Source organism: Ensifer sp. LC163 (assembly GCF_001695855.1).
GTDB lineage: Bacteria > Pseudomonadota > Alphaproteobacteria > Rhizobiales > Rhizobiaceae > Ensifer.
Genome location: NZ_MBSS01000022.1, coordinates 1 through 54,345, shown reverse-complemented (window position 1 = coordinate 54,345; position 54,345 = coordinate 1). Strand labels below are relative to the sequence as shown.

The following is a 54,345-nucleotide window of genomic DNA, read 5'->3' as shown; positions in this document are numbered from 1 at the left end:
TGAGCAGGCCGTTTGCTGTTGCTGCTTCGTCGATCAGCATGGTCTTGGTCGTGTCGACGTCGAGCGTCGTCAGGCTGACATTGCTGTTGGAGTCACGGTTGAACGAACCGACGATCGACTTCGTGCCCGGTGCAGTCGCGCCGGAAGCGGTGTAGAGCCAGTTTTCGCCGGAGAAGCCAGCGGACTTGACGACGCTCTTCAGCTGTTCCTGAAGCTGCGTGATTTCCTTCTGGACCTTGGACTTGTCAACGCCCGGCTCGCTGGCAGCAACCAGCTTTGCCTTGATTTCGTCAACGACCGAGATCGCGGCTTTCATGCCGGTGTAAGCAACGTCGGTCTTGGCAGCGCCGAGGCCGAGTGCGTCCTGAACCGTGCCGAGGGCCTTGTTGTCCGAGCGCATGGTCGTTGCGATCGACCAGTAAGCAGCGTTGTCGGAAGCGTTGCCAACGCGGTAGCCGGACGAAATACGGTCCTGCGTCGTTTCCATCGAGGAATTGATCGAACGCAGCGTGGAGAGTGCGGCCATTGCCGAGTTGTTGGTCATAATAGAAGTCATGAGACTGTCCCTCAAATTTACAAGGTTACACGGTTGGGGACATACCGGACTGAAAACGCCTACCGGTAATGACGGACCGGCTTCATGCCACTCGGCTCCGCTCACGCAAGTGAAGGAAACCAAACCCGTCATGTGACGGTGAATATCGCCTCCAATGCTTGCGATTTCATTAAGGCAGCAAGATATTTTGAAGCAAAATCCTATGGTTAACAGCACGTTACTTTCACCTCAGCTCGCTTCGCGCGGATGACTTCAGCGAGACTGAATTTATTGGGAAACAATACGCAAATCGCTCAACAATCCCGCCTGGGGCAAGGTTTCTGCTTCAAAACGGTATCTTGGTACATTGACGTTGCACAGGCTTGCGCGGTGACAACGGTTGCGCTTTTTCCATGGAGCTTCCCTTGAACGCCCACACCATCTTTTCTTCCGCTTCGCGGCAGTATCAAAAAGGCCAGTACACCGAGGCACTCGATTCCCTTAATCAGCTGCTGGATCTTACCCGCGATGCCAAGACATATGCGCTTTTGGCAAAGGTACTGCTGAAGCTAGGCTTCCGCAGCGACGCCGCGCAAGCCTATCAGTTGGCCGGCGAAGAAGGCGGATTGCGTTCCGAGCATTTCCTGGCGGAGGCCATGAAGCTGCATTTCGCCTGCGGCAACGATGATCAGGCCTTGAGCCTCGGCCGCCCCTTGCTCGAGCAGGCAAAGACCGATCCCGAACTTGCCTACATCATCGTGACCTTGTTCCTGAAGCGCGACCAGGCCGATATTCTCGGCCCTTTCAAATCGACACTCTCGGCGAGCGCCCGGCAGGAACACCAGGTGCTTGCGGCAAAGCTGCTGACGTCTGATGTCGGAAACAACGATGATCGCGAGATCGTCACCAATCTGTTCCGGCGGACGCCATCGAACCCGGTCCTGCTGTCGGCTTATCTCGTTTTCATGCAGGAAGTGAACAACTTCAACGAAATCGAAAACTATGCGCAAGCGCTGGAGCGTGCGGTCCAAGCGACCAACCGCAAATTCCTGCGCGCAGAAACGCCTTTCTACAATGTGCACTGGTGCCGCGATGAAAGACTGAACCGCTTGGCCGCTGCGCTTGATCAGCCGTTCCCGCCAACATTGCCCGAGGAACGCCGCAAGATGCAGCACGTGTGGGGCAAGAAGATACGGCTGGGCTACCTTTCGAACGACTTCTGGGGACCGCACGCGACCATGAAGCTTCTGCAAGCCGTGCTGACCTCGCATGATCGCGAAAAATTCGACGTGACGCTCTTCTGCTACACGCCGGAGAAACACCTCGCCGTTGCTGGCGAAGGGCGTCAGACTTGGGGCAAAATCGTCCGCGTCGAAAGCCTTTCCGACGAGCAGGCCGCCCAGACGATCCGCGACGAGCAGATCGATATCCTCGTCGATCTCAAGGGCCATACGATGAACAGTCGTGTTACCATCCTCAACCACCAGACCGCACCTGTGCATGCCACATGGCTCGGTTTCCCCGGCACCACCGTCAACGTCGACCTCGACTACATCATCGGCGACCGCCATGTCCTTCCCGATGGCAGCGAGGACCACTACTACGAGCGGTTCTGCCGGTTGCCCGAGACCTACCAGCCGAACGACCCGGCCGGCCGGCCACGGCCGGCAGCGATGACACGTACGCAAGCGGGCCTACCGGAAGACGCTTTCGTCTACGCATCGTTCAACGCCAACCGCAAGATCACCGTCGAAACCATGAAGGCATGGGCCGAGATCCTGCGCAGGACGCCCGACAGCGTTCTCTGGCTGATGTGCCCCAAGCCGGAAGCCCAGGCTCATATTCTTCGGCGTTTCCAGAGCTACGGTATCATCACAAAACGCATCATCTTCTGCACGAAGGTCGAGTACGAACAACACCTGGCGCGTATTCTAGCCGCCGACGTCGGCCTCGACACCTTCCCCTGCAATGGTCACACGACCACGTCAGAGCAGCTGTGGATGGGGCTGCCGGTGCTGACGCCGAAGGGCACGCACTTCGCCTCGCGCGTCAGCGAAAGCCTGTTGCGCGCGATCGGACTGCCGGAACTCGTTACCGCCGATGTCGGCGACTATATCGAGCAGGCGGTCGCTCTCTACGCAAACCGCGACAAGGTCGCCGAATACAAGCGGAGGCTCGACGACAACCGGCTGCAGATGCCGCTCTTCGACGCAGAGCGCTTCTGCCGCCACCTCGAGCAGGCTTATGAGATGATGGCCGAGCGCGCCAAGAACGGACTGGAGCCCGCGCTCATCGACGTTCCGGCCCTGCCGGCACGCACGACGCCCTTTGCACAATAAACGCAGGCGGAATCAACCGTCGGCACCCAGGCTTCGCCTGAAACCCCGCCAACCCGGCGGGGTTTTTTCGTTCGTCATCACGGCGCGGTTGGCGCCCCCAACGTGCCACATAATTCCTTGAAGTGAGGTCGACTTGGGGACGTCTGCGCTGGCGGCAACCCCACGCAGACGTCGGCGCGGGGCAGCAAACCAATGAGTAACAACGAAGAGAAGCGGCGAGGTGGCGGATCAGCTAAAAGAGCGCACCAGGCTGCCGACGAGCAGGTTCCAGCCGTCGATCAGCACGAAGAAGAGGATCTTGAAGGGCAGAGAGATTGCCGTTGGCGGCAGCATCATCATGCCCATCGCCATGGTGATGGTGGCGACGATCAGGTCGATCACCAGGAACGGCAGCATGATGAGGAAGCCGATCTCGAAGCCGCGGCGGATTTCGGAGATCATGAAGGCGGGAACGACGGCGCGCAGATCGACCTTGTCGTCGACGACAACGGTCTGCCCCTTTTCCTTGGCGATGTCGATGAAGAGCTGCAGGTCCTTGTCGCGCGTATTGGCAAGCATGAATTCACGGAACGGCTCGGCGATACGCGGCAGCGCTTCCGTTTCCGTAATCTGGTTCTTCATCAGCGGATCGATGCCATCGCGCCAGGCGCGATCAAAAGTCGGCGCCATGACGTAGAAGGTCATGAACAGCGCCAGCGAAACCATGATCATGTTCGACGGTGTCGTTGCCAGGCCCATGCCGGTGCGCAGGATGGCAAAGGCGATCACGAAGCGCGGAAAGCTGGTGACCATGATGAGGATGCCGGGCGCGACCGAAAGAACGGTCAAAAGGCCGAACGTGCGGATGATCCAGGACGCGGCCGAGCCGTCGATGGGCGTGTTCAAGATGTCAGAGGGAAAACTCTGGGCGCCGGCGATTCCGGACATCGCCATCATGGCGACTATGAAGGCGATGAGCCGGATCATTTAGCGAATCATTGAATGACGAAGGTTCTGAACATGACATTGGTTACGCGCCCATCTGAGCGCAGGTCAACCCGTTCCTGGATGTCATCCCGGAGATATTGGAAGCCGCGCGGGCCCTGAATCTGCTGCAGCGACACGGTTTTCAGATAGGCGGCGATATCCTGGTGGATCTGCTCGGCCATGGCCGGGTCGGGAACGCCGTCGAACTGCAAGGCCACCTCGATCCGGATCCAGTTTTCCGAGGGATAGGCAAGGTTCGTGGTGATCGGCTCGAGCTGGACGACGCCGTTGGCCTCGGTGGCGATCTTCGGCACGCCCTCCTCGCCTGTCGCGTTCGGAGCGATGTCCTTGGTCGCTTCCACCTGTTCCTTGGGCGGCGGTGGCGCCAGCGCACCGCCGACGAGCCAGCCGCCGCCGCCGGCGACGAGCGTCAGGACGGCGACGATGGCGATCGTCATCACCTTCGACGGTGATTTCGCGGGCGCGGCGGTTTCGAGTTCTTCCATCTTGCCATTCCCTGCCGATCAGATCGGCGAAATCAGGTCCATGATCTGCTGGCCGTAAGGCGGCTGCTGCACTTCGGTCAGGCGGCCACGGCCACCATAGGAAATGCGCGCCTCGGCAATGCGGTCGTAGGAGATCACGTTGTTGGCATCGACGTCCTGCGTGCGCACGATACCGGCGACATTGAGGATGCGAAGCTCGTGGTTGACGCGCACTTCCTGCGAACCGCTGATCAGGAGGTTGCCGTTTTCGAGCACGCCGGTGACGACTGCCGCCACAAGCAGCTGCAGCTTTTCAGACCGCTCGGTCGAGCCGTCGCCCTCGGTCTTGGTGTTCGAGCCGTATTCCAGGTCACCCGACCAACCGAAGTCGCTGGCTTCCGACTGGCCGCTTGCGCCGATATTGAAACCGCTGGTGTTCTTGCGGCTGCGGTCGGTCTTGTTGTCGAACGACGCCTTGTCGTTGATGGCGATCTCGACGGTCAGAATGTCGCCGACATTGAGCGCGCGGGCATCCTTGAACAGCGCCGACTGTTGATCGTTCCAGAGCGAGAAGCCGTTGGCAACGTGGCGCGGCTCCTTCGGATACATCGCAAGCTGTGGCGTCTGGGTATATTGCAGACCGCTGCCGATCGGGCTCATGGCCGGCGCGCGGCCGATCTCGTTGAAGGCCTGGTTCTGACATCCCGCGAGGAGGCCTGCGGCCAATACGGCCGTTAGACGCATTTTCATGATGGTTCCTTCGAGGTGTTCGGATCGATGGCACTCGAGATGATGTTGGTGAGGATGGCCGCCTTTTCGTCGCTCATTTCGCTGAGGATCAACGACGACTGGCGCGGCGGCAGGCGCATGACGATCGCGGCCGCAATCTCCGGATTGACCATTTCAAGCTTGCCCGCGGCAGCATCCGGCTTCATCGTCTTGTAGATCCCAACAAGGCCGATCTCGGCCTGCTTGAGGAACTCGTTGCGGCGCTTCAGCCAGTCTTCGTATTCCTCGCGCCGCTTTTCGAGCGTCGCGATCCGGTCGTCGACATTCGCCTGAAGCGCTTCCAGTTCCTTGCGCTGCAGAACGTAGCGCTGGTCGCGGGCGGCATCGGCGATATTGGTGCAGAACTGCTGGATTTCGTTGACGGTGGCGTTGCTGGCAGGCGGCGCGGTGACGTCCTGGGCAAACGCGCCGGGCATTGCTAGCATCGAAGCGACGGCAGCCAAGGCGAGCAGGACATTGCTGGATCTTCCGAGAAGACGATCGATGTTCATCATTGCAGGACAAGCTCCGCCTGAAGGGCCCCAGCCGTTTTGATGCTTTGCAGGATGGCGATGATGCCGTCGGGCTTGACGCCGATATTGTTGAGACCGGCGACCAGGGATCGGAGGCTCGAGCCGTTGAGAATGGCGACCGTGCCACCATCGGACTGTGCCTGGATGGTGGTGTTCGGCTCCAGCGCCGTCTGGCCACGCGAGAACGGCAGCGGCTGAACGACGGTCGGCGTTTCACTAACCTCCACGGTCAAGGTGCCGTAGCTGACGGCCACCTCGTTGACGCGCACGTCCTGACCGATGACGATCGTGCCGGTTCGCTCGTTGATGACGACCCTTGCCGGGACGTCGGTTTCGATGACGATGTTTTCGATGTCCGCCATCAGCCGCGCGAGGTCCGCCATCTTCGGCTTTTCGACGAGAACGGCCTGCGAGTCCCGAGCTTCGGCGATGCGGCCGCCATATTGACCGGCGGCATATTTGTTGATCGCCGCCGCCATGCCGACCGCGGTGGAGAAGTCGGGGTTACGCAGCTGCAGCACAAGATTGAAGCCGTCCTTGAACCTCGACGGCAGTTCACGCTCGATGATGGCGCCGTTCGGCACGCGACCGGAAGTCGTGACGCCCTGATTGAGTGTTGCCGCGTCCCCTTGCGCATTGAAGCCGGTGACGACGACCGAGCCCTGGGCGACGGCATAAATCTGGCCGTCCGCGCCCGAGAGCGAGGTCATCACCAGGGTGCCGCCGCGCAGCGACGTGGAATCGCCAAGCGACCCGACCGTCACGTCGACGCGGCTGCCGGGACTGGCGAAGGGCGGCAGGTTTGCCGTGACGAGAACGGCCGCGACGTTGCGCGTGCGCGATTCACCGCCCTGGGTCGAAATGCCGAGGTTTTGCAGCATGGCGCGCATCGATTGATCGGTAAACGGCGACGAGCGCAGGCTGTCGCCCGTTCCCTGAAGACCGACAACGAGGCCGTAGCCGATGAGCTGGTTGTCACGGCCGGCCTGCAGCGAGGCGACGTCCTTGATTCGTGACGCGCCGAAGGCGGGCGTCATCGCTGTGGACAGCGCGACGGCCAGCGCCAGGAACCATTTGCAGGCAAGCATTTTCATTTCGCCACCACATGTATCGTGCCGTCGGCCATCACCGTTCCGGAAACGATAACGCCAGTATCAATGTTGCGGGCCCGGATCAGATCGCCGATCGCGGCGTCCTGAAGGGGCGAACCGGCAGCGCTGATGGTGAGGCCACCATTGCTGAAGACCAGACGGACCGTGGAGCCGCGCTCGACCGCGTATTGCTCGCGCAGCGCGGAGGCCAGGATGACGCGGCCGGGAAGCAGCGTGCGCTTGCTGACCTTGCCGTCGATCTCGCTCAACGTCCTGACGTAGCCGTCCGTCAGATCGGGGTTGGTCACGTCGACGACCTCGAGCCTGCTCGCGTCGATCGCTTCGCCGGGGTAGATCGTCTGCTTGGGGATGACCGCCGTCAGCCGTTCCGCAAGGCCTGCCGAAGGCGACAGGAAAGCGGCGGCCAACAAAATGCCCGCCACCACGTGCCGCGCCCTTGGCGCGGAACCGTCCTTCTGAGCTGTCATTTCAGCGGCCCGGCGAAACGTCATGTTTGCCCCCTCTTCCGTTACCTGAGGTTCTTGCTCACCGTAGCCGCCATTTCGTCTGCGGCCTGGATGATCTTGGAGTTCATCTCATAGGCGCGCTGGGCCGAGATCAGGTCGGTGATTTCCTTGACCGGATCGACATTCGACGCTTCGAGATACTTCTGCTTGATCAGAGCAAAGCCCGGGTCTGCCGGCGTGCCAACGATCGGCTCGCCGGAGGCCGGCGTCTGCTTGAAGAGGTTTTCGCCCTGCGGCTCGAGGCCCGCTTCGTTGATGAAGTTGGCGATCGTCAGCTGGCCGATCTCCTGCATCGCCGGATCGTTGCCGATGCGCACCATGACCTGGCCGGAGCTGGTGAAGGCGATTTCGGTGGCGTCCTGCGGAACGGTAATGCCCGGCACGACGGTGTAGCCGTCGATGGTGACCAGCTGGCCCTGGGCATTCTTGTTGAAGGCGCCCGCACGGGTATAGACCGTCTCTCCATCCGGCGTTTCGACCTGGAACCAGCCGCGACCGACCAGTGCGAGGTCATAGTCGTTGCCGGTGCTGACGAGGCTGCCCTGGATATGCAGGTTGCGCACGGCGGCCGTCTGGACGCCGAGACCGATGATCGCGCCTTCCGGAACGATCGCCTGGTTGGAACGGTTCGGCACGCCCTGGGCGCGCTCGGTTTGATAGAGCAGGTCGGAAAACTCTGCGCGGGCACGCTTGTAGCCGGTCGTGTTGATGTTCGCGATGTTGTTCGCGATCACTTCAAGGTTCAGCTGCTGGGCGTTCATGCCGGTTGCGGCAATGGAAAGGGCCTTCATGTCTCGTTCCTTCAGATCTGCATGCGCGCGATTTCGAGGTAGGCGGTCACCACCTTGTCGCGGATCGCGATTGCGGTCTGGAGCGACTGCTCGGCATTCATCACCGCATCGACGACTTCGCGGGTGTTCGCCTGGCCGCGGATGCCGTCAAGCGAGGCACCTTCGGCCTTCTTCATGGCGCCGATGGCGTCGGTCGCCATGTCGCCGAGAACCGAGGCAAAGCTCTGGGATTGCGGAGCCGCCGGGGTAGTGGCAGCCGCACCGAAAATCGACGACGAAGAGGACGTAAGGCGAGTACCTTCGGCCTCTTTCATGACCGAAAATGCGCCGACAGAATTAATTGCGTCGATCATTATTGTGATGCTCTCAACAGGTCGATTGTTTGGGAAACCAGGTCGCGCGACTGCTTGATCGTCTGCAGGTTGGCTTCATAGGCGCGGTTGGCTTCGCGCATATCGGCCATTTCAACCAGGATGTTGACGTTCGGCATCTTGACCATGCCCTTCTCGTCGGCGGCCGGGTTGCCCGGGTCGAACTCGATGGTGAAGTTCGAATCATCCGTGCCGAGCCGCTCGATCTCGACAAGCGACGCGCCGCTGGCCCTGTCGACCTCGGCTGCAAAACTGATGGTCTTGCGCCGGTACGGATCGGCGCCGGGTACGTCGCCGGAGGAGCGGGCATTGGCAATGTTTTCGGAAACGATGCGCAGGCGGGTCGATTCCGCCTGCAGACCGGAGGCCGAGACCTTCATGGCCGAAGTCAAAGGATCCATGGTTGTTACTTCCGTACCGTCATGAGCATCATTCGGTGAAACGCTTTGACGAGCCCGGCACTGAGCTCGTAGTCGCGCTTGATCTCACCGGTCTTCATCATTTCCTGCTCGATCGCGACGCTGTTGCCGGATTGCTGGATCTGAACACCGTCGAGCATGCCGACCTCGGCCACCTGCGAGGCTTCGAGGCTTTCGGTGAAGTGCGCCTTGTGGGTCGCGGCCATCTGGATGCCGGTGTTTTCCAACACGCTTTCGAACGGCTTGACGTCCTTGGCCTTGTAGTGCGGCGTATTCGCATTGGCGATGTTGCCGGCCACCACGTTCTGGCGGACGGTCAGCCACTGGGCCTGCCGGGACGCGAGTTCGAAAAGCTGAATCGGTTGCATCAAAAGCTCCATGCTTGGTGATGCGAACCTAGGTCGGTAATCTTGCGTGGGACTTGTCGTTGGAAACAAGCTTGGCGCTGGTGCCCGAACACGTCCGGATGCGCGCGACATCATCCGCTGCGGGTTGCGATGGACCCGCAGCGGAGAAAGACTTTCAGGACATGCGGGTGGCGGGTCAGTCGGCGCGATAGACGTCGCCGCTCGACGTGATCATCACCCAGCGCCCATCGCGCTCTTCAAGCGTCGCCAGTCGGCTGTTGTCCGGCAGGATCGAGCCGATGCGCACGATGTACATGCCGGTCGTGTCCTCGATCAGAGCGCGGCCGTTGGCGACATGCATCAGCTTGAAGCCGGACTTGCCCGGGAACGGCTGCTCAAGGTCTTCCTTCGGTGCCGCACCATCGGCGGCCGGACCGCCTCCAAGGCTTGGAATGGTCGCCGTCGTCAGCTGGTCGATCGCCGCGACGGTCTCGCCATCCATGTCGGACATTGCCAACGGCGAGACGGACAGGACGCTGCGCGCCGGCTTTTCCGGCAGGTCGCGTGTCGAGCCCTGCCAGAGCGGCGGCATCGTGAACTTGTCCTGGTTGAAGAAGGCATACCAGGGGAAAAAGGTCGCGAGAGCCGCCAGCATGATGCCGGTCGCGGCCAGCGCCTTGTCGATCATCGGCATGCGGGAATCACGCTTGCGCTGGCGGATCGTTTCGTCCGCGTCGTAGTCGGTCACACCCATCACCTCGGCCTCATCCCTGCAGCACCCGGCTGATTGCCCATAGCCGCGGCTTTCAGCGCGCCGGCAAGATCGGAAAATGCATCCTGTGTGGGCGGCTCGCTCGCCGTCTGCGTCAGGACGTCGTAGATCACCGGCACCTGCTTGATCGCCATGTCGAGATCGGGGTCACCGCCCGGACGGTAGCCGCCGATCAGGCGCAGGTCGCGCGTTTCCTCGAAGCGATGGATCAGCGCCTTCAGCCGCGACACCAGCTTTTCCTGGTCCGGCGTCCAGGCCTTGCGCGCCAGACGGGAGATTGACGCCAGCGGATTGATCGGCGGATAGCGCCCCTCTTCCGCCAGGCTGCGTTCGAGCACGATGTGTCCATCGAGAATGCCGCGCGTCGAGTCGGCGATGGGATCGTTGTGGTTGTCGCCGTCCACGAGGATCGAGATGATCGCGGTAATGGTGCCGGCCCCCTCGGCGCCCGGACCAGCACGCTCGAGCAGGCGCGGCAGTTCGGTGAAGACCGAAGCCGGGTAGCCACGGGCGATCGGCGGTTCGCCGGACGCGGTCGCCACTTCGCGGATAGCATGGGCAAAACGGGTAACGCTGTCGACGATCAACAGCACGTTGTCGCCGTTGTCGCGATAGTGCTCAGCGATGGTGACGGCGGTCAGCGGCGCCATCTTGCGCAGCATCGGACTTTCGTCGCTGGTCGCGACAACGGCCACCGATTTGGAAAGATTGTCGCCGAGTGTGTCCTCGATGAATTCGCGCACTTCGCGGCCGCGTTCGCCGACCAGCGCGATGACGACCTTGTCGAAGGCATCGGCGCGCGCAAGCATCGACAGCAGCGTCGATTTACCGACGCCGGAACCGGCAAAAATGCCGAGGCGCTGCCCGAGGCAGAGCGGCGAAAAGATGTCGATCGCCCGCACACCGGTGCGGAATCCCTGTTCCACGCGCTTGCGGGTCATCGACGGCGGCGCCGTATTGGAGATCGAGCGGCGGACATCGCCCTGCAGCAGCGGGCCGAGGCCGTCGATCGGTTCGGCAAGCGCGTTGATGGCCCGGCCGCACCATTGGTCGGTCGGCGCAATGCGGAAGGCGCCCTTGCGGATGACAGTGTCGTGGATGCCGATGGGGTCGCCCGGCTCGATCGGGCAGACGACGACACGCTCGGGCTCGACCCGGACCACTTCGCCGAGATGCGTTCCAGTCGAACTCTTGTGTGCGACGAAATCGCCAAGCCGAACATGTCGCGACAGGCCGGTCACGGTATAGTGGCCAGGAGAAATTGTCTGGACGTGGCCGCCCGGCGCAATCGAGTGTTCAGGTTTGGCGTAGCGTTCGACCAGGCCGGCAAGGGCAGCCAGCGATGTCGATGCGGCGCTCGTCTTCAGGCCTTCGCGTTCCATTCCGTTTCCCGTCACGCCTTAGCGGCTGCCACCGAGTGTCTTGATCGCTTCGTCAAGCGACCCTTCGCTGTCACGCATCAGCGCGGTGATGTTGTCGAAGGCGCGGGTGACCATGATCAGCTGCGACATTTCCGCGATGGCGTTGACGTTGGATTCCTCGAGGAACCCCTGCATGACGCCGACGTCGAAGCGATCGACGACCGGTTCCGGCTGTACCGCCGGGAGTACGGCGCTGTTGTCGAGGCGCATGAAGCCCTTGCTGAAGTCCGCCTGGTAGAGGCCGAGCGAGGCGACGGCGACACCGTTCTGGTGCAGAGCACCGTCAGCGCCGACGGTCACGTCGCCGGCCGAGCCATTGAGCTGGATCGGCGCGCCGCCGGTGTCGAGAACCGGATAGCCGCGAATGGTGACCAGGTCGCCGGTTTCGGTCAGGGTGAAGCGACCGTCACGCGTCAGGGCCGGGCCCGAGGGCGTGTCGATCTGGAACCACGCGTCGCCCTTGACGGCGAAATCCAGCGCAGCCCCGGTGCGCGTCAGCGAACCGTTGCTGGTATTGAGGAACTCTTCGCCCTTGCTGACGTAGGAAACCTTGGTCGGCTTGGTATCGCCGAGCATCTGGTTGAACTTCACTTCCGTGCCGCGGAAACCGACGGTGCCCGAGTTTGCGATATTGTCGGCAAGTGTGTTGAGGCGCTTTTCAAGCGCCATCTGCGACGAAATCGCGACATAAAGACCGGTCTGCACGTTCAGCGTCCCCCGAGTTTCAGACTGTTGATGGACAGGAGCAGATCGGAAGAGATGCCGTAGCCGCTCGACGAGCCGAAAACCGCAAGCGGGTCATAACCGTCCGTTGAATTGTTGATTTCCCAGAGGGCAGTAAAGCGATCGAGAAAGTCCGTCAGCTTGGCCGGATCCTGGAAGTCCTTGAGATCGATTGCCGCCTCATAGGTGGCCGCCTGACGATCGACCTCGGTGCCGGCGAATTCGTCAGGCAGCTGCAGCGTGGTGCGCACCACCTGCGCCAGCGCCTCGTCGGCGATGATGGCGTAGCCGCTGGTGATCGACGGCGCCATGCGGGCGAAATAGAGCGCGAGCCGCACGCCGGCATTCTCCTCGCCGGCACTCTGCTCCAGCGTCTGGCGGGCGTATTTGTCGACAACGCCCTTCTGGGCGCGATCGAAGGAGGTGGCAGCCTCACCTTGGCGGGCGAAATTCAGCGATTCGGCCAGTTGCTTGTAGCGGCTGTCGGTCAGCTTATTGGCGAAGGCATCCTCGTTGTCGACGCCCTCGGTCAGCACCTTGCGCATGAAGGCCTTGGCGTAGCCCATGTCTTCAAGGCCGTGTGCCTTGATCGCGTAGTCGTAGAGGCGCGTGTCGGCGAAGAACTGGTCGATAGTTTTGATATCACCGATCTTCGAGAGGTAATATTCGGTCTCGCGGGCGACGTCCGGCTGTTTGGCGACGCGCTCCAGCGACTTGCTCAAGTCGGCTGTGATCAGCTTGTAGCTCGTATAGGTCGTGGTCACGATCGGTCGCCCTTAGCGGAGTGAGACGGGCGCGACTGGAGAGCCGGCCATACCAAATCCTGACCGGATTGGCTTGCGCGAACCTGTTCCACGCAATGATTTCCGCGGCCTCGACGGCCAGCCTCACGCAAGGAAGAAACCTTATCCCGTTAGACGAAAATGGGATCGTGACGGGTATCGAAAATGAACATCATCATCGGGCTTCTTGTGACTTTCGGCTGTATTCTCGGCGGCTACGTGGCCATGGGCGGCCACATGGAAGTCCTCAACCAGCCTTTCGAACTGCTGATTATCGGCGGCGCCGGTATCGGCGGCTTCATCATGGCCAACTCCATGAAGGTGGTGAAGGATACCGGCAAGGCCCTCGGCGAAGCCTTTCGCCATAAGGTTCCCAAGGAGCGGGAATATCTCGATACGCTCGGCGTTCTCTACTCGCTGATGCGGGATCTCAGGACGAAGTCGCGCAACGAGATCGAAAGCCACATCGACAACCCCGAGGAATCCTCGATCTTCCAGTCGGCGCCGACCGTTCTGAAGAACAAGGAACTGACGGCCTTCATCTGCGACTACGTCCGCCTGATCATCATCGGCAACGCCCGCTCGCACGAGATCGAGGCACTGATGGATGAGGAAATCCAGACCATCACCCACGACAAGATGAAGTCCTACCACGCCCTGACGATCATGGGCGACGCCTTCCCGGCGATCGGCATCGTCGCGGCGGTTCTCGGCGTCATCAAGGCGATGGGCGCGATCAGCGAAGCGCCGGAGGTTCTCGGTGCCAAGATCGCCGCCGCACTCGTCGGCACATTGCTCGGCGTGTTCCTTTCCTACTCGATCGTCGCTCCGCTGGTCGCCAACATCAAATCCGTCCGCGAGAAGCAGAACCGGCTCTACATCATCGTCAAGCAGACGCTGCTTGCCTACATGAACGGCTCGGTTCCGCAGGTTGCGCTCGAATACGGCCGCAAGACGATCTCGGCCTACGAGCGTCCCTCGATCGACGCCGTCGAGCAGGAAATGATGAACCCCGGCGGCGGCAGCGAAAGCAAGGCGGCTTGATCCGATGATGTCAGGAACAACAACAAACGTTCATCCCTTCGACAGGAAACTGCTGGCGCGCATGACCGGCGCGCTCGGCGACGACCGCGCGATCGGTCGAGTGGCACTCGATCTCGGCCAGGTGTTCGGCGAATTCCTCCCCGACATCTGCAAAGCGGAAACCGGCCTCGATATCGCCATCGGCTATGCTGGCTTCCGCACCGGACTTCGCAACAATCTGATCACCGAGCTCGGCCACGGCGTGCTGATCAGCGACGTCTCCTTGCGCAACTGGTCCCCGGACTTTCAGATCGGCTGCGACAGCCCGATCATCATCACCATGGTCGAGGCGCTGCTCGGCGCTGAGCCGACCGATATCGAAGAGCCGCAGCCGCGTGTGCTTTCCCCCATCGAAATCGATGTCGCCCAACCGATCTTCGAAAAGATTGCCGACGTGCTGCGCACGGCCGTCAATGCATCGGGCGGTTTTGAACCGATCGTTGCCCGCGCGCACAACAGTGCGGCCCGCGGCAAACCGGACCCGGCGGTCGAGGACGTTCATGCGGCAGCGATCGACATGACGATCGGCTTCGGCCCGGTGCTGTCGACCTTCTCGATCATCGTGCCGCAAAGCGTGCTCCTGAAGACGCAGATCGTCTTTCCAAAAGGCGCCGGACAGAACCGCAAGCAGAAGTCCGAATGGACCGAACAGATGGAGGAGCAGGTTCGCCGCTCCGCCGTCACCATCGAGGCGCGGATCCGGCTGGAAAGCCTGACGCTCGAGACGATCAGTCGCCTCCAGGCCGGCGACGTCATTCCCTTCCACGATGCCCAGGACGTTCGCGTCGACGTGAATGCCAACGGCCGCGATCTCTATGTCTGCGAGTTCGGTCGATCGGGTGCGAAATATACCGTGCGGGTCAAGGACACCCACGGTTCCGAACAGGACATCCTTCGCCACATCATGAGTTAATTCGGCTCGCCGTCGCCAGGCAGTAGGCCTGAGGCAAGCTTCAACTGGAATAGTTCGCACATGGCACCCAAGAAAGCACCAATCAACGAACAGGCCGCAGTCGCTGTCGGAGACATGGAACTCGACCAGGCGATCGACGATCTGCGCGGTGTTCTGAAGAAGGACACGGACGCGCCGGCTGGCTTCGGCGCTGAGTTCGGCAGCGAAGACACACTTGGCGGCACCGCCGAATTCGGCGACTTCGCCGCTCCTGCCGATGGCCTTGGCGCCTTTGGTGGCGACTTCGGTTCGGACAGCTTCGGCAGCGACCTGTCGGCCAGCCCGGCCGCTACGGATTTCGGTGCCGGCAGCTTCGGCGCAGGCGATTTCGGCGCATCCGCCTTCGATGCCGGTGAGCCCGCCATCGATACGCCGCCCGGCAGCGGCATGACCGCCAATCTCGACCTGATCATGGACATTCCGATCGATGTCCAGATCGTTCTCGGCACCAGCCGCATGCAGGTCTCGGGTCTCATGAACCTGACCGAAGGCGCCACGATTTCGCTGGACCGGCGGATCGGCGAACCGGTCGAAATCATGGTCAACGGCCGCATCATCGGCCGCGGCGAAATTACCGTTCTCGAAGGCGACGACACCCGGTTCGGCGTCAAGCTCATCGAGATCAAGGGCAGCAAGAAATCATAGAGCCCGATGATTGGGCGAGGGATGAATCCATGATGGATTTCGAGAGTTTTGAGGCGCAGGCACTTTCCAGGCCTCTCAACCAGACGGATAAGGCGGCGGCCGTTCTCCTGGCGATGGGCAAGTCCGTCGCCGGAAAGCTGCTGAAGTTCTTCACCCAGAGCGAATTGCAGGCGATCATCGCCTCCGCGCAGTCGCTACGGGCCATCCCTCCTCACGAACTGGAAGCGCTGGTCAACGAGTTCGAGGACCTCTTCACCGAGGGCGCCGGCCTCATGGACAATGCCAAGGCCATCGAGAGCATTCTGGAGGAAGGCCTGACCCCTGATGAAGTCGACGGCCTGCTCGGCCGCCGCGCCACCTTCCAGTCCTACGAAGCCAATATCTGGGACCGCCTGCAGGAATGCGACCCGGTTGCGGTCGCGCTGCAGCTGGCCAGGGAACATCCGCAGACCATTGCCTATGTCCTGTCGATGATGCCTTCGAGCTTCGGCGCGAAGGTGCTGCTGCAGCTCTCCGAAGCGCAGCGGCCGGATATCCTGAAGCGTGCGGTCAACATGAAGGACGTCAGCCCCAAGGCTGCGTCGATCATCGAGAACCGCGTCATGGAAATGATCGGCGAGATGGAAGCCGAGCGCAATTCCGCCGGCCCGACCAAGATCGCCGAGGTGATGAACGAGCTCGACAAGCCGCAGGTCGACACGCTGCTCGCTTCGCTCGAATCTCTCAGCACCGAGTCGGCCAAGAAGGTTCGCCCGAAGATCTTCCTCTTCGACGACGTTCTCTACATGCCGCAGCGCAGCCGCGTTCAGCTCTTCAACGATGTCTCGACCGACATCATCACCATGGCGCTGCGCGGTTCGACCTCGGACCTGCGCGAATCGGTGCTCGCCTCGATCGGCGCACGCCAGCGCCGCATGATCGAATCCGATCTTGCCATGGGCGATGCCGGCATTAACCCGCGCGATATCGCCATTGCCCGCCGCTCGATCACCCAGGAGGCGATCCGCCTTGCCGCAAGCGGCCAGCTGGAGCTGAAGGAGAAGGAAGCGCAGGCCGCCTGATCCCTCCCGGCCGCCGGGAGACCTCTTAAAGGCCGGCGCAAAGCCCAGTCGTAGAACCATAACGCGGGCCCAGAGCCCGCGTTTCTGCGTTGGCGGGATCAACAGCGCGCATTTCCTGTTGACCCCGCATGATTGCCCCGACGAGACCCTTGTCTGCCCTGGTTTCCGGGTTCACTACAGGCAGCGCAAGATCAGCGCTGGCTTGCGGAAACCGGTCGGGAGACTTCCTGTCGCATGTCGGACGATCAGGATAAGGACAGCAAAACAGAGTCCCCGTCGGAGAAAAAGATCTCCGACGCCGCCGACAAGGGCAACGTGCCCTTCTCTCGCGAGGCGACCACCTTTGCCTCGACGGTGGCGATCTACATCTTCTTCGTGTTCTTCCTAACCGACGGTGCCAGCACGGTCGCCGAGGCGCTCAAGGACATCTTCGAGCAGCCGGAAGCCTGGCGGCTGAACAACGCCACGGATGTCGTCGCATTGATGACGCACCTCGCCTGGAAGTCGACGGCGCTGCTCGTTCCCGTCTTCGTGCTGCTCATCGTCTTCGGTGTCGGCTCATCGATCTTTCAGAACCTGCCGCGCCCGGTGCTCGATCGCATCCAGCCGAAGATGAACCGGATTTCGCCGATGGCCGGCCTGAAGCGCATCTTCGGCGTCCAGGGCCTGGTGGAGTTCGGAAAGTCGCTGTTCAAGATCATCATCGTGTCGATCCTCGTGGTGCTCGTTCTCTGGAACGACTACTTCGCGACGCTCGACCTGATGTTCTCCGATCCGGTGACTATCTTCTCGGCGATGACGTCCGATCTCAATCAGGTGATGATCGTCATCATGCTGGCGACGGCCGTGCTGGCGATCGCCGATCTCTTCTGGTCGCGTCATCATTGGTACACCGAACTGATGATGACCAAGCAGGAAGTAAAAGAGGAGATGAAGCAGGCCCAGGGTGACCCGATCGTCAAGTCGCGCCTGCGTTCCATGCAGCGCGACCGGGCGCGCAAACGCATGATTTCATCCGTGCCACGGGCGACGCTGGTGATCGCCAACCCGACGCACTATGCCGTAGCGCTCCGTTACGTCCGTGAAGAAAGCGACGCGCCGGTGGTCGTTGCGCTCGGCCAGGACCTCGTCGCCCTGAAAATCCGCGAGATTGCAGAGAAAAACGGCATCCCCGTCTTCGAGGATCCGCCGCTTGCACGCTCCATGTTTGCACAAGTCTCGGTCGATAGTGTGATTCCACCCGTGTTTTACAAGGCAGTTGCCGAACTCATTCACAGGGTGCATGCGCAATCGCAACCAAAACGGATGACGTAACGCCGATGAAAAAGTGCGAATTCTCCGAGAGTCGGGAACAGATAGTAGCCGAAGCGATCCGCCCAGTGGCGACCGAGTTGCGTCTCATCGACGCTGCGGACTTCATCGCTCTCCTGCGGTTCGAATCCTACGCCAGCCTCGCTGACCTCGTTGAATCGGCCGCCGAGCTCTATTTCCTGCCCGGAACGGTCAATTTCGGTCTCGGCGGCAACTACAACCTGGATTGGGACAGCGAGCCGGAAATCGTGCTCGATCTCGAGCTCAAACCGCGCGGCGTGACCATTTACGTGCGCCTCTCGCTCGGCAACGACACCGCCGGCATCGAGATCAGCCACATCGCCTTCCAGAACCCATCGGCGGATCCGGACGAGAACACGGCCTTTCTTGCAAAGAGCCTCGCGGAAGCGAAGTTCAGTACGTCGTACCAGCTGCCTCTGGCGAGCTGAACCGTTGGGCCGTCAACTGATGTAGCCGAGGCGAATAGCCTTGGCGATCGCCTGGATACGGTTGACCGAATCGAGTTTGGTCGTCGCGGCGCCGAGATAGGCGTTGACCGTGTGGACGGAGAGCCCCATCCGTTCGGCGATCTCTTCGCTGATATGACCGTCACCAGCCATTTGCAGGCAGGCGATCTCACGGTCGCTGAGCGTCTCGGCCTGCACCATGCGCTTCTCGTCGGCCGCCAGAAGGTCGGTCATGATCGTGCAGCTGCGGCCATGCAGATCGACGACCTGTTCGGTCGTCGCATCGACGTAGCTGCCGGCGAAGACGACATATCCGTTGCCCTGGGCACCGAGCCGCACGGGAAAAGCGATACCGGAATAGGGCAGCTTGCGCCCTTTCAGACGGTGGGCGAAGTGTCCGAATTCAGACATCTCCGCCGCCTGGTGTTCGCCCAGGCCGTCCCAAAGCACCGGCAGCAGTGACGTATCGAGATGCGCCGTCAACTCCTCGCCGTAGACGGTTATGAGATCGTGCGCATTCGCTTCCGAGGAGATGCCCCAGTTGTCGAGCACGCAAGCCAGCATGCGCACCGCGCCCATGCCCTTGCCGTTGAGGCGCAGGACGGCGAAGTGCTTGGCGTTGATCTGACGCTGCATCGCCTGCAATCGCGTGATCAGGGTCGCCGCGCGCGCCGCCCTGCCGCTGCGGCTGTGCCGTTGGTCGTCGTCGCTGCGTCCATTGGCGAGAAAATGGGTCATCGGCCTCGCCTCTCAGACCAGGTTGTTGCGGACGGCATAGGCAATCGCTTCCGAGCGGGTTCGCGTGGCCGTCTTTCGCATGACGCTGGTGATGTAGTTGTTGATCGTGTTGCGCGAGATCCCGAGAATGACGGCGATCTCTTCGCTCGTCTTGCCCTCGGCGATCCAGAAGAGGCACTCCAGTTCACGGTCGGTGAGTTCGAAGTCGCGATCGTGCCGCACTTCGGCGCGGGTGGTGAAGCTTGCGAGGTATCCGGCAAGCAGGGTCACATCGCGCAGGCTCTCCTGCGAGAGGATCACATCCTCGGGAACGAGCAGCATCAACGAGAAGCGCAGCCGCCCGACATTGAAGGTGACCGCGCAATATTCGCGGCTGATGCCGCGCGGCAGGTCGATGTCATCAGGCAGCGCATAGAACATTGGCTGCAGCACCGAGAGGCATTTTTCAAGCTCGGTTGTCTTGGCATGAAGCCCAGTAACGATGCCCGAAAGGCGCCTGACGATGTCGAACGGCCAGTCCGAGCAGACGACGAAGTCGAGGCCGTTGTCCTGAGAGAGATCGTACCGTGCCAGGAGATGATGGCTCGCTCCGACATATTCGGTCAGCGCCGCAAGCCCGCTCGCCAGATTGGCACGCCCCGCCATTTCGCGCAGCCGCCGGAACAACTGATCACGCGTGAGCCTGCCACCGCGTATGCGTGTCGACGCTGTCGGCAAAGGCCAGACAGTTATGTCTGCTTGCGAAATGTCCATGATGTCAGCCCCCGTGCCGGATTCACCGCCCTGGAACCTGCGCTTGCACTGTCGCCGCCAACAGCCGGCCCAAGCCGAATATCACCACCAGTCGCAATTCAGGACGCGAATCAACTGTTAAAAATGTACATCCGTCCTCAAAAAAAACCACCGCCATCTTCTCGCTATTTACTTCACCCCCCTTTCATGAAACGATTCGCCAAGATGTCGCTTCGTTATCACCGAATCCGAGCCTCGCGCAGCGCATCTTTTGACATAGCATTGATATTTAAGAGAGTTTTACTGCTCGAATCGCCCCTGCTCCGCTGCCGCATCGACTTCGCGCAGCGCCGTGCGCCGCGTTGAGCGCAAATCCAGCCCAAATCTCGCCATTCAGCAGACTCAGGAGAAGCTTCGAATAGAGGCATATTTTACTTTAGAGTGATGCCTGTTGCGGAAATGCATCAATTATTCGATCGAACAACCGCAGCCTATCAATATATAAAACTCGAATACGTTACGGATTATTATCGAATAATCCAATTTATATTCCAATTAAACTATGTATTGACCAGAGCGGCGACAGTAAACCGGCCTACCGGCTGCATCCGGGCGGTGACGGCGGAATCTAAAAATTAAGATCTCGTTAAAGTATTACAATCGCGGATCGCACCCATGACTCTGGCGCCGACGCAACGCTTCTTGTCGCGGATTCAGCGGCCGATACCGGCAGCCGCAGAGACTCGCACAATATTTGCACCGGACATGGCGGCAATCCCCCGCATCCGCAACGCCATTGAAACGAAAAATCCCGCCGGAGCGGCGGGATTTTGCTCTATCAGACGATTTCTGTGTGTGATCAGGCAGCTTTCTCGAGAGCCCATTTGCGCAGAATCTTTGCGGCGCGCTCTTCGCTGATCTCGACCATGCGGGCGAGGCGCCTTTCCGGCCCCTCCTTGACGCGGCGGTTGAAGCTGCCGGCGTCTTCGCCCATGCTGAGCAGATCGTCGCCGCTGTCGAAGCCGAAGTCCGAACCGAAGCCGTCCATGAGGGCGCCACCAGCCCCGGCAGTCGCAGGAGAGAAGTCGGGCAGTTCGAGACCAGCGGCTTCGCTTTCGAGTTGGCCGGCGTTTCCGCCGAGGCCGAGCTGCCGGGCGAGTGGCCGCATGCCCATCCAGACCACCAGGAAAGCGACGGCCACGAAGGCAAGCGCATTGATGATGCCACCAAGGTTGCGCGTCAGCGTCTCCATGATGCCCGGGCCGGCAATGGCTTGATCGAGCAATTGCGTCTCGACGAAGTCCATCGCGTTCAACGTCACGACGTCGCCACGGTTCGCGTCGATGCCGGCGGCCGACGACACGATCTTCTGCATCTCCTGGAGATAAGCATCGATCTTCGCCTGATCGGCGGGCTCGCCGACCATGGCAGCAAGGCGGCCACGGTTAACGACCACGGCAATCGACAGGCGCTCGACCGTGTAGCTGTTTTTCACGGTCGCGATCGTCTTGCTGTTGATCTCGTAGTTGGTCTGTTCTTCCTTCTTCTCGGCCTGATCGTTCGACTGCGGGCCGGCGCCGCCGCTCGGGGCGGCCTGAGGAATGTTCTGCTGTACCGTTGCGGCATTGTCCGGCTGCTGCTGGCTGGACTTCTGCTCTTCCTTGGTCACGCGGGTGGAGCGCTCGACACGCGATTCCGGGTCGAACATCGTCTCCTGGATCTGCTGTGTGTCGGTGTTCAGACGAGCCGTAACGCTGGTGCGGAAGTTGTCCATGCCGAGGAATGGAGCAAGCGCGTTGTCGATCTTCTTCTCAAGCTCTGTCTGGACGTTCTGCACGACACCCAGCGACTGGTTGAGGGCGCTGTTGGCCGGATCGTCGCCCGAAGCGAGAAGCTGACCGGTCGAATCGAGGATGGTGACGTCATCGACGTCGAGCCCCGGTACGGACGAGGCGACGAGATGGCGGATGGAAGCGGCGGCATTGCGGCCGACCGTGGCGCTGGCGCGGATCATCACCGAGGCGGTCGGGTTCTGGTCTGCCTTGCGGAAGCTACCGCGCTCGGGCATCACGATGTGGACGCGGGCGGCGGCGATACCGGAGATCTGTTGGATGGTGCGACCGATTTCACCCTCGAGCGCGCGAACACGGGTGACTTCCTGCATGAAGGAGGTCAGACCGAGCGAGCCGACATTGTCGAAGAGTTCGTAGCCGGCATTGGCGCTGCTCGGCAGGCCGCGCTCGGCGAGCAGCAGACGGGACTTGCCGGTCATGCCGACCGGAACCTGGATGCTGCCGCCATCCGCCCCGACATTGAAGTCGATGTTGGCTTCGGCAAGTGCAATGCTGATCTGGGTGACATCGCTTCGCTCGAGCCCGACATAGAGCGTCTCGAACGATGGCCTGTTGACGTAGATGCCAGCCCCCAAGACCAGGCCGACGGCGATAATGCCGGCAGCGGCCAGCGCTATCAGCTTGCCTTGCCCCAGGCTGGCGAGGTTCTTCGTGAACATCGAAAATTGATTCAACAGACTCATTCTGTTTCCGCACCCAGTATCGCAGGACATTCGAGCCGGTCATCCGACGAGCGCCCTGCGCAGTTCCAACATTTGGTTTTCTGGGTTTCGCGCGCCCCGTAACGACTTCCAATACACGCGAATCCATCAGCCCCGATCCGGACCGTAGGAAACGAAACTTGCGCGAACTTGGCTTTCGCCTGCAGTCTCGGGGAATTCCGGGGATATGGCTGTCGAGAAATCTGGCTGTACCGGCGGCCGGTACAGCCGCAAGGGCTAGAAGGCTTCCGTCTTAAACGGCGTCGCGGAGACGATCGATCTCTTGGTTTTTACGCATTCCCTGACGGAAACCCGCGTCGCACTTTTCCTGGGAAGTGCTCTAGAACGCCTCGAAGTCGCCCGCTGCCTTCGTCAACGGTTGCGAATGGCCGTGGCGCAGCATGCCGTTGCCCAGCGTCTTCTTCATGTCGGCGAGCTTGACCAGATTGACGGCCGTGGTCACGTCGACCAGGCAGGTATCGGGGATCGCGGCCGTGATCGTATCGATGAACTCGGCAAGGCCGCGGGTCTTCTGCACGGCCAGATCGATGCCCTGCAGCACCATCATCTCGTCGGGATTGTCCAGTGCCGAGGCGCCCCGACCGCCGAGCAGTTGCGGCTCGATCCGTTCGATGAGATAGGCGACGTCGTGAAGTTCGGTGACGACGCGCATCAACACTTCGGGCAGCGATTCTTCCACGTGCGGCATGTGGGCCTGGTAGTCAGTCTGCATTGGCGGTTCTCACGTGGTTTCTGTGGCGATGGTGCAGGCGTAGGGTTCGCCTGCGGAGCAAGCCCCGCAGGATCAGAAGAATTCGATGGAGCTTTCGACCGGACGCGGCGCCACCACCGGGCGCTCTTCCAGCTGGACCGTGCGCTGGGTTTCCACCCCTGTCAGTGCGTACTGACGGGCGCGGCCCGACGACGGCCAGTATTCGAGCTTCCGGCCGTGTTCGCCGCCCGTGCTCTCGCCGACAATGCGGATGCCTTCGTCGAGCAGGAACTGCCGGGCAAAGGCGGCATTCTGCTCGCCGACATTCGAGAACCGTGCGATGGTCTTGGCGCCGCCAAAGATCTTGGCCTCGAGCCGATCGCGGCGGGCGCCCTGCTTCAACAGACCGTTGATCAGCAGTTCCATGAGATGGACCCCGTAGCGGGTAGCATCACCGCCGGAAGCAGGCGAGGACGCCGCCCCCGGCAGCAGGAAATGATTCATGCCGCCGACTCCGACCACGGGATCACGCATGCAGGCAGCCACGCAGGAACCGAGAATGGTCGACAACACCACATTGGGATCGTTGAAGACCTTGTACTCGCCCTGGATGACATGCACGCGCTTGCCGACGGCTTCCATGTTCATTTCAATGCCCCAAATACGGCTTCGATCGCGGCCTTCATCTTTTCGATGGTGAACGGCTTGGCGAGCACGTTGTTGGCACCGAGCGCCGCTGCCTTCTGGACCAGCGCGCGGTCGCCCTGCGCCGTCAGGATGATGAACGCCGCCTTCTTGGTGGCCGGGTTGGATCGCACCGCCTGGAGCAGGCCAAGGCCGTCCATCTTCGGCATGTTGAAGTCGGAGATGACGAGGTGATGCGGGTTCTGGGCCATGATCTTCATGCCCTGCTCCCCATCACCGGCGGCCGTGATCTGCTTGAAGCCCAGCTGCTGCAAGGCATCGCCCAGAAGCAGGCGGCTCGTGACCTGATCGTCAACGATCAGTACTTTTATTTTTTCGGCGATGGACATTATTCGCTTCCTTCCTTCCGGAGCGCCGCTGTCTTCAGTATCTCTTCCCCGATGGAACCGAGGGGGAGCTGCGTTTCGACGGCACCCAATTCATATGCAACTCTCGGCATGCCGTAGACGACGCATGTCTTTTCGTTTTGTCCGAAGGTCTTTGCCCCGGCATGCCGCATTTTCAGGAGACCGGATGCGCCGTCGCGGCCCATGCCAGTCAGAATGACGCCGATCGCATTGCGGCCGGCAAGTTCGGCGACCGAATCGAACAGCACGTCAACCGAAGGACGGTGCCCGTTGACCGGATCGCGATCGACAAGACGGCAGCAAGGCGCCGTCGGATTGACGACCTGCAGGTGGCGCTCGCCACCCGGGGCCAGATAGACCTTGCCGATTTCCAGGCGCGCGCCATCGGTTGCTTCCTGCACCGCGGGCGCGCACAGGCGATTGAGCCGCTCGGCAAAACTCTTGGTGAAGGTGTGCGGCATGTGCTGCGTGATCACCGTCGGCGGGCAGTTCGCCGGGAACTTCTGCAACACCGTGATCAGAGCCTCGACGCCGCCGGTGGAGGCGCCGATTGCGATGATCTTGCGCCCTGCCCGATATTCGGAGGCGCCATTGGCATTGGCCGCCGCCGGCGCTGCCGCCTTGTTGCCGGTGATGATGAACTTGCGCTGCGAGCGCGCGGCCGCCTTCACCTTGTCGACGAGACCGGCAAAAGGATTCGGATCCCCCGGAAGGGGCTTTCCGACACAATCGAACGCGCCGATCTCAAGTGCTGCGATCGTCGCCTCGGCACCCTTGTGGGTCAGGGTCGAGACCATGATGACGGGCATCGGCCGCAGGCGCATGATCTTGTCGAGGAATTCGAGGCCGTTCATGTTCGGCATCTCGATGTCGAGCGTCACCACATCGGGATCGAGCTGCTTGATCGCCTGACGTGCTTCCATCGCATCGGCAGCCTGGCCGACGACGGTCACGCCCGGATCGGAATTGAGAACTGCGGTGATCAGGCCACGCATGGTGGCCGAGTCGTCGACGACGAGAACGCGAGCGGGTGCGGTCATACCCGTCCTCCATGAAACTTGCCGGTGTGGCGGTAGGTGGTGATGCCGATGTTGTCGAACTGCGACTTGGCGTCGCCCGACACGCGCTCGGAATGACCGATGTAAAGATGTCCGTTGGTGCCGAGCATTCCGGCAAAGCGCGACCAGATCTTCATCTGTGTCGACTCGTCGAAATAGATCACCACGTTGCGGCAGAAGATGACATCGAACGGCCCCTTGAACGGCCATTGCGCCATCAGGTTCAGCTCGTTGAAGGTGATGAGCCGCTTGACGCGATCATCGATCTGCCACTTGAAGCGGCCGCCGGCATTGACCTCGTCGAACCATTGCTTGCGCATGGCCGGATTGACCGTCTCGAGCGCGGTGGCGTCATAGGCGCCGGCCCGCGCCAGCGCCAGGATCTTCGGATCGATATCGGTGGCGAGGATGCGGAAGTCGTAATCGGCCGCGTTCGGCAGCAGCGACAGCACCGTCAGCGCGATCGAATAGGGTTCCTGCCCGTCAGAGCAGGCCGCAGACCAGATGCGCACGCGACCGCCGGCGTTGGCGCGAGCGATCAGTTCCGGCAGAACCTCCGTCTTCAGATGCTCGAAGTGATGGTTCTCGCGAAAGAAGCGGGTGAAATTCGTCGTCAGATGCGAAAGCATGTCGCGGCGGGCGGCAGCGCCTGCCGGCGAGGAGACCAGCTGGCAGTATTCGCGGAACCCCTTCAGCCCGAGATTGCGGATATGCTTCGACAGGCGGGAATAGACCAGGGATGCCTTGGTCTCGTTGAGGTAGATGCCGGCATCAGCGTAGATCATCGCTGCGATCTCACTGAGATCGCGGCGCGTCAGCGGATACTCGCCGCTTGCCAGACACTCGTCGGGTGACTGCTTCTGTTCGAGAACGGCCTGGTTTCTCATGCTGCTTCCCTTTCTTCCTGCGGGAAGACAGATTGGAGTTCGATCAGGCAGATCAGCCGACCTTCGATCGCGAGCACGCCACGGGCGAAGCTCCTCTCGAATTCGGACGAGATGACATCAGGCGTCGGCTGGATCTTGTCGTCGGTGATCGTCAGAATGTCGGAGACGGCGTCGACGAGCAGCCCAACCACCTGGTTCTTCACCTGGGCGACAATGATGACATGGCGGACCGTCGGTTCGGCAGGCTTCATGCCGAGGCGCGCCGAGAGATCGACGATCGGCAGCACCGCTCCACGCAGATTGATGATGCCGAGCATGTAGGCCGGCGCATGCGGCATCAATGTCGCCGGCGTCCATCCGCGGATTTCGCGCACGGACATCACGTTCACGCAGAATTCCTGATCGCCGACGCGGAAAGCGATCAGCTCCCGTCCGTCCGTGGTCAGATTTTTTGCGGCATAGGTCATCACATTCATCCGGCAGCAGCGAGAGACATTTCAGGCTTCAGCGACTGGCCACGCGAGGCGGCCACGATCGTGTCGACGTCGAGGATGAGCGCCACCCGACCGTCGCCGAGGATCGTCGCGGCCGCGATGCCCGGCACGTGGGTATAGTTGGCCTCGAGGCTCTTGATGACGACCTGGCGCTGGCCCTGGATGGCGTCCACCATCAGCGCACGCTGGCCGCCACCTTCGGATTCCACCAGAAGCGCTACGCCTTCGACCGGGTTTGCCTGGCTGGCGCGGAAGTTGAGGATGCGACCGACATCGACCAGCGGGCAGAAAGAGTTGCGGATCGAAATCAGCCGCTGGTTGGAGCCGAACGAATGGATTGCGGCCGCTTCCGGCTGCAAAGTTTCGACGATCGCCGTCAACGGCACCACCAGCGTCTGGTTGGCGACGGTGACCACCATGCCGTCAAGCACGGCCAGCGTCAGCGGCAGGCTCATGATGAAGACCGAGCCATGGCCGGGCTTCGACGAGATGTTGATGCGGCCGCCGAGCGCCTGGATCGAGCGCTTGACCACGTCCATGCCGACGCCGCGGCCGGAAATGTCGGAGATCTTGTCGGCGGTGGAGAAGCCGGCGTGGAAGATCAGGTTGTCGATCTCTTCGTCAGAGAGATTGGCGTCGGCGGCGATCAGATCATTGTCGATCGCTTTCTGGCGCACCTTCTCGCGGTTGATGCCGGCACCGTCATCGGCAAGTTCGATGACGATACGGCCCGACCGATGCTTGGCCGTCAGGCGCACGGTGCCTTCGGCGCTCTTGCCGGCGGCAAGCCGCTTCTCGGGCGTTTCGAGGCCATGATCGACCGCGTTGCGGATCATGTGCGTCAGCGGCTCGGCGAGCTTGTCGATGACCGTCTTGTCGACTTCAGTGTTTTCCCCTTCGGTGATGAGGCGGACCGACTTGCCGGTCATGTCGGCGATTTCGCGCACGATACGCGACATGCGCTGGAACACCGGCTTTACCGGCTGCGCGCGGATCGCCATCACCGAATCCTGGATCTCGCGGGTGAGCTGCTGCAGCTCTTCGAGGCCCATGTTGATCGACGAGGTGCCGTTGGCGTCGTTTTCGATCACGCTCTGCGACAGCATTGCCTGGTTGATCACGAGCTCGCCGACGAGGTTGATCAGGCGGTCGACGCGATCGAGATCGACGCGGATGGTCGGCGTCGCGGCGGACGCTGCTGCCTGTTGCGCGGCTGCAGATTGCGCCGCAGCGCTGGCGGCGGCACCGGCCGATTTTTCAGCGGGCGTGCGGGTGGCGGACTGCGCCATCTGCAGCACGTTGCTGGCGGTGCCGGCAGCGGAGACGGCCGCATCGCGGATCGCCTGCTGGGCTGCCAGCTGTTCTTCTTCCTCGATCACGCCGACCGAAACAGCCGGCTCGTCGTCGAGGATCGAGAGGTCGAACGGCACCGGCTGCATCGGCAGCTCCTCGCTCGGAGCGGCAGCATCGTCGGAGACCAGCGAAACCTCGAGGTCGCAATCCCACTCGGCGAATTCGAATACGGTGCGGATCGCGTCCTCGCCCTTGTCCGTCTTCAGCGATACCTTCCAGGAGAAGTAGGCGGATTCCGGGCTCAGGCGGTCGAGCGTCGGAAGTGCATCCATGTCGCAATGGATGCTCATGTCGCCCAGGCGGGAGAGGTCGCGCAGAAGCAGCGTTGCCTCATTGCCCTTGGCGTAGAGATCGGATTTCGGCTTGAAGACGATCTCGTAGGTCGGCATCTCCATCAGCGCCGGTTCATCCGCCTCGAAATCGTCGAAGGAGAACGCAACGGGCTGGAAGCCTTCGTCATTGACAACAGGGGCTGCGACCGCCGGGGCGGCCTTGACGACCGGTTCGGCAACGGCCGATGCCTGCAGCACTTCGCCATTGGCAAGCGCCTCGAGCTCCTTGATCAACTGGCGGCTGCGCGCCTCGTCGACGCTACCGCCATCACGGGCGGCGTTCGTCAGGTCGGCCAGAACGTCGGCCGACTTCAACATTACCTTCAAAACCTCGGGACCGGGGTCGAGCCTGTTGGAACGAACGCAATCAAGTGTCGTCTCAAAGACATGGGCGAAGGAGACGAGGTCGTCGAGCCCGAAGGCGCCGGCGCCACCCTTGATCGAGTGCACCGCGCGAAACACGGCATTGACCGTTTCCGGATCGCGGTCGCCGTCATTGAGCTTCAGAAGACCAGATTCCAGCTCCGCGAGCTGCTCCTCGCATTCCTGGAAGAAGATCTCTTTGATTTCGTTCATATCCATTGGAGGCTATCCTCGGACTTCAGGCCGTTACGCGCTCGATTGCATCAATCAGTTTGGTCGGGTCGAACGGCTTGACGATCCAGCCGGTGGCGCCGGCCTGACGGGCACGGTTCTTCTTTTCGGCATCGCTTTCCGTGGTCAGAACCAGGATCGGCACAGCGCGGTAACGGTCGTTCTTGCGCACGCCTTCGATGAAGCCGAAGCCGTCGAGACGCGGCATGTTGATGTCGGTGACGATGACATCCGGATTGGCTTCTTCGAGAACCTCGAGGCCCTCGACGCCGTCCTCAGCCTGGATCGTTTCAAAACCGGCATTGTTCAGCGTGACCAGAAGCATGTTCCGGATCGTCCGGGAGTCGTCGACTGTCAGAACTCGCTTTTTCATTCCTCAAATCTCCTTTGCCATCAGGTGGTCGATATCGACCCCGATGAGCTGTGTCGTTTTCTCGAAAGCGTCCGACACCTTGCTGAAGGTGAAAGACAAATGATCCTCTTCCCAAGTCTTGGCGCCGGCCATCAGGACCTGAACGCAGAGCGTTCCCACCCGCTCGACCGCCGAGGCATCGATCACCAGGTCGCTGCCCTTCAGGCCCAAAAGCTTCTCATGCAGCGCGGTCGCTTCGTTCAGGTCCAACACCGGAGCGAGGCTGAGCGTCTTGTGAGCGGTCTTCTTGCTGGCCATTCCTGTTTTCCTCGACTGCTAACTCTTGAGTGTCCGGGATCAGCGCTGCCAACCGGCGAACTGACGTTGCGGACCGTCATCGAACAATGCCGCCGCCATTTCATCCTCGGCCACATCAGGAGGAACCGGGAGGCTGCGTCCCTGGCTGGCAGTCGATGTTGGCGAAGCCGCGTGGCGACGTTCGACGTGGAACCTGCGGATCGTCTCGCCAAGCTCGACGATGACATTGTGCAGATCGTCCGAAGACCGGACGGTCTCGCCCGCCATCGCGGCGCTTGCCTGCACGGCTTGCGAAATCGTTCCGATGTCGGATGCAACGCCCCTGAGATCGCCGACCTGCTGCTCCGCCTCGCGGGCGATGCCGGAGACGGCGGCATTAATCGACGTGACCTGCTGGACGATGCTGCTGATCGCATCCTGCGTGCGACCGACGATCTCGACGCCGGTCTCGACCTGCGCCTTGGTGCCCGTCACCAGCTGCTTGATTTCACGCGCCGCTTCGCCGGAACGCTGCGCAAGCGCGCGCACTTCCTGGGCGACGACGGCAAAGCCGCGGCCGCTGTCGCCAGCCCTTGCCGCCTCGATACCGGCGTTCAGCGCCAGGAGATTGGTTTGGAAGGCGATCTCGTCGATGACGCCGATGATCTGGCCGATCTTCTCGGCCGACGCCTCGATATCGGCCATGGCGGAAATTGCCTGGCCGGCAATCTCGCCGCTGCGCTCGACGGCGACCCGCGTCTCGTTGGCTTTTGTCTCGGTGGCGCTGATGCGGCTCGAGCCCGTCGCCATGCGTTCGGTCATATCGGCAAGTGCTGCAATCTGGCCCGACAGGGCATCGGCTTCGGCCGCGGCCTTTTCGGCGAAGCCGGCCGCACCATCGCGAAGACGCCCGATGGACGTCTCCGCCGCCTGGCCGCGTTGGTCGACGGACTGCAGGCTTTGTTGGATCGTTTCGAGCGCTGCATTCAAGCTGGCAACGATCGGCTGGTAGGCATCCGGCGCGTTCTGCGACAGGCGCACGCCGAGGTCGCCCTCGTTCAAGCTCTTTGCGAAGTCACCGAAGAGGGCCGTTACTGCCTGCTCGTCGGCGCTGTGCTGATCGGCGAGCTGGCGCTGATGCTGCTGACGGAGGGCGTTGAAGCGAAGCGAGACGCCGATCTCGGTATCGACGAAAACGGTACGGACGAGTGCCGCGACCAGTTCGCAGAGCTCCTTGCGACGCCCCCTGCCCATCGGCAGGAAAGATTTCGGCCAAGCCTCTTCGATGAGGCCGACCAGCAGGTGCTCAAGCACGACGGCGTGGCTCGCCATCTGCCAGCGCGGATCGAGGCCCATGCGGTTCGCGGTATCGGCGAGCACCTTGACGCGCTCGGCATAGAGGCCGTCGAAGCGCGCATCCGTCAGCACATTCCAGTGCGAGGACTGGATGTCCTGCAGGCGCTCGAGCTGCCGGTCGCTATCGAAGTGCCGGGCCGCGTCAGGATAGCTCTGCAGGCGCTGGAAGAGATCACGAAGCGCAATGTTGATGCGGGGGACAAGTTTCTGCCTGATATCGCGGACGCGGCAACAGCTGTCGTCGTCGAGCCCGGCAAAACGCAAGCGCTCCAGCAGACTGCCTGCCTGGCCCTTCCTTGCCTGTTCTGACGATGTTTCCTGCCTCAACGCTCAATCCCCGGCTTTGCATGCTCGGAATTTGCCTGGGGAGGATCAGGACAGTCCACGGTCCACCGGACGTGCACGCCACATCATTGAGATCAGCCCCCGCCGCTCGGGCGTCTGCTATCGTCCATCCCGCAAGTAAATTCGATGACGAATCGATACCGGACCGGAACCGGTACGGCGGGGCGGCATCATGCCTTGAGGAGACTGTGACTTTTCCCATTCCGACGTGTGGGACAATGTTTATGGTTAATTCCTTGCTTGAAGGTTAACGGTCGATGCCCTGTAACTGGATTCACTAAAATTCGCCGGGCGTTTTCAACCACTGTTTTTGCAGCGCAGCAATGCCGCACTATTAGCGGCGGACTTCAACAGGTTTTCACTCACAAGAGTTTAGAATTGTACTTCTACTCGCGCTCGCGTATCGAAGCGAAAGTGAAGTGGGCGCAGATCGCGCGAAAGAAACCTTTGCAGCAAGCAAAGCGACATCATGACGATGCGCTGACGGGAAACGAACAATGATTGTTCTTGGTATAGGCGCCGCTCTCACAGCAATCCTGACAATGATGGCCGTATCGATCGTGCTCAATCTCGAGCATAACCGTTCGACGAACCGCAGCTCGGTTTTCTGAGAAGAAAAACGAGCATCGTTGACGCCGATGCGCCTCGCATGCGGCGGCGTTACTTTTCAGATATTTTATGATTGCCGATCGCCTGCGCCATTTTGCACGTGGCTTTTCGTTAGCGACCGCCAGTTTTCTGCATAACGCGCAAAACTTTCAGGAACGGGACCGGCAAACGCCTGCACCCCGGTCCGCACATGGCGCCCGTCGACAAGGCTCGCGGCCCCGAGGCTCGTGCCGGTCACATTGTGAGCGTCGGCAAAAACCGGGCGCCCGGTTGCCGCCTGAAGCATGCGCAGATAGGCGGCATTTGCGGCAAACGGCCCCTCGACCACGATATCCCCTCGCGCACCGATGAGATCGAGGCAGGTCGCCGTCATCAGCGCCAGATAGAAGGAGACGGCCGCGGTCTTCTCCGAGGGCGTCAACGTGCCTTCGTCCATCGTCCAGCAGGCCTTGGCCGAAGGAAACGGCCCGGAACCTTCGGGAAGAGAAGGCAACAGCATGTGCTCCGCTGCAACAACTGCGCTTTCGTCCTCAAACGACGAGGATGCGGCACTATCACCGAGCAGCAGCGCGAAAGCGCGGCCGCCCATGAAGCGCGCCGATGGAACGGGATCGCCAAGCGCGTTGACGTTGATCAGCGTGTCTCGATGTTCATCGAGCGTCACCTCGTCGGCACCGACCGCCAGCATCACGACCCAGGTGCCGGTCGACACGACGGAAAACGGCGCTTGCCGGGTCAGCAAATGCGGCAGCAGAGAGGCATTGGAATCGTGAATGCCGCAATAGACAGGTGTGCCATTTGGGATGCCGGTGGCCGCACAAAGTTCCGGCAACAACGCGCCGACGATTTCGTCAGCCTTGCGGACCGGCGCAAACAGGTGCCGCCAGCCCTGGCTGTCCACCAGTGATGAGAAGGTGCCGGCGTTCGGATTCCAGAGATCGGTGTGGCAGCCGAGCGAAGTCAGCTCGTTGACCCGGATGCCGGTCAATCGAAAGGTCCAGTATTGCGCATAGGTCAGGATCGTCGCGACCTTGGCGAAGGCGTCGGGAAAGGTTTGCTGCTGCCAGAAGAGCTGGGCGCCGACATTCAGGCCCATCGGCAGGCGCGCGGAGCCGGTTTCGGTAAAAGGTGGCCGAAGGCGCTCATAGGCCTCCGAGAGTGTACCCGGCCCGCCGAATTCGTAGTCGAGCACCGGCAAGGCAAGTCCGCCGGCTTCGTCGAGAACGACCGCCGTCGCTCCGTGGGTGGTGATCGAGATTGCCTCCAGGGGATGCTCGGCCTGGAGCGCCTTCAGACTATCGAGCACGAAGGCCCAGAGGCGCTCGACATCGAAATGTGGATAGGGATCGCCTTCGACGACGCCGTTCGCAGTCTTGCGCACGGCAATCTCTTCGAAGCGATCGAGATCGACCGCTGCGACCTTGGCATTGGTCTTGCCGATGTCGATGACGCCCACGATCCGCATTAGGTCAGCTCATGTGAAAGACGGTTTTGAGCGGCACGGCGACAGGTTCGTTATCGCCACGGGTCTCCATGATGTCGGCCATATGCGCCCACCACTTCTGCATCACGGGATTGGAGGGCAGATCGGCCATGCCATGATCGTCCGTTCGCCAGAGGACACCGAAAAGCAGATCGTTCTCTTCGTCGAGATGGATGGAATAGTCCGAGACGCCTGCCTCCTTCAGCAAGGTCACCAGTTCCGGCCAGATGGCGTCGTGACGCGCGGTATATTCGGCGGCCATTCCCGGATTGAGCCGCATGCGGAAGGCGTATTTTTCCATGGAAACCTCAGTGGGCAAGACGGCGGCGGGCGCGTCGCCACAGGATGGGCAAGGCGATGACCGAGATCAACAGCAAGCCGATGAAGATCGACATGACGATGCCCGGCACGTTCAAAAGCCCGAAGCCGAAAGTGACCATGCCCATGATCAGGGCCGCCAGCACCACGCCCGGGATGGTGCCGGACCCACCGAGAATGCTGACGCCGCCAAGCACCACCATGGTCACGACTTCCAGTTCCCAGCCGAGCGCGATCGAAGGGCGGGTGGAGCCGAGGCGCGAGGTCAGGCAGATCGAGGCAAGGCCGGCCATCAGGCCGGTGAGCAGGAACAACATGAACTTCACGCGGCCGACGCGGATGCCTGAGAACAGCGCCGCCGTCTGGTTGTTGCCGATCGCGTAGACGGCGCGGCCGAAATTGGTCTTGTGCAGCACCACGCCGTAGGCGACCGCCAAGATGACGAACAGCGTGAACTCGAACGAGAACACCCACCAGACATAGCCCTGCCCAAACCAGGAAAAACTGTCGGGGTAGCCAGTGAAGGCCTGATCGCCGAGGATGATGAACGAGAGGCCGCGAAACAGGCTCATGGTGCCGATGGTGACGACGATCGACGGCAGGCCGAGACCGGTGATCAGCAGGCCGTTGACGGTACCGCACAGCAGCCCGACCGAAAGCCCGACAACCACCAGAGCCGGCGTATCGAAGCCGAGCTGGACGGCGTACCCCATCGCTGTCGAGGCAAGCGCGATGATCGAGGCGACCGAGAGATCGATCTCGCCTGAAATGATCACCAGCGCCATGGCAAAGGCGATCATCGCCTTTTCAGTGAAGTTGAAGGTGGCGTCGGACAGGTTCCACGGGTCGAGGAAGTAGGGCGAAGCCAGCGAGTTGCCGAGGAAGATGACGCAGGCAACGACGAGCAGCAGGCTTTCCCAACTCTTCAGCAGGCGCGCGCCGCGCCCTTCCAGGCGATCGGGAATGTTGCGGGGGGAGAGATGCGTTTCGGCCATCAGACAGCCTCCGCCTTTTTGAGGATGACACGCCCCTTGCGCCGTTCGGCACGCGCATTGACGGCAACGGCGATGATGATGACCATGCCGGAGATCGCCATCTGGGCGAAGGGCGATATGTTGATGACCGGCAGGGCGTTCTTGATCACGCCGAGGAACAGCGCGCCGAGCACCGCGCCCGGCACCGAGCCGATGCCGCCGGCGATCGAGATGCCGCCGATGACGCAGGCGGCGATGATGTCGAGTTCGAAGCCGGCGGCGATATCGACATAGGCAACGGCATAACGCGACACCCAGAGATAACCGGAAAGGCCGGCCAGCGTGCCCGAGAGGCAATAGGCAAAGAAGCGGGTTCGGCCGACATCGATGCCGGTATAGACGGCCGCATGCGGATTGCCGCCGACGGCGAAGAAGGCGCGCCCGAGCGACGTGCGGCTCATCACCAGGAAGATCGCCACGACCATGACGAGCGAGAGCCAGGAAAGCACCGGAATGCCGGCAAGATCAGTGCGCGGGAAGCTCTTGAAGGCATCGCTCATCTGGTGGGCATTGATCCACTTGCCGTTGGTCAAGAGGAAGATCAGGCCGCGATAGATGGTCAATGTGCCGAGCGTGACGACGATCGGCGGGATGTCGAGCTTCCAGACGAGCGCACCGTTGATCATGCCAAGGATAGCGCCGAGCGCCATTGCCGACAGGATCACGACCGGGATCGGCAAGCCGGGAAAGGCAGCGTTCAGCATGGCTGCGACCATGCCGGAAAGCGCCAGGTTCGCCGCCATGGACAGATCGATGCAGCGGGTCAGGATCACGGCCATCTGGCCGAGCGCCAGGATGATCAGGATCGAGGTGTCGTTGTAGACGCGTGCCAGATTGGTCGGCGCGATGAAGGGCGGGAAGCGCCAGGCGATCAGGGCGATCAGCACCAGGATCGCGCCGACGAGCAGCAGTTCACGGTTTTTCAGCAGCTTGCCCATCATGCGGCCTCCACAATGCCGGCTGCGGCACGCACCAGCTTTTCCGCCGTCAGTTCGGCCCGCTCGAAGCGGCCGGCGATGCGGCCCTCGCGCATGACGATGACACGATCCGACATGCCCATGATTTCGGGGATTTCCGATGAGACCATGATGACGCTGAGACCCTGGGCGGCAAGCTCGCTCATGAAGGCGTGAACGGCGGCCTTGGAGCCGATGTCGATGCCCTTGGTCGGCTCGTCGAGGATGATCACCTTCGGCTTGGTTGCCAGCCACTTGGCGATGACCACCTTCTGCTGGTTTCCGCCGGAAAGCGTGCCGACGTCCTGGTCGAGGGAAGCGGCCCGCAGATCGAGCCTCGACGTATATTCCCGCGCAAGCGCGAACTCGTTGGTAAGTTTCAGGAAGCCGGAGCGCGAGGTGCGCGACAGCGACGGCAGCGTCACATTCTGGAAGATCGGCAAGCCGATGATCGCGCCCTGACGGCCGCGCTCCTCCGGCACATAGACGATACCGCTCCTGATCGCCTCCGACGGGTTGCGGATCACCAGGATCTCGCCGTCGAGCCTGATGGCGCCTGCCGACGGGCGAGTGATGCCGATCAGCGACTGCATGAATTCGGAGCGGCCGGCGCCGACCAACCCGTAGAAGCCGAGGATCTCGCCGCGGCGCAGTTCGAAGTTGATGTCCTCGAATTCGGTCGGGTGACGGTAGCCGGAGACGGTCAGCACCGGCTCGCCGATGGCCACGTCTTTCTTCGGGTAGACGGAGCCGACGGCGCGGCCGACCATCATGCGCACGAGATCGTCCTGGCTGACATCGGCGATCAGCCCCTCGCCCACCATGGTTCCGTCACGAAACACGGTGTAGCGATCGGCGATGCGGAAGATCTCATCGAACTTGTGGCTGATGAAGAGGATTGCCTTGCCGTCTGCCTTCAGCCGTTCGACAAGCGCATAGAGCTCGTGAATTTCCTTGTGCGACAGCGCCGCCGTCGGCTCGTCCATGATGACGACGCGGGCATCGACCGACAGCGCCCGGGCGATCGCCACCAGATGCTTCTTGGCAATGCCGAGATCGCGCAGCCGGATCGTCGGATCGAAATCGGCACCGGCACGATGCAAAAGCGCGCGCGCATCGGCATTGAGTTTCGCCCAGTCGATCAGACCGAAACGATTGCACGGGGCATGACCGAGGAAGATGTTCTCGGCGACGGACAGTTCGTCGAAGAGAACGGTCTCCTGGTGAATGGCCGTCACGCCGGCGCGCGCGGCGGAAAGGGCGGTCGGGAAAGTCGTTTCCGTATCCGCGACGCGGATGCTGCCGCCGTCCGGCTGGTAGATACCGGTCAAGATCTTGACGAGGGTCGACTTGCCCGCACCGTTTTCACCGACCAGCGCAGTCACCGAACCGGGATAGAGCGACAGCGAAACGTCGGACAATGCCTTGACGCCGGGAAAGGACTTGGAGATGCCTTCGAGCGCGATGGCGGGTTTCATCCGCGATGTGATCGTATCCTGCAGCAAATTCAGTTCCGCCGAGTTTGTGGGCTCGCCAAGGCTCCACGTCTGCAAATTGCCCCTCACCCTAACCCTCGCCCCGCTCGCGGGGAGAGGGGACCCGTTCGCAGCCCGCCATTCGTTGGGTGCGAGGGGACGGTCGAGTGCGCCGCATGTCCCTTCTCCCCGCGAGCGGGGAGAAGGTGCCGGCAGCCGGATGAGGGGCGGATTCGGTTACGTCGTCCCTCGCCGATCAGAAGATCTTCGCGAACTCTTCGACATTCGAAGCGTCGTAGACGAACGGGTCGGCCATGGCGCCTTCATTGTTGTCGTCGAGCTTGACGGCACCCATGCGGCCCATCTTCAGCTCTGCGCCCGGCTTGGCTTCGGCACCGTTGACGAGATCATAGGCGATCATCGTCGCGGAGTAGCCGAGATCGATCGGGTTCCAGATCGCGAAGGACTTGGATGCGCCCGACTTCACGTGACCGGCCATCTCCGATGGAAGGCCGAGGCCGGTGACATTGATCTGGCCGATCTTGCCGGCGTCCGTCACTGCCTGTGCCGCCGCGACGATGCCGACCGACGTCGGCGCGATGATCGCCTTCAGGTTCGGATGGGACTGAATGAGGCCCTGCGTTTCGCGGTAGGACTTGTCGGCCAGGTCGTCACCGTAAACGGTCGCGACGACATTGATGCCCTTGTAGTTGCTCTGAACCTTCTTCATTTCCTCGATCCAGGTGTTCTGGTTCGTGGCTGTCGCCGAAGCGGAAAGCACGGCGACATCGCCGCCGTCCGGCAGGTTGTCGGCGGCGAGCTTGATGATCATGTTGCCGATCAGCGGGCTCGAAGACGGGTTGAGGTGCATCAGGCGACCGTCCTTGGCGACGCCGGAATCCCAGGAGATGACCTTGATGCCGCGATCCATCGCCTTCTTCAGCGCCGGAACCAGGGCGTCGGTGTCATTGGCGGAAACCGCAATGGCGTCGACCTTCTGCGCGATCAGCGAATTGATCACCTCGATCTGGCCTTCGGCGGTTGTCGAGGTCGGGCCGGTATAGATCACCTCGACATCGCCGAGTTCCTTGGCGGCTTCCTGCGCGCCCTTGTTGGCAGCCTCGAAGAAGCCGATACCGAGCGCCTTGACGACCAGCGCGATCTTCTTGTCTTCCGCATGCGCGGCATTGGCCATCAGCGCCAACGAAACGGCGGCCGTGACCATCAGTGATTTCAGAATCTTCATTTCCACTCCTCCCATGGACCGGAACGCGATCGGGATGACCGCATCGTCCGGTACTGACCTTCTCCAATTCAAGTCCGGCTCAGCCTTTTCCGACTGATGCCGATCTTCCCCTCCCCTCGGCCGTCTCAAGCGGTCGAGGATGCAGCCTCCGCGTCAGTGCCGGACCTAGCATTGGCGACCACCAAGCGCACGCCGGCATTTTCGAGCATCGCGGCATGCCTGTCCTCGATGCCTGAATCCGTTATCACCGTGGCGATCCGCTTCAATCCACACAGGATGAGGCTGGAGCGCTTGTGAAATTTCGACGAGTCGACCAGCACGACAAGCTCGTCGGCCTGATCGATCAGTTTCTGTTCGGCCTGGATCAACAGCGGATCCGCTTCCATCAGGCCAAGCGGCCCAAGGCCCTGCGCGCCCATGAACATGCGGCGCGCATAGAAATTGCGCGTCACGTCGTTGTCGAACGGGCTCAGAATGATGTTTTGCTCGCGGTAGATGGTTCCGCCCGACAGCATCACCGTATTCTTCGAATGCTTCAGCAGGTGCTCGGCGATCGGAAACGAGTTGGTGAACACCTGCATCCGGCGATTGCTGAGAAAGTGCACCATCTGGAAGGTGGTCGTGCCGCCATTGATGATGATCGGCTCGCCGTCTTCGCAGAGCGCCACGGCTTCCTTGGCGATCGCCTGCTTCTCGCGGGCATGCAGCCCTTCATTGACCTTGAACGGCCGGCCGGCGAGCCCGACGAATTGCGGCGGATTGATCGCCTCCGCGCCGCCGCGCACGCGCCGCAGCCGCTTCTGCACGTGGAGCGCGGCGATGTCGCGCCGGATCGTCGCCTCGGAACTGTCGGTCAGATCGACCAGTTCCGGCACCGTGACGACGGGCTTTTCCTGAACCGCCGACAGAATGATCCGATGTCTTTCTTTCTCGTGCATCCGCTCCTCCGATAATTTGCATGCTTCCATCACGACCAAACATTGTCAATCACAATCAATCATATTTTTTCATTGTGCAGTGCGATATGCGCGAATTTGATCGTTTTTGATTGACAATGACTCTCGGGCCATGTGATCTGATGCCAACCACATCTCCACGCGGCCGCCAAGCCGCGAGGCAACGGACCGGGAGGATTTTCGAGATGCTCGACAAGCAACAGGGCGCGCGACTTGCCAATCTATGGGATGAGACAAAGGCGGCCGGCATGACCGAGCCCGAGCGTCTTCTCTATCGTTCGAACCTGCTCGGCTCCGACAAGCGCATCACCAACTACGGCGGCGGCAACACCTCGGCCAAGGTGATGGAAAAGGATCCGCTTGGCGGCGGCACGGTCGAAGTCCTCTGGGTCAAGGGCTCCGGCGGCGACGTCGGCACGATCAAAATGGACGGCTTCGCCACGCTTTACATGGACAGGCTGAATGCCCTGAAAGGCATCTACCGCGGTGTCGCGTTCGAAGACGAGATGGTCGGCTATCTCCCGCATTGCACGTACAACCTCAACCCGCGCGCCGCCTCGATCGACACGCCGTTGCATGCTTACGTGCCGAGGAAACACGTCGATCACATGCATCCCGATGCGATCATCGCGATTGCCGCCTCCAGGAACAGCAGGGAATTGACCGCCAGGATCTTCGGCAGCGACATCGGCTGGCTGCCCTGGAAGCGCCCGGGCTACGAGCTCGGCCTGTGGCTGGAAAAGTTCTGCCTGGAAAACCCTGATGCACGCGGCGTCGTGCTCGAAAGCCATGGCCTCTTCACCTGGGGCGACACGGCCAGGCAAGCTTACGAAACCACCATCGAAATCATCAACAAGGCGATTGCCTGGTTCGAGACGGAAAACACCGGGCCGGCCTTCGGCGGCGTGGCCAAGCCGACGCTCGATGCCGCCGAGCGGGTGGCGATCGCCAAGCGGCTGATGCCGGTCATTCGCGGCCTGATCGGCGCAGACGAGCGCAAGGTCGGGCATTTCGACGACAGCCAGGCGGTGCTCGACTTCGTGACGGCCAAGGATCTGAAGCCGCTGGCAGCGCTCGGCACCAGCTGCCCGGATCATTTCTTGAGAACCAAGATCTGCCCGCTCGTCGTCGATTTCGATCCTGCCGCCGCGGATATCGAAAAGACGCTCACCGGACTTCCGGACGCGATCGCCGCCTATCGCGCCGACTATGCTGCCTACTATGAGCGCTGCAAGCACGCAGACAGCCCTGACATGCGCGATCCGAACGCGGTCGTCTACCTCGTACCCGGCGTCGGCATGATCACCTTTGCCAAGGACAAGGCGACGGCGCGTATCTCCGGCGAGTTCTATGTCAACGCCATCAATGTCATGCGCGGTGCCTCCGGGGTTTCGACCTATGTCGGCCTGCCGGAACAGGAAGCCTTCGACATCGAGTACTGGCTGCTCGAGGAAGCCAAGCTTCAGCGCATGCCGAAACCGAAGAGCCTTGCCGGACGCATCGCCCTGGTGACCGGCGGCGCCGGCGGCATCGGCAAGGCAACAGCCCACCGGCTGATGCAGGAAGGTGCCTGCGTCGTCATCGCCGATATCGACGAGGCGGCGCTTGCCGCTGCCGAAAGCGAGCTTGCAGCCCGCCACGGCAAGGATTTCGTGCGCTCGGTCAGCATGAACGTGACCAGCGAGGCTGCCGTCGAGGGTGGCTTCGGCGGTACGCTGCTTGCCTTCGGCGGCCTCGATATCCTGGTGTCGAATGCCGGCCTTGCCTCCTCCGCCACGGTCGAGGATACGACGCTGGCGCTCTGGAACAAGAACATGGACATCCTCGCGACGGGCTACTTCCTCGTCTCGCGCGAGGCTTTCCGCATCTTCCGCAACCAGAAGGCCGGCGGCAACGTCGTCTTCGTCGCCTCCAAGAACGGCCTTGCCGCCTCGCCCGGCGCATCGGCCTATTGCACCGCCAAGGCGGCCGAAATCCACCTCGCCCGATGCCTGGCGCTTGAGGGGGCTGCAGCCCAGATCCGCGTCAACGTCGTCAACCCGGACGCCGTGCTGCGTGGCTCAAAGATCTGGACCGGCGAGTGGAAAGAGCAGCGCGCAGCCGCCTACAAGATGGATGTGGACGACCTCGAGGCACACTACCGCGAACGCTCGATGCTGAAGCTCAGCGTGTTCCCGGAAGACATCGCCGAAGCAATCTACTTCCTCGCCTCGGACATGTCGGCGAAATCGACCGGCAACATCGTCAATGTCGACGCGGGCAATGCCCAGTCGTTTACGCGCTGATCCGGAGGTTTTGATGAGCACCATGATCGGCAAAACCATCGTTGACTCAGAAAACGAACGTCGCGAGGCGGCACTCCGCCAGGACTATGCCAGCCTGGCCGAAAGCTTGGCGCGCCGTGGCGTCGACATCGACGTCATCAAGCGCAAGGTCGCGGCCTATGGCGTCGCCGTGCCCTCCTGGGGCGTGGGCACCGGCGGCACGCGCTTTGCCCGCTTTCCCGGCAAGGGCGAGCCGCGCAACATCTTCGACAAGCTGGAGGACTGCGCCGTCATCCAGCAGTTGACGCGCGCAACGCCCAACGTCTCGCTGCACATTCCGTGGGACAAGGTCAGCGATCTCCAGGAACTGAAGCAGAAAGGTGCAGCCCTCGGCCTCGGTTTCGACGCGATGAATTCCAACACCTTCTCGGATGCGCCTGGACAGACGCATTCCTACAAGTTCGGATCGTTGTCGCACAGCGACGCGGCGACGCGGCGCCAGGCCATCGAGCATAATCTCGAATGCATCGATATCGGCCGGCAGCTCGACTCGAAGGCCCTGACGGTCTGGGTCGGCGACGGCTCCAACTTTCCCGGCCAGAGCAATTTCACCAAATCGTTCGAGCGCTACCTCGATGCGATGAAATCGGTCTATGCGGCGCTGCCCGAAGACTGGCGCGTCTTCACCGAACACAAGATGTTCGAACCGGCCTTCTATTCGACCGTGGTGCAGGACTGGGGCACCAACTACCTGATCGCCCAGGAGCTTGGCCCCAAAGCCTTCTGCCTGGTCGACCTCGGCCATCACGCGCCGAACGTCAATATCGAGATGATCGTCGCGCGGCTGATCCAGTTCAAGAAACTCGGCGGCTTTCACTTCAACGATTCGAAATATGGCGACGACGACCTCGACACCGGCTCGATCGACCCCTATCGCCTGTTCCTCGTCTTCAACGAACTCGTCGATGCCGAGGCGCGGGGTGCCGAGGGCTTCGATCCGGCCCATATGCTCGACCAGAGCCACAATGTCACCGATCCGATCGAAAGCCTGATGACAAGCGCCATGGAAGTCTGCCGCGCCTATGCGCAGGCGCTCATCGTCGACCGCGCGGCGCTCGACGGCTTCCAGCAGGACAACGACGCGCTGATGGCGACGGAAACGCTCAAAACCGCGTTTCGCACCGACGTCGAGCCGATCCTGGCGATGGCTCGTCTCGAGAGCGGTGGGGCGATCGCGCCGGTTGCGACCTATCGGGCGAGCGGCTACCGCGCCAAGGTGGCCGGCGAACGGCCGACCGTTGCCGGCGGTGGCGGCGGCATCGTCTGATGTCCACTCCATCGCATCCCAAGAGCAACATGCCGGGCAGCAACCGCTGCTCGGCATGATTTCGCGGATCGGCTCGGATCTCAGGTGAAGCAAGCTGGGAGCGTGATGGCGCACTTTGCGCGCCCTCTTCGACGGCGGCACTGGATCGCCGGGCACAAATGCTCCGGATTCCTCCAAAAAATCGCCGCGCGATGAAATTGCCCCCTATCTGATTTCAATTCCTGATCTATCTTTCCTTTCTATAGCGCCGCGCGTCTCAAAGGTCGCTGCAGCGCTTTGAATTGCTGCATGTTTTATCCACAAATCGACTAGGATTTGAGGAGACATGCGGGAGGTCCAACGGAAAGGGAACCATTCATGGGCATCGAAAGCATTCTCGTATTCCTGATTGTCGGTGCGATCGCCGGCTGGCTTGCCGGGTTGATCGTCAAGGGGTTCGGCTTCGGCCTGATCGGCAACATGGTCGTGGGCATCATCGGCGCCTTCATCGCCGGCTTCCTCTTTCCCGCCATCGGCATCAGCCTTGGAACGGGCGTGCTTTCGGCGATCCTGCACGCGACGATCGGCGCTGTGATCCTCCTGGTGCTGATCCGCATCGTCAAACAGGCGTGACGCCGCATTACCACGACCCATGCCGCATGGCTCGCCCACCCGGCGGGCCGTGCCAGACCAACGGAAGGAAGACACCATGAGCGAACTCCACACCGACAACATCGAAACGGCATTGAAGGCGTTCATGACCGACCATCCCGGCAAGCTCACGCGCGAACAGGCGATCGCGGCGATCCTCGAAAACTGGTTCACCACCCACGGCTACCTGCCGCCCGGGCAGGAAGGCATGCGCCCGGAGGACCTTGACGCCTCCAACGACGACTGAGACAGTCGCACCGATCGTCAACGACTGCGGCGCCTCGCGCCCGCCGACGCGTTCGTCAGTCCAGTGTCCATCACGAAACCATTTCCAGAGCCTGAAGCCCCATCATGAGCCTCACTTCAGTCAAGCAATTCTTCTCGCAGCACGCCCCTGATATCGACGTCATCGAACTCGAACAGAGCACGGCAACGGTGGCGCTTGCCGCTGAAGGCCACGGCGTCGAGCCCGCCCAGATCGCCAAGACCCTGGCGCTCCGTGTCGGCGGCGACGTGATCCTGATCGTCACCCGCGGCGATGCACGGCTGGACAACAAGAAGTACAAGGCTCGCTTCGGTACCAAGGCTCGCATGCTCGGCTTCGACGAGGTCGAGGCGGAAACCGGACATCCAGTCGGCGGAGTCTGCCCGTTCGGGCTTGCCAAGCCGCACAACATCTATTGCGACACATCGCTTAAAGCCTACGACATCGTCGTTCCCGCTGCCGGCGCGACCAATGCAGCCGTTCACATCAATCCCGAGCGCATCGTCGAATTGACCGGCGCCGAATGGATCGACGTTTCAGAAACGTAATCAACGTTTCGGAAACGTGATCCGTGCCTTGGAATGGCCACAAAGCTTAACTGAAACCGCAATCGCGTCCCCGCAGTGATTTGCCGGGGTCGGCCGTTTCCATAAGCAGGAGCCCGTCGGGCATGAAGACAGTCGCGTACCCGCTCATCTTCGCCGCCACGATGTCCCCGGCGCTGGCGATGGATCAGTCCCTGGTGCGCCAGTTCGAAAAGCTCGACCCGCAGACCCGCCTGGAACAGCGCTGCGATACCGAGGCGATGGAGCGCATCAACGCCGACAAGTCCAGCTTCAGGCCGGACAAGGTGATCGCCTACACCTTCGCCGATCCAATCATCAAGGAAGACAAGATGAAGGCACCGGGTGCGGTGTTCCGCAGCAAGGGGGAATGGTACAAGCTGAAGTTCAAGTGCCGCACCGATGCGGAGCACCTGGATATCCTGTCCTTCGAATACAAGATCGGCGAGCTTGTGCCGCACGAGAGCTGGGACGAGTTCTACCTCTATCCCTGACGGACCAGACGAGGGGTGCAAACGACGACGCCCCGATCCTTTCGCCATGCGAAAGAACTAAGAGCCTAGAGCATTTCCAGGAAAAGTGCGAAGCGGTTTTCCGTCAGGAAATGCGTAAAAACAAAGAGTTATAGCGTTTCTGCGATTCCGTTTAGACCGGAAACGCTCTAAAGTGCGACAAGCTTATCCTATAGCGCCGCGCGTCCTGTTTGACGCGCAAAGGTCGCTGTAGCACTTTGAATTGCTGCATGTTTTTGCACCTAGATCGGATACGATTTAAGGGAACTGCAGTAGAGATCGCGACGCGCTTTAGAGGACGGCGATCAGAAACAGCAGCGAGCCCAGCGACAGCGCGGCCATGATGCTCATCAGCATTTTCATCATGTGATCTGCCATTTCGTACATCCTTGCCTCTACTCCCTCAGGAATGAACGAATGCTTTTGCCGCGCGGCAGGCCCGGCTGGTCCAGGCTCGAAACGCCCGACTGAAACGATCCCACTGGATCGGGCACAATCTTCTATCAGCGTTCCAAGCTGCGCCGACATGGTTAACAATTGATTAATCACGTCATCTGCAGCGTGGGATGGATGCCTGATGTGCCATGGCGCCTCCACCGGGCCCGCGCATGATGGTCGCAGTCAGCAAGCCGGGCGGTCTTCGTTCATCATCTCGCACCCTTTGACGGTCCAGTGCGGACATCCCGGCGCCGACGGAGATCGCTTTCAGAGGCGTCGGTTGAGTTGCGTGAGCGAATTTACCGACCTCACGAACGAGCGGCTGAATCACGTGTCAGCGGAAATGAACCCTCCGACCCAACGGGGGCGCTCTGCACTTTCGGCCATCCAGGTTTTGGCGTGTCTGCTCTCGGACTTAGGTCCGAAAACCATGGCACCAAAGTTGAAAACGGGTTTGCGTCTTTGGTCGCAAAGAAAGAGCGACCTTGTTCTCTACGCCGACGGTGGCTTCGGTGCGTTAATGGCGGCCAGCACCAGTAGCGCGACCTCTGTGGGCGGAAAGACATGTGTCCTTCCGGGGGATCGCTGTGTCTCGACGGAGGGAAAAATGGCCGCGTTCAAGCTCAATCTTCAGGACATGATGTTCATTCTGCGTCAGATCAAGATCGCGGAAGGAAACTCGACCGCCCATTCCGGCGCTGCTGCGCAGGAACTGACCGCGATCTATGTGGACGTGAACGGCAATGTCGTTCCTGCGGGCACGCCGGGCGCGACGCTTGCCATTCCCGACCCGCATGTTCCCGCCGGCCTGCGCACAGTCGACGGGACCTACAACAACATCGTGTCCGGCCGCGAGACCTGGGGCTCGGCCGATCAGCCGATGCCGCGCCTGCTCGATGCCAGTTTTCGCGATGACGGCGACAGCGACACGATGAACCTCGGCCCCGGTGGCGTGGTGACCAACACCGATTATGGCACGGGCGGAAACGTTGCCGATGCCGACCCGCGCATTATCTCCAATCTGATCGTCGACATGTCCATCAATAACCCGGCTGCCGTCGAAGCCTGGTTCAACAACGAGTTGGCCGTTGCCGCCTGGGAGGAAGCCAATCCCGGAATGACGCCGATCCGGCCGCTGCCGGATGGTCAGTTGCCCGGTCCGAACGAACTCGAGATCACCAATGACGATCTCAAGCTCATTCCCAATATCGCGCCCGACGAAGGGCTGTCGGCGCCGTTCAACGCCTGGATGACCTTCTTCGGCCAGTTCTTCGACCATGGCCTCGACCTGATTGCCAAGGGCGGCAACGGCACCGTCTTCGTTCCGCTGCAGAACGACGATCCGCTGGTGCTCGGCGCCGATGGGGTATTGGGCACGGCCGACGACCTGCCGCCGCAACTGCGCTTCATGGTGCTGACCCGCGCGACCCCGGTTCCGGGCAGCGATTCACAAATCAACACGACCACCCCCTTCGTCGACCAGAACCAGACCTATACCTCGCATGCGTCGCACCAGGTTTTCCTGCGCGAATACGCGACGATTGGCGGCGTGCCGGTGGCGACGGGCCGGCTTCTCGATGGCAGCGCAAACGGTCTTCCAACCTGGCAGGATATCAAGGATCAGGCCCGCATCGTGCTCGGTATCGAACTGACCGACGGCGATACCCTCAACATCCCGCTGCTACGCACCGATGCCTATGGCGAGTTCATCCGCGGCGAAAACGGGTTTCCGCAACTGGTCACCGGCGTCGGCCCTGACGGAATTCCGAATACTGCCGACGATGCTGTCGTCGAAGGTAACCCGGCAGCACCGGTCAATACCTTCACCGCCGGCGCAGTCCGCATCGGCCATGCGTTCCTCGATGACATCGCTCACAATGCCAATCCGTTCAACAGTCAGACGGGGACGATGAAGGCCGCAGACGGCGATGACGTCATCAATGGCGACACGAACGGTAACGGCATAATCGATGGTACCGAGGTGGCCGCGAGCCCGACGGCCTATGACGATGAGCTGCTGAACCGCCACTACATCACCGGCGACGGTCGCGGCAACGAGAACATCGGCCTGACGACCGTGCACCACATTTTCCATTCCGAGCACAATCGCCAGACGGACATGCAGAAGATGACCATTCTGCAAAGTGGCGATCTCGCCTTTATCAACGAATGGCTGTCGGTCGATATCACCCAGGCACAACTGAACGCACTGCCGGCCACATTCCCGGCCGATCCGGTGGCCCGGGAAGCACTTCTCAACTCCTTCACCTGGGACGGCGAGCGCATCTTCCAGGCCGCCCGTTTTGCCACAGAGATGCAGTACCAGCATCTGGTCTTCGAGGAATTCGCCCGCAAGATCCAGCCGGCGATCGACGTCTTCGTCTTCAACAGCGTCACCGACATCAATCCGGCGATCTTCTCGGAATTCGCCAACACTGTCTATCGCTTCGGCCACTCGATGCTCACCGATGCCATGCCGCGTATCGATGAAAACGGTGATCTGATCAATGCGGATGTCGGCCTTGTCGAGGCTTTCCTCAATCCGGTCGAGTTCGATCTCGATGGCGCGATCAGTCACGACGCGGCGGCAGCCGCCATCGTTCGCGGCATGACGATCGAACACGGCAACGAAATCGACGAGTTCATCGTCGGCTCGCTGCGCAACAACCTGCTCGGCCTGCCGCTCGACCTGGCAACCATCAATATCGCCCGTGGCCGCGATACCGGCATGCCGTCGCTCAACGATGCGAGAGCCCAGCTCTATGCGGCGTCCGGCTCCACTTTCCTGAAGCCCTACGATCACTGGGTAGACTTCGCCAGCAACCTCAAGAACCCGGCTTCGGTAATCAACTTCATTGCGGCCTATGGCACGCATGACTCGATCGAAGCGGAAACGACCCTCGCCGGCAAGCGTGCGGCCGCTCAAGCCATCGTGCTTGGCGAAACCGTGACGGTCACCATCAACGGGGTGGAGCGGACGTTCGTTCCGCCGGCCGACCGCATCGAATTCCTGACAGGGACCGACGATCCGGCGGTAACAGGCAGTTGGGCTGGCGTCGAAACGGGCCTGAACCTCATCGACCTGTGGATCGGCGGTCTTGCCGAAAAGAAGATGCCGTTCGGCGGCATGCTCGGCTCCACCTTCAACGCCATCTTCGAAGCCCAGCTTGAAAACCTGCAGGACGGTGACCGGTTCTACTATCTCACCCGCACCCAGGGGCAGAACTTCCTCAACCAGCTCGAGCAGAACTCCTTCTCGAAGATGATGATGGCCAATACGGAGCTGGCGCAGCCTGGCGCCGACGGCATCCGTGGCACGGCCGACGACATCATTACACGCCACATCGGCGTCGATTCCTTTGCGAAGTATGACTTCGTGCTCGAAGTGAATGAGGCCAACCAGGCTTATGCCGATCCGACCGGCAACGATCCGGTGCTCGAGGCCATGGGCCTTGGCAAGGTGATCCGCAATAACCCCGGCACGGTGGGTCCGGATGCCAACTATCTGCGCTTCACCGGTGGCGAACATATCGTCGTCGGTGGCACCAATGGTGCCGACACGATCATCACCGACTTCGGCGACGATGCCATCTGGGCCGACGATGGCAATGACCGCGTCGAATCCGGCGCCGGCGTCGACCTCGTCAATGGCGGTGGTGGCGACGATATCCTGACCGACAGCGGCGACACCGGCGACTTCATCAAGGGCGAGGAAGGCAACGACGTCATCGCCAACTCCAACGGCATCGACATCCTGATGGGTGGCGATGGCAAGGACGTCGTCTTCGTCGGCGTCGACGACACCGAAGTGTTCGGCGGTGCCGGTGACGACTTCATCGCCGGCGGCGAGGGTGTCGACCTGCTGATGGGCAATGAAGGCGATGACTGGCTCGAAGGTGCCGGCGGATTCGATACGATCGCCGGCGACAACTCCGAATTGTTCTTCAATTCGGCGATCAAGGGCCACGACGTCATGTTCGCCGGCAACGAAGAAATGGATTTCGACGCCGAATCCGGCGACGACATCATGGTCCAGGGCGAAAGCGTCATGCGCAACGAAGGCATGTTCGGTTTCGACTGGGCGATCTTCAAGGGCATGGCACTCAACGGTTATGCCGACATGCGCATTCCCATCTTCACCACGGAGGCCGAGGATGTCCTGCGCAACCGGTTCGACAAGGTCGAGGCGCTGTCCGGTTGGGTGCACAACGATACTCTGATCGGCGATGAGCGCGTCTTTGGCGAAGTCGGACCCGATGCCACGGTGGCGACCACCGAAGGCATTTTCTTCAACGACGGCCTCGACCAGGCTGGCCTCGACCGCATCAACGGTCTCGAGGCGATCGTCCGCGTGAACCCGACGACAGGCTTCTTCGAGAGCGGCAACATTCTGCTCGGCGGCGGCGGCAGCGACCTGATACAAGGCAACGGCGGCGACGACATCATCGATGGCGATCGCTGGCTCAACGTCCGCATCCGCATCACTGGAGCCGGTCAGGCCAACACGGCTGGTAACCAGCTTGCAACCGTCGACAGCCTCAAGCATGTGTTCACCCAGGCCGAAGTGGGCGGCAACCCCGCGACCGCCTCCTGGGTCGGCAGGTCGCTGTTCGATCTGATGATATCGCGCACAATCGTGCCCGACCAACTGCATATCGTACGCGAAGTCCTCGATGGCGAGCTGAGTGCCCCCCAGAGCATCGATACCGCCGTATATCGTGGCAACAGAGCGCAATACGAGATCGAAGGCATCGATTTCGTCGACGACAACGACGGGCAGACGATCGTTCGCCATCTCGTTGATCCCGTGACTGCGGTCAGCGACGGCGTCGACAGGGTCAGCAACATCGAGCGGTTGCAGTTCGCCGACGAAACTGTCGAGCTCGTTCCCGGGCTGAACGCGCTGCCGGTGGGGCAGCCGGTCATCGACGGCCTGGCGCAAGTGGGCCAGGTGCTCACCGTGCGGCTGAACGCGGACGGTTCCCTGTTCGGCGTGACCGACGCCGACAACGTCAGTGGTGCCAACCCATCCGGTGCGATCTTCTCGCCCTTCATTGTTGAGTGGCAGATCGAGACCGATCCCGGCGTCTTCGTGGATACCGGTTTCCGCGGCGTGTCATTTACACCATCGACGGAAGGCGATTTCGCGGTGGGAGCGGATGTTCGCGTCCGCGCAATTGTTCGCTACACCGATGGCGACGGCATCCCGAGTTCGGTTCCCTCCGTTCCAACCGATCCGCTGGTCCCCGCGACCAATCTCGCAGCAACCGAAGGCGACGACGTCCTCGTCGGGACCCCGCTGAGCGACACGATCGACGGCCTTGGGGGCAATGACGTGATTTTCGGCCTTGCCGGTGCCGACGAACTGATCGGCGGCACGGGGGACGACGAAATCTTCGGTGGCCTGGGTGACGACACGCTGGCCGGCGGCGTCGGCAACGACATCCTCGACGGTGGCGACGGACAGGACACTGCCGTCTTTAGCGGTGCGCGGCAAAACTACACCTTCGAATTCAACGCGGAAGGTCAACTCGAAGTCGTAAGCACGGTGGTCGCTGAAGAGGACGCCGTCATCGGGATTGAAGCATTCCAGTTCGACGACGTCACCGTCACCCTTGCGCAGGCGCTCGCCGGCTTGCCGACACAACCGACGGAGGGCGCCGACACCATCGTGGGGACGGCGGGCGACGACGATATCGACGCGCTCGGTGGCAACGATACGATCAATGCACTCGGAGGAAACGATACCATCGTCGGTGGCCTCGGAAATGATACCATCGACGCCGGTGCCGGTGACGACGTGATCCTTTGGGAGGCCGGCGAAGGACGCGACATCATTGAGGGCGGCGCCGGCACAGACCGCCTGCGGATCCGTGGATCCGGAGAGGACGAGACTTTCTTCATCGAATCGAGGGCCGACTACCTGAGCCGCACCGGCATCGCGGCTGACGCCCTGCAGGCAACTACCGACATCGTGATTTCGCGCAGCGTCGGCGTAGGGCCGACCACCGTGATTGCCGAACTCAACGGCATCGATGAGATCGACGTCAACGGTGGCGGAGGCAACGACACCTTCGTCGTCTCGGGCAATTTTGCGGGGACGGACCTTGATCCAAGTACGATCACCATCGATGGTACCGCTGGCGATGACACGATCGACATCACGGCGCTCGATTCGCAGCACCGTATCGTTTTCCGCTCGAACGGCGGAGACGACACGATTATTGGTACGCTGCGGCCGCAAGACGTGGTGGAACTGGCCTCCGGCACGGTGCTCTCGGGCTACACGCTGAGCGGCAGTGGAAACGGCAGCAAGACGCTTTCGAACGGGACGCACTCGATCACCTTCACCGGTGCGGTGCCGCCTCAGTTCTTGCCGTCGGAAGACGACCCGGCCGCCGGTCCATTCGTCTACACGGCGAGCGACCTTGCCGGCCTCAAGAACCTCGTCAACGGTCAGCCGGCTTTTCCGGATGACGACGATACCGAAGGCTTCGAAGGCGTGCGGACGCTGTCAGGCTTCGGCAACAACATCGACAACCCCACATGGGGCGCGGCCGACACCCCGTTCATCCGCATCACCGATGCCCATTTCGGCGCCTTTGATCCGGCGACCGGCAACCACAAGGTCAATCCGATCTTCGCCGGCCTCGACCCGCGCAACATCAGCAACATCCTTGGGACGCAGGAAGCCGACCTGCCGAAGAACGAAAAGGACGCCAACATCTTCTTCATGGCGTTCGGCCAGTACTTCGACCACGGCCTGGATTTCCTCGGCAAGGGCGGCAACGGCACGATCCAGATCGGCGCACCGGGTAACGGCGCACCGGGATCGGGCAACCCGGCCGACCTGACACGTGGCACCGTCGACAGCATCGTCGACGGGGTACCGCAGCATCTGAACAAGACCTCGCCCTTCGCTGACCAGAACCAGGCCTATGGCTCGAACGAGCTTGTCGGCCAGTTCCTGCGCGAAGGCAACGGGTCCGGCGGACTCGGCTCGCATCTGCTTCAGGGCGCGGCGGATCCGTCGAACAGCAACTTCAAACTGCTGCCGACGCTGCGCGAATTGATCCTGCACCACTGGGAGAACAACACGGTCTTCCACTCGGCGTCGCTGCCGGGCGGCCAGGTGGCGTTCCAGACCTATTTTGCCGGTCTGGTCAACAACGGCGTCATCAACGAAGCGATGCTGCCGGCGATGACCTCCAACTTCATGGGCAGCACCCATGCGCTGCTTCTCGATACCAACCCGTTCATCAAGCTGCTCGACCACTATGTGGTCGGCGACGGGCGCGGCAATGAGAACTTCGCGCTGACCTCGATGCATACGATCTGGGCCCGCAACCATAACTTCCATGTGGAAGGTCTGGAGGCCGCCGGCTTTGAGGGAACGGCGGAAGAACTGTTCCAGGCTGCCAAGATGATCAACGAGGCCGAATACCAGCGGGTCGTCTTCAACGAGTTCGCCGACATGTTGCTCGGCGGCATGCGTGGTGACGGCACCCACGGCTTCGAGGAATACAACCCGGATGCAACGGCCGGCATCTCGCATGAGTTCGCGGCCGCGGTCTACCGGGTGGGGCACTCGCTGATCGGCCAGACGATGACCGTTCTCGATGCCAACGGACAGCCGAAGCAGGTAGCTCTGTTCGATGCCTTCCTCAACCCGAGCAATGAAGCCGGCGTGTTCACCGGTCCCTTGCCTCCCGGGTATGTGCCGCAACCCGGCTACGAGCAGCTCGGCGTCAACTCCATTCTCGGCGGGATCATAACCCAGCAGGCCGAAGAGGTGGACTTCAACATTGTCAACGCAGTCCGCAACGACCTCGTCCGCATCAATGCCGACCTGTTCGCCTTCAACGTGGCGCGCGGATGGGATGTTGGGCTCGGAACACTCAACCAGGTCCGCATGGATCTGGCGGCCTCCCAGGATCCTTATGTCTCGGAAGCACGCGGCTTTGCCGGCAACCTCTCGCCTTATACCTCCTGGGAGGATTTCCAGACACGCAACGGGCTGAGCCAGGCGGTGATCAACCAGTTCCGGCAGGCCTATCCGGATCTGGTGCTGCAACCCGGCGATATCGCCGCGTTCCAGGCGATAAATCCGGGTATCCAGGTGGCGATGCAGGCCAATGGCACCGGCATCGTCAAGGGCATCGACCGCGTCGACCTGTGGGTCGGCGGCCTTGCCGAAAAGCATGTCAACGGCGGCATGGTCGGGCAAACCTTCTGGGTCGTCCTGCATGAGCAGTTCGACCGGCTGCAGGAAGCCGACCGCTTCTACTACATCAACCGCTTCGACAACTTCGACTTCTACGAAGACATTGTCGACGGCGAGGAATTCGCCGACATCGTCACTCGCAATACCGGCATGACGGATCTCCCGGAACACATCTTCGAAACGCAAGAGCCTGAAGACGACGATGACGATGATGACGACGATGATGACGACGGCGATGATGACGATGACGATGATGACGACGACGACAGCTGCGGCTCCGGCGACGGTGATGGCGACGGTAGTGGCGACGGCGATGGCGACGGTGGTGAGACGCCGTTGCCGGTTGCGGCGCGCACGCTGATCGGAACATCTGCGGCGGATGTGCTGCTGGGGGGGGTGCTTGCCGACGTGCTGCTGGGCGGGGCGTCCGGCGACATCCTGTCGGGCGATGGCGGCAGCGACGTGCTGCGCGGCGAGGACGGCGAGGATGTGCTGACCGGCGGTGACGGCGACGACGTTGCCTCGGGCGGCTCGGGCGATGACGAGATCCACGGCGGCACCGGCGCCGACATGCTGTTCGGCAATGGCGGCGACGACCTGATCTACGGCGACGCCGGCAACGACGTCATCGAAGGCGGGGCGGGTTCGGACAAGGCCTGGGGCGGTGCCGGCGCCGACAGCGTGCTGGCCACCAAGGGCGACGGCTCCGACAGCTACTGGGGCGGCGACGGCGTCGACACGCTCGACTATTCGGTGGCGACGAGCAAGCTGACGGTCGACATCGGCACCGGCTTCATGGG

48 protein-coding genes and 1 pseudogene are annotated in these 54,345 nt (G+C 61.6%); 14 read left to right on the top strand and 35 right to left on the bottom strand.

The annotated features are described in order from the left end of the window. Positions 1-556, bottom strand: a pseudogene (locus BC360_RS18270) (flagellin); the annotation flags it as partial. Positions 557-948: 392 nt separating this feature from the next. Here BC360_RS18270 and BC360_RS18265 point away from each other — a divergent pair. Further along, complete coding sequence (locus BC360_RS18265) at positions 949-2,874, top strand: glycosyl transferase (protein ID WP_065796401.1); 1,926 nt, start codon at positions 949-951, stop codon at positions 2,872-2,874. Between the two features lie 228 nt (positions 2,875-3,102). Here the strand turns inward: BC360_RS18265 and fliP are convergent, their stop codons facing one another. From fliP to BC360_RS18195, 14 genes are all read right to left on the bottom strand, one after another. After that, positions 3,103-3,840 (bottom strand): flagellar type III secretion system pore protein FliP, encoded by a 738-nt coding sequence (gene fliP / locus BC360_RS18260; RefSeq protein WP_053250460.1) that lies wholly within the window; start codon positions 3,838-3,840, stop codon positions 3,103-3,105. Between the two features lie 8 nt (positions 3,841-3,848). Then, complete coding sequence (locus BC360_RS18255) at positions 3,849-4,346, bottom strand: flagellar basal body-associated FliL family protein (RefSeq protein ID WP_065784664.1); 498 nt, start codon at positions 4,344-4,346, stop codon at positions 3,849-3,851. A gap of 18 nt (positions 4,347-4,364) precedes the next feature. Beyond that, positions 4,365-5,075 (bottom strand): flagellar basal body L-ring protein FlgH, encoded by a 711-nt coding sequence (gene flgH / locus BC360_RS18250; RefSeq protein WP_065784663.1) that lies wholly within the window; start codon positions 5,073-5,075, stop codon positions 4,365-4,367. Further along, the gene (locus tag BC360_RS18245; RefSeq protein ID WP_413813750.1) at positions 5,072-5,605 is read right to left on the bottom strand and encodes a MotE family protein; all 534 of its coding nucleotides are present in this window, start codon (positions 5,603-5,605) and stop codon (positions 5,072-5,074) included. Before BC360_RS18245 ends, flgH begins: the two co-directional genes overlap by 4 nt. Beyond that, positions 5,605-6,720 (bottom strand): flagellar basal body P-ring protein FlgI, encoded by a 1,116-nt coding sequence (locus BC360_RS18240; RefSeq protein ID WP_065784661.1) that lies wholly within the window; start codon positions 6,718-6,720, stop codon positions 5,605-5,607. Before BC360_RS18240 ends, BC360_RS18245 begins: the two co-directional genes overlap by 1 nt. Next, entirely contained in the window at positions 6,717-7,229 is a 513-nt protein-coding gene (gene flgA, locus BC360_RS18235; RefSeq protein ID WP_065784660.1) for a flagellar basal body P-ring formation chaperone FlgA, read from the bottom strand. The genes BC360_RS18240 and flgA overlap by 4 nt, the downstream gene beginning before the upstream one ends. A 17-nt stretch (positions 7,230-7,246) precedes the next feature. Further along, entirely contained in the window at positions 7,247-8,035 is a 789-nt protein-coding gene (gene flgG / locus BC360_RS18230) for a flagellar basal-body rod protein FlgG (RefSeq protein ID WP_065784659.1), read from the bottom strand. An 11-nt stretch (positions 8,036-8,046) separates the two neighbouring features. Next, positions 8,047-8,388: a flagellar hook-basal body complex protein FliE gene (locus BC360_RS18225; RefSeq protein ID WP_065784658.1), complete on the bottom strand. Its 342-nt coding sequence runs from the start codon at positions 8,386-8,388 to the stop codon at positions 8,047-8,049. Continuing rightward, complete coding sequence (flgC, locus tag BC360_RS18220; protein ID WP_053250468.1) at positions 8,388-8,807, bottom strand: flagellar basal body rod protein FlgC; 420 nt, start codon at positions 8,805-8,807, stop codon at positions 8,388-8,390. Before flgC ends, BC360_RS18225 begins: the two co-directional genes overlap by 1 nt. Positions 8,808-8,812: 5 nt before the next feature. Next, on the bottom strand, positions 8,813-9,193 hold the full coding sequence (flgB, locus tag BC360_RS18215; RefSeq protein ID WP_053250510.1) for a flagellar basal body rod protein FlgB: 381 nt from the start codon (positions 9,191-9,193) through the stop codon (positions 8,813-8,815). 175 nt (positions 9,194-9,368) lie between these two features. Continuing rightward, the gene (locus BC360_RS18210) at positions 9,369-9,926 is read right to left on the bottom strand and encodes a flagellar protein (protein ID WP_065796400.1); all 558 of its coding nucleotides are present in this window, start codon (positions 9,924-9,926) and stop codon (positions 9,369-9,371) included. After that, a complete protein-coding gene (gene fliI, locus BC360_RS18205; protein WP_025425916.1) occupies positions 9,926-11,326 on the bottom strand; it encodes a flagellar protein export ATPase FliI in 1,401 nt (466 codons plus the stop codon). Before fliI ends, BC360_RS18210 begins: the two co-directional genes overlap by 1 nt. Before the next feature lie 18 nt (positions 11,327-11,344). Beyond that, entirely contained in the window at positions 11,345-12,070 is a 726-nt protein-coding gene (gene flgF / locus BC360_RS18200; protein WP_065796399.1) for a flagellar basal-body rod protein FlgF, read from the bottom strand. 2 nt (positions 12,071-12,072) lie between these two features. Further along, complete coding sequence (locus BC360_RS18195) at positions 12,073-12,852, bottom strand: DUF1217 domain-containing protein (protein ID WP_065796398.1); 780 nt, start codon at positions 12,850-12,852, stop codon at positions 12,073-12,075. Positions 12,853-13,035: 183 nt separating this feature from the next. Between BC360_RS18195 and motA the strand changes: the two genes are divergently transcribed. The 6 genes from motA (at position 13,036) to BC360_RS18165 (ending at position 18,371) form a co-directional block, all read left to right on the top strand. After that, a complete protein-coding gene (gene motA / locus BC360_RS18190; RefSeq protein WP_053250472.1) occupies positions 13,036-13,914 on the top strand; it encodes a flagellar motor stator protein MotA in 879 nt (292 codons plus the stop codon). 4 nt (positions 13,915-13,918) lie between these two features. After that, the gene (locus BC360_RS18185) at positions 13,919-14,866 is read left to right on the top strand and encodes a FliM/FliN family flagellar motor switch protein (RefSeq protein WP_065796397.1); all 948 of its coding nucleotides are present in this window, start codon (positions 13,919-13,921) and stop codon (positions 14,864-14,866) included. 60 nt (positions 14,867-14,926) lie between these two features. After that, positions 14,927-15,550, top strand: coding sequence for a flagellar motor switch protein FliN (gene fliN, locus BC360_RS18180; RefSeq protein WP_065796396.1), 624 nt, complete (start codon positions 14,927-14,929; stop codon positions 15,548-15,550). Between the two features lie 29 nt (positions 15,551-15,579). After that, positions 15,580-16,611 carry a flagellar motor switch protein FliG gene (gene fliG, locus BC360_RS18175; RefSeq protein WP_065784652.1) on the top strand — a complete coding sequence of 344 codons (1,032 nt, stop codon included), beginning with the start codon at positions 15,580-15,582 and terminating at the stop codon, positions 16,609-16,611. Positions 16,612-16,845: 234 nt separating this feature from the next. Beyond that, positions 16,846-17,925: a flagellar biosynthesis protein FlhB gene (gene flhB, locus BC360_RS18170; protein ID WP_065796395.1), complete on the top strand. Its 1,080-nt coding sequence runs from the start codon at positions 16,846-16,848 to the stop codon at positions 17,923-17,925. A gap of 5 nt (positions 17,926-17,930) precedes the next feature. Beyond that, positions 17,931-18,371, top strand: coding sequence for a hypothetical protein (locus BC360_RS18165; RefSeq protein WP_065796394.1), 441 nt, complete (start codon positions 17,931-17,933; stop codon positions 18,369-18,371). 12 nt (positions 18,372-18,383) lie between these two features. Here BC360_RS18165 and visR read toward each other — a convergent pair whose 3' ends face one another. The 20 genes from visR to BC360_RS18065 form a co-directional block, all read right to left on the bottom strand. Further along, positions 18,384-19,127: a transcriptional regulator VisR gene (visR, locus tag BC360_RS18160; protein ID WP_065796393.1), complete on the bottom strand. Its 744-nt coding sequence runs from the start codon at positions 19,125-19,127 to the stop codon at positions 18,384-18,386. Positions 19,128-19,139: 12 nt separating this feature from the next. Beyond that, positions 19,140-19,880, bottom strand: a complete 741-nt coding sequence (visN, locus tag BC360_RS18155; protein WP_065796392.1) for a transcriptional regulator VisN — start codon at positions 19,878-19,880, stop codon at positions 19,140-19,142. An 838-nt stretch (positions 19,881-20,718) separates the two neighbouring features. Beyond that, a complete protein-coding gene (gene fliF, locus BC360_RS18150; protein WP_065796391.1) occupies positions 20,719-22,395 on the bottom strand; it encodes a flagellar basal-body MS-ring/collar protein FliF in 1,677 nt (558 codons plus the stop codon). A 358-nt stretch (positions 22,396-22,753) separates the two neighbouring features. Then, positions 22,754-23,146 carry a chemotaxis protein CheT gene (gene cheT / locus BC360_RS18145; RefSeq protein WP_065796390.1) on the bottom strand — a complete coding sequence of 131 codons (393 nt, stop codon included), beginning with the start codon at positions 23,144-23,146 and terminating at the stop codon, positions 22,754-22,756. Between the two features lie 72 nt (positions 23,147-23,218). Beyond that, a complete protein-coding gene (cheD, locus tag BC360_RS18140; RefSeq protein WP_065784645.1) occupies positions 23,219-23,773 on the bottom strand; it encodes a chemoreceptor glutamine deamidase CheD in 555 nt (184 codons plus the stop codon). Beyond that, positions 23,770-24,159, bottom strand: coding sequence for a response regulator (locus BC360_RS18135; RefSeq protein WP_025425902.1), 390 nt, complete (start codon positions 24,157-24,159; stop codon positions 23,770-23,772). The genes cheD and BC360_RS18135 overlap by 4 nt, the downstream gene beginning before the upstream one ends. Then, positions 24,159-25,217, bottom strand: a complete 1,059-nt coding sequence (locus BC360_RS18130) for a protein-glutamate methylesterase/protein-glutamine glutaminase (RefSeq protein ID WP_065796389.1) — start codon at positions 25,215-25,217, stop codon at positions 24,159-24,161. Before BC360_RS18130 ends, BC360_RS18135 begins: the two co-directional genes overlap by 1 nt. Next, positions 25,214-26,122 (bottom strand): protein-glutamate O-methyltransferase CheR, encoded by a 909-nt coding sequence (gene cheR / locus BC360_RS18125; protein ID WP_065796388.1) that lies wholly within the window; start codon positions 26,120-26,122, stop codon positions 25,214-25,216. Before cheR ends, BC360_RS18130 begins: the two co-directional genes overlap by 4 nt. Beyond that, on the bottom strand, positions 26,119-26,589 hold the full coding sequence (locus BC360_RS18120; protein WP_065796403.1) for a chemotaxis protein CheW: 471 nt from the start codon (positions 26,587-26,589) through the stop codon (positions 26,119-26,121). Before BC360_RS18120 ends, cheR begins: the two co-directional genes overlap by 4 nt. Positions 26,590-26,594: 5 nt before the next feature. Further along, positions 26,595-28,883: a chemotaxis protein CheA gene (locus BC360_RS18115; RefSeq protein ID WP_065796387.1), complete on the bottom strand. Its 2,289-nt coding sequence runs from the start codon at positions 28,881-28,883 to the stop codon at positions 26,595-26,597. Between the two features lie 19 nt (positions 28,884-28,902). Then, positions 28,903-29,268 (bottom strand): response regulator, encoded by a 366-nt coding sequence (locus tag BC360_RS18110; protein ID WP_065784641.1) that lies wholly within the window; start codon positions 29,266-29,268, stop codon positions 28,903-28,905. 3 nt (positions 29,269-29,271) lie between these two features. Beyond that, positions 29,272-29,565, bottom strand: coding sequence for an STAS domain-containing protein (locus BC360_RS18105; protein WP_065784640.1), 294 nt, complete (start codon positions 29,563-29,565; stop codon positions 29,272-29,274). Between the two features lie 39 nt (positions 29,566-29,604). Continuing rightward, complete coding sequence (locus tag BC360_RS18100; protein WP_065796386.1) at positions 29,605-31,227, bottom strand: globin-coupled sensor protein; 1,623 nt, start codon at positions 31,225-31,227, stop codon at positions 29,605-29,607. A gap of 694 nt (positions 31,228-31,921) precedes the next feature. After that, positions 31,922-33,319 carry an FGGY-family carbohydrate kinase gene (locus BC360_RS18095; RefSeq protein WP_065796385.1) on the bottom strand — a complete coding sequence of 466 codons (1,398 nt, stop codon included), beginning with the start codon at positions 33,317-33,319 and terminating at the stop codon, positions 31,922-31,924. A gap of 4 nt (positions 33,320-33,323) precedes the next feature. After that, positions 33,324-33,638 (bottom strand): L-rhamnose mutarotase, encoded by a 315-nt coding sequence (gene rhaM / locus BC360_RS18090; RefSeq protein WP_065796384.1) that lies wholly within the window; start codon positions 33,636-33,638, stop codon positions 33,324-33,326. 7 nt (positions 33,639-33,645) lie between these two features. After that, a complete protein-coding gene (locus BC360_RS18085; RefSeq protein ID WP_065784636.1) occupies positions 33,646-34,650 on the bottom strand; it encodes an ABC transporter permease in 1,005 nt (334 codons plus the stop codon). Next, the gene (locus tag BC360_RS18080; protein ID WP_065784635.1) at positions 34,650-35,630 is read right to left on the bottom strand and encodes an ABC transporter permease; all 981 of its coding nucleotides are present in this window, start codon (positions 35,628-35,630) and stop codon (positions 34,650-34,652) included. Before BC360_RS18080 ends, BC360_RS18085 begins: the two co-directional genes overlap by 1 nt. Next, entirely contained in the window at positions 35,627-37,123 is a 1,497-nt protein-coding gene (locus tag BC360_RS18075; protein WP_065796402.1) for a sugar ABC transporter ATP-binding protein, read from the bottom strand. The genes BC360_RS18080 and BC360_RS18075 overlap by 4 nt, the downstream gene beginning before the upstream one ends. Positions 37,124-37,376: 253 nt before the next feature. Then, complete coding sequence (gene rhaS / locus BC360_RS18070) at positions 37,377-38,366, bottom strand: rhamnose ABC transporter substrate-binding protein (RefSeq protein WP_065784634.1); 990 nt, start codon at positions 38,364-38,366, stop codon at positions 37,377-37,379. Positions 38,367-38,491: 125 nt separating this feature from the next. Then, positions 38,492-39,304 (bottom strand): DeoR/GlpR family DNA-binding transcription regulator, encoded by an 813-nt coding sequence (locus tag BC360_RS18065; protein ID WP_065784633.1) that lies wholly within the window; start codon positions 39,302-39,304, stop codon positions 38,492-38,494. A gap of 203 nt (positions 39,305-39,507) precedes the next feature. Here BC360_RS18065 and BC360_RS18060 point away from each other — a divergent pair, with 203 nt between their 5' ends. The 7 genes from BC360_RS18060 to BC360_RS18030 form a co-directional block, all read left to right on the top strand. Further along, complete coding sequence (locus BC360_RS18060; protein WP_065796383.1) at positions 39,508-41,607, top strand: bifunctional rhamnulose-1-phosphate aldolase/short-chain dehydrogenase; 2,100 nt, start codon at positions 39,508-39,510, stop codon at positions 41,605-41,607. Between the two features lie 13 nt (positions 41,608-41,620). After that, positions 41,621-42,913: an L-rhamnose catabolism isomerase gene (rhaI, locus tag BC360_RS18055; protein ID WP_065796382.1), complete on the top strand. Its 1,293-nt coding sequence runs from the start codon at positions 41,621-41,623 to the stop codon at positions 42,911-42,913. Between the two features lie 357 nt (positions 42,914-43,270). Continuing rightward, the gene (locus tag BC360_RS18050; protein ID WP_053250496.1) at positions 43,271-43,525 is read left to right on the top strand and encodes a GlsB/YeaQ/YmgE family stress response membrane protein; all 255 of its coding nucleotides are present in this window, start codon (positions 43,271-43,273) and stop codon (positions 43,523-43,525) included. Positions 43,526-43,601: 76 nt separating this feature from the next. Then, the gene (locus tag BC360_RS18045; RefSeq protein ID WP_065784630.1) at positions 43,602-43,790 is read left to right on the top strand and encodes a hypothetical protein; all 189 of its coding nucleotides are present in this window, start codon (positions 43,602-43,604) and stop codon (positions 43,788-43,790) included. Between the two features lie 104 nt (positions 43,791-43,894). After that, complete coding sequence (locus BC360_RS18040) at positions 43,895-44,356, top strand: YbaK/EbsC family protein (RefSeq protein WP_065784629.1); 462 nt, start codon at positions 43,895-43,897, stop codon at positions 44,354-44,356. Between the two features lie 122 nt (positions 44,357-44,478). Next, positions 44,479-44,865, top strand: coding sequence for a DUF930 domain-containing protein (locus BC360_RS18035; RefSeq protein ID WP_065796381.1), 387 nt, complete (start codon positions 44,479-44,481; stop codon positions 44,863-44,865). Positions 44,866-45,928: 1,063 nt separating this feature from the next. After that, on the top strand, positions 45,929-54,345 hold an 8,417-nt coding region (locus BC360_RS18030), incomplete at its 3' end, for a peroxidase family protein (RefSeq protein WP_065796380.1).

What these genes read in the sequence shown, in the direction of transcription:
- BC360_RS18265 (WP_065796401.1), top strand. Translation starts at nt 949, where the DNA reads ATGGAGCTTCCCTTGAACGCCCACACCATCTTTTCTTCCGCTTCGCGG.
- fliP (WP_053250460.1), bottom strand. Translation starts at nt 3,840, where the DNA reads ATGATCCGGCTCATCGCCTTCATAGTCGCCATGATGGCGATGTCCGGA.
- BC360_RS18255 (WP_065784664.1), bottom strand. Translation starts at nt 4,346, where the DNA reads ATGGAAGAACTCGAAACCGCCGCGCCCGCGAAATCACCGTCGAAGGTG.
- flgH (WP_065784663.1), bottom strand. Translation starts at nt 5,075, where the DNA reads ATGAAAATGCGTCTAACGGCCGTATTGGCCGCAGGCCTCCTCGCGGGA.
- BC360_RS18245 (WP_413813750.1), bottom strand. Translation starts at nt 5,605, where the DNA reads ATGAACATCGATCGTCTTCTCGGAAGATCCAGCAATGTCCTGCTCGCC.
- BC360_RS18240 (WP_065784661.1), bottom strand. Translation starts at nt 6,720, where the DNA reads ATGAAAATGCTTGCCTGCAAATGGTTCCTGGCGCTGGCCGTCGCGCTG.
- flgA (WP_065784660.1), bottom strand. Translation starts at nt 7,229, where the DNA reads ATGACGTTTCGCCGGGCCGCTGAAATGACAGCTCAGAAGGACGGTTCC.
- flgG (WP_065784659.1), bottom strand. Translation starts at nt 8,035, where the DNA reads ATGAAGGCCCTTTCCATTGCCGCAACCGGCATGAACGCCCAGCAGCTG.
- BC360_RS18225 (WP_065784658.1), bottom strand. Translation starts at nt 8,388, where the DNA reads ATGATCGACGCAATTAATTCTGTCGGCGCATTTTCGGTCATGAAAGAG.
- flgC (WP_053250468.1), bottom strand. Translation starts at nt 8,807, where the DNA reads ATGGATCCTTTGACTTCGGCCATGAAGGTCTCGGCCTCCGGTCTGCAG.
- flgB (WP_053250510.1), bottom strand. Translation starts at nt 9,193, where the DNA reads ATGCAACCGATTCAGCTTTTCGAACTCGCGTCCCGGCAGGCCCAGTGG.
- BC360_RS18210 (WP_065796400.1), bottom strand. Translation starts at nt 9,926, where the DNA reads ATGGGTGTGACCGACTACGACGCGGACGAAACGATCCGCCAGCGCAAG.
- fliI (WP_025425916.1), bottom strand. Translation starts at nt 11,326, where the DNA reads ATGGAACGCGAAGGCCTGAAGACGAGCGCCGCATCGACATCGCTGGCT.
- motA (WP_053250472.1), top strand. Translation starts at nt 13,036, where the DNA reads ATGAACATCATCATCGGGCTTCTTGTGACTTTCGGCTGTATTCTCGGC.
- BC360_RS18185 (WP_065796397.1), top strand. Translation starts at nt 13,919, where the DNA reads ATGATGTCAGGAACAACAACAAACGTTCATCCCTTCGACAGGAAACTG.
- fliN (WP_065796396.1), top strand. Translation starts at nt 14,927, where the DNA reads ATGGCACCCAAGAAAGCACCAATCAACGAACAGGCCGCAGTCGCTGTC.
- fliG (WP_065784652.1), top strand. Translation starts at nt 15,580, where the DNA reads ATGATGGATTTCGAGAGTTTTGAGGCGCAGGCACTTTCCAGGCCTCTC.
- flhB (WP_065796395.1), top strand. Translation starts at nt 16,846, where the DNA reads ATGTCGGACGATCAGGATAAGGACAGCAAAACAGAGTCCCCGTCGGAG.
- BC360_RS18165 (WP_065796394.1), top strand. Translation starts at nt 17,931, where the DNA reads ATGAAAAAGTGCGAATTCTCCGAGAGTCGGGAACAGATAGTAGCCGAA.
- visR (WP_065796393.1), bottom strand. Translation starts at nt 19,127, where the DNA reads ATGACCCATTTTCTCGCCAATGGACGCAGCGACGACGACCAACGGCAC.
- visN (WP_065796392.1), bottom strand. Translation starts at nt 19,880, where the DNA reads ATGGACATTTCGCAAGCAGACATAACTGTCTGGCCTTTGCCGACAGCG.
- fliF (WP_065796391.1), bottom strand. Translation starts at nt 22,395, where the DNA reads ATGAGTCTGTTGAATCAATTTTCGATGTTCACGAAGAACCTCGCCAGC.
- cheT (WP_065796390.1), bottom strand. Translation starts at nt 23,146, where the DNA reads ATGCAGACTGACTACCAGGCCCACATGCCGCACGTGGAAGAATCGCTG.
- cheD (WP_065784645.1), bottom strand. Translation starts at nt 23,773, where the DNA reads ATGAACATGGAAGCCGTCGGCAAGCGCGTGCATGTCATCCAGGGCGAG.
- BC360_RS18135 (WP_025425902.1), bottom strand. Translation starts at nt 24,159, where the DNA reads ATGTCCATCGCCGAAAAAATAAAAGTACTGATCGTTGACGATCAGGTC.
- BC360_RS18130 (WP_065796389.1), bottom strand. Translation starts at nt 25,217, where the DNA reads ATGACCGCACCCGCTCGCGTTCTCGTCGTCGACGACTCGGCCACCATG.
- cheR (WP_065796388.1), bottom strand. Translation starts at nt 26,122, where the DNA reads ATGAGAAACCAGGCCGTTCTCGAACAGAAGCAGTCACCCGACGAGTGT.
- BC360_RS18120 (WP_065796403.1), bottom strand. Translation starts at nt 26,589, where the DNA reads ATGACCTATGCCGCAAAAAATCTGACCACGGACGGACGGGAGCTGATC.
- BC360_RS18115 (WP_065796387.1), bottom strand. Translation starts at nt 28,883, where the DNA reads ATGGATATGAACGAAATCAAAGAGATCTTCTTCCAGGAATGCGAGGAG.
- BC360_RS18110 (WP_065784641.1), bottom strand. Translation starts at nt 29,268, where the DNA reads ATGAAAAAGCGAGTTCTGACAGTCGACGACTCCCGGACGATCCGGAAC.
- BC360_RS18105 (WP_065784640.1), bottom strand. Translation starts at nt 29,565, where the DNA reads ATGGCCAGCAAGAAGACCGCTCACAAGACGCTCAGCCTCGCTCCGGTG.
- BC360_RS18095 (WP_065796385.1), bottom strand. Translation starts at nt 33,319, where the DNA reads ATGCGGATCGTGGGCGTCATCGACATCGGCAAGACCAATGCCAAGGTC.
- rhaM (WP_065796384.1), bottom strand. Translation starts at nt 33,638, where the DNA reads ATGGAAAAATACGCCTTCCGCATGCGGCTCAATCCGGGAATGGCCGCC.
- BC360_RS18085 (WP_065784636.1), bottom strand. Translation starts at nt 34,650, where the DNA reads ATGGCCGAAACGCATCTCTCCCCCCGCAACATTCCCGATCGCCTGGAA.
- BC360_RS18080 (WP_065784635.1), bottom strand. Translation starts at nt 35,630, where the DNA reads ATGATGGGCAAGCTGCTGAAAAACCGTGAACTGCTGCTCGTCGGCGCG.
- BC360_RS18075 (WP_065796402.1), bottom strand. Translation starts at nt 37,123, where the DNA reads ATGAAACCCGCCATCGCGCTCGAAGGCATCTCCAAGTCCTTTCCCGGC.
- rhaS (WP_065784634.1), bottom strand. Translation starts at nt 38,366, where the DNA reads ATGAAGATTCTGAAATCACTGATGGTCACGGCCGCCGTTTCGTTGGCG.
- BC360_RS18065 (WP_065784633.1), bottom strand. Translation starts at nt 39,304, where the DNA reads ATGCACGAGAAAGAAAGACATCGGATCATTCTGTCGGCGGTTCAGGAA.
- BC360_RS18060 (WP_065796383.1), top strand. Translation starts at nt 39,508, where the DNA reads ATGCTCGACAAGCAACAGGGCGCGCGACTTGCCAATCTATGGGATGAG.
- rhaI (WP_065796382.1), top strand. Translation starts at nt 41,621, where the DNA reads ATGAGCACCATGATCGGCAAAACCATCGTTGACTCAGAAAACGAACGT.
- BC360_RS18050 (WP_053250496.1), top strand. Translation starts at nt 43,271, where the DNA reads ATGGGCATCGAAAGCATTCTCGTATTCCTGATTGTCGGTGCGATCGCC.
- BC360_RS18045 (WP_065784630.1), top strand. Translation starts at nt 43,602, where the DNA reads ATGAGCGAACTCCACACCGACAACATCGAAACGGCATTGAAGGCGTTC.
- BC360_RS18040 (WP_065784629.1), top strand. Translation starts at nt 43,895, where the DNA reads ATGAGCCTCACTTCAGTCAAGCAATTCTTCTCGCAGCACGCCCCTGAT.
- BC360_RS18035 (WP_065796381.1), top strand. Translation starts at nt 44,479, where the DNA reads ATGAAGACAGTCGCGTACCCGCTCATCTTCGCCGCCACGATGTCCCCG.